This window comes from Massilia sp. YIM B02763, from assembly GCF_030412015.1.
In the GTDB taxonomy this organism is placed as follows: Bacteria; Pseudomonadota; Gammaproteobacteria; order Burkholderiales; family Burkholderiaceae_D; genus Telluria.
Map to the genome: position 1 here is coordinate 115,344 of NZ_JASNRD010000014.1, position 40,618 is coordinate 155,961.

The 40,618-nt window shown below is 67.8% G+C and carries 33 protein-coding genes (1 of these 33 running past the window's edge); 16 read left to right on the forward strand and 17 right to left on the reverse strand.

What is annotated here, in order from left to right; all coding sequences use genetic code 11:
* A protein-coding gene (mnmH, locus tag QPK32_RS17775; RefSeq protein ID WP_290414127.1) for a tRNA 2-selenouridine(34) synthase MnmH crosses the window boundary here: on the reverse strand, positions 1–485 show its beginning. It extends 583 nt beyond the left edge of the window; only the first 485 of its 1,068 coding nucleotides appear in the window; it begins with the start codon at positions 483–485; its stop codon lies beyond the left edge, outside the window.
* Positions 485–1,123: an arylesterase gene (locus QPK32_RS17780; protein WP_290414128.1), complete on the reverse strand. Its 639-nt coding sequence runs from the start codon at positions 1,121–1,123 to the stop codon at positions 485–487. The genes mnmH and QPK32_RS17780 overlap by 1 nt, the downstream gene beginning before the upstream one ends.
* Here QPK32_RS17780 and QPK32_RS17785 point away from each other — a divergent pair.
* Complete coding sequence (locus tag QPK32_RS17785) at positions 1,122–1,865, forward strand: ABC transporter ATP-binding protein (protein ID WP_290414129.1); 744 nt, start codon at positions 1,122–1,124, stop codon at positions 1,863–1,865. The genes QPK32_RS17780 and QPK32_RS17785 overlap by 2 nt on opposite strands.
* A gap of 44 nt (positions 1,866–1,909) precedes the next feature.
* Here the strand turns inward: QPK32_RS17785 and QPK32_RS17790 are convergent, their stop codons facing one another.
* On the reverse strand, positions 1,910–3,424 hold the full coding sequence (locus QPK32_RS17790) for an NAD(P)H-hydrate dehydratase (RefSeq protein ID WP_290414130.1): 1,515 nt from the start codon (positions 3,422–3,424) through the stop codon (positions 1,910–1,912).
* 94 nt (positions 3,425–3,518) lie between these two features.
* Here QPK32_RS17790 and QPK32_RS17795 point away from each other — a divergent pair, with 94 nt between their 5' ends.
* The gene (locus tag QPK32_RS17795) at positions 3,519–7,124 is read left to right on the forward strand and encodes a hydantoinase B/oxoprolinase family protein (RefSeq protein ID WP_290414131.1); all 3,606 of its coding nucleotides are present in this window, start codon (positions 3,519–3,521) and stop codon (positions 7,122–7,124) included.
* Between the two features lie 44 nt (positions 7,125–7,168).
* On the opposite strand, the gene QPK32_RS17800 is transcribed toward QPK32_RS17795, so the two are convergent.
* A complete protein-coding gene (locus tag QPK32_RS17800) occupies positions 7,169–8,851 on the reverse strand; it encodes a response regulator (RefSeq protein WP_290414132.1) in 1,683 nt (560 codons plus the stop codon).
* Between the two features lie 196 nt (positions 8,852–9,047).
* On the opposite strand from QPK32_RS17800, the gene purL reads away from it, so the two are divergent.
* From purL to lpxD, 3 genes are all read left to right on the forward strand, one after another.
* Positions 9,048–13,088, forward strand: coding sequence for a phosphoribosylformylglycinamidine synthase (purL, locus tag QPK32_RS17805; RefSeq protein ID WP_290414133.1), 4,041 nt, complete (start codon positions 9,048–9,050; stop codon positions 13,086–13,088).
* Positions 13,089–13,395: 307 nt separating this feature from the next.
* Positions 13,396–14,268 carry a 5'-nucleotidase, lipoprotein e(P4) family gene (locus tag QPK32_RS17810; protein ID WP_290414134.1) on the forward strand — a complete coding sequence of 291 codons (873 nt, stop codon included), beginning with the start codon at positions 13,396–13,398 and terminating at the stop codon, positions 14,266–14,268.
* A 146-nt stretch (positions 14,269–14,414) separates the two neighbouring features.
* Positions 14,415–15,464, forward strand: a complete 1,050-nt coding sequence (gene lpxD, locus QPK32_RS17815; protein WP_290414135.1) for a UDP-3-O-(3-hydroxymyristoyl)glucosamine N-acyltransferase — start codon at positions 14,415–14,417, stop codon at positions 15,462–15,464.
* On the opposite strand, the gene QPK32_RS17820 is transcribed toward lpxD, so the two are convergent.
* The 8 genes from QPK32_RS17820 to QPK32_RS17855 all read right to left on the reverse strand — a co-directional run bounded on the left by QPK32_RS17820 (position 15,439) and on the right by QPK32_RS17855 (position 21,927).
* Positions 15,439–15,858, reverse strand: coding sequence for a DUF1304 domain-containing protein (locus QPK32_RS17820; protein WP_290414136.1), 420 nt, complete (start codon positions 15,856–15,858; stop codon positions 15,439–15,441). The two genes, lpxD and QPK32_RS17820, sit on opposite strands and share 26 nt — an antisense overlap.
* A gap of 47 nt (positions 15,859–15,905) precedes the next feature.
* Complete coding sequence (locus QPK32_RS17825) at positions 15,906–17,201, reverse strand: GDSL-type esterase/lipase family protein (protein WP_290414137.1); 1,296 nt, start codon at positions 17,199–17,201, stop codon at positions 15,906–15,908.
* Between the two features lie 131 nt (positions 17,202–17,332).
* Positions 17,333–18,112: a peptidylprolyl isomerase gene (locus QPK32_RS17830; protein WP_290414138.1), complete on the reverse strand. Its 780-nt coding sequence runs from the start codon at positions 18,110–18,112 to the stop codon at positions 17,333–17,335.
* Positions 18,113–18,192: 80 nt separating this feature from the next.
* Positions 18,193–18,972 (reverse strand): peptidyl-prolyl cis-trans isomerase, encoded by a 780-nt coding sequence (locus QPK32_RS17835; RefSeq protein ID WP_290414139.1) that lies wholly within the window; start codon positions 18,970–18,972, stop codon positions 18,193–18,195.
* 115 nt (positions 18,973–19,087) lie between these two features.
* Positions 19,088–19,372, reverse strand: a complete 285-nt coding sequence (locus tag QPK32_RS17840; protein WP_290414140.1) for a BolA family transcriptional regulator — start codon at positions 19,370–19,372, stop codon at positions 19,088–19,090.
* Positions 19,369–19,998, reverse strand: a complete 630-nt coding sequence (locus QPK32_RS17845) for a septation protein A (protein ID WP_290414141.1) — start codon at positions 19,996–19,998, stop codon at positions 19,369–19,371. Before QPK32_RS17845 ends, QPK32_RS17840 begins: the two co-directional genes overlap by 4 nt.
* Positions 19,999–20,028: 30 nt before the next feature.
* Positions 20,029–20,424: a peptide-methionine (R)-S-oxide reductase MsrB gene (gene msrB, locus QPK32_RS17850; protein WP_290414142.1), complete on the reverse strand. Its 396-nt coding sequence runs from the start codon at positions 20,422–20,424 to the stop codon at positions 20,029–20,031.
* 39 nt (positions 20,425–20,463) lie between these two features.
* Entirely contained in the window at positions 20,464–21,927 is a 1,464-nt protein-coding gene (locus QPK32_RS17855) for a YdiU family protein (RefSeq protein ID WP_290414169.1), read from the reverse strand.
* Positions 21,928–22,149: 222 nt separating this feature from the next.
* Here QPK32_RS17855 and QPK32_RS17860 point away from each other — a divergent pair, with 222 nt between their 5' ends.
* The 4 genes from QPK32_RS17860 to QPK32_RS17875 all read left to right on the forward strand — a co-directional run bounded on the left by QPK32_RS17860 (position 22,150) and on the right by QPK32_RS17875 (position 30,140).
* Complete coding sequence (locus QPK32_RS17860; RefSeq protein WP_290414143.1) at positions 22,150–23,826, forward strand: 3-(methylthio)propionyl-CoA ligase; 1,677 nt, start codon at positions 22,150–22,152, stop codon at positions 23,824–23,826.
* Between the two features lie 149 nt (positions 23,827–23,975).
* Entirely contained in the window at positions 23,976–26,063 is a 2,088-nt protein-coding gene (locus QPK32_RS17865) for a 3-hydroxyacyl-CoA dehydrogenase NAD-binding domain-containing protein (RefSeq protein ID WP_290414144.1), read from the forward strand.
* A gap of 263 nt (positions 26,064–26,326) precedes the next feature.
* Positions 26,327–28,849 (forward strand): hypothetical protein, encoded by a 2,523-nt coding sequence (locus tag QPK32_RS17870; protein ID WP_290414145.1) that lies wholly within the window; start codon positions 26,327–26,329, stop codon positions 28,847–28,849.
* Between the two features lie 55 nt (positions 28,850–28,904).
* Positions 28,905–30,140: an MFS transporter gene (locus QPK32_RS17875; protein ID WP_290414146.1), complete on the forward strand. Its 1,236-nt coding sequence runs from the start codon at positions 28,905–28,907 to the stop codon at positions 30,138–30,140.
* Positions 30,141–30,161: 21 nt separating this feature from the next.
* Here QPK32_RS17875 and QPK32_RS17880 read toward each other — a convergent pair whose 3' ends face one another.
* Together QPK32_RS17880 and xerC are read right to left on the reverse strand one after the other, a co-directional pair.
* The gene (locus QPK32_RS17880; protein WP_290414147.1) at positions 30,162–31,862 is read right to left on the reverse strand and encodes an MFS transporter; all 1,701 of its coding nucleotides are present in this window, start codon (positions 31,860–31,862) and stop codon (positions 30,162–30,164) included.
* Between the two features lie 164 nt (positions 31,863–32,026).
* Positions 32,027–33,070 carry a tyrosine recombinase XerC gene (gene xerC / locus QPK32_RS17885; RefSeq protein ID WP_290414148.1) on the reverse strand — a complete coding sequence of 348 codons (1,044 nt, stop codon included), beginning with the start codon at positions 33,068–33,070 and terminating at the stop codon, positions 32,027–32,029.
* 237 nt (positions 33,071–33,307) lie between these two features.
* Between xerC and QPK32_RS17890 the strand changes: the two genes are divergently transcribed.
* Both QPK32_RS17890 and QPK32_RS17895 read left to right on the forward strand, forming a co-directional pair.
* Positions 33,308–33,610, forward strand: a complete 303-nt coding sequence (locus QPK32_RS17890) for a Dabb family protein (protein WP_290414149.1) — start codon at positions 33,308–33,310, stop codon at positions 33,608–33,610.
* Positions 33,611–33,664: 54 nt separating this feature from the next.
* Positions 33,665–34,552, forward strand: coding sequence for an SDR family NAD(P)-dependent oxidoreductase (locus QPK32_RS17895; protein WP_290414150.1), 888 nt, complete (start codon positions 33,665–33,667; stop codon positions 34,550–34,552).
* A 92-nt stretch (positions 34,553–34,644) separates the two neighbouring features.
* On the opposite strand, the gene QPK32_RS17900 is transcribed toward QPK32_RS17895, so the two are convergent.
* The 3 genes from QPK32_RS17900 to QPK32_RS17910 are packed head-to-tail and all read right to left on the reverse strand — an operon-like array spanning position 34,645 to position 36,781.
* Positions 34,645–35,403, reverse strand: coding sequence for an NRDE family protein (locus tag QPK32_RS17900; RefSeq protein WP_290414151.1), 759 nt, complete (start codon positions 35,401–35,403; stop codon positions 34,645–34,647).
* Entirely contained in the window at positions 35,394–35,708 is a 315-nt protein-coding gene (locus tag QPK32_RS17905) for a DUF4936 family protein (RefSeq protein WP_290414152.1), read from the reverse strand. Before QPK32_RS17905 ends, QPK32_RS17900 begins: the two co-directional genes overlap by 10 nt.
* Positions 35,709–35,722: 14 nt before the next feature.
* Positions 35,723–36,781, reverse strand: a complete 1,059-nt coding sequence (locus QPK32_RS17910; RefSeq protein ID WP_290414153.1) for a folate-binding protein YgfZ — start codon at positions 36,779–36,781, stop codon at positions 35,723–35,725.
* A gap of 134 nt (positions 36,782–36,915) precedes the next feature.
* Between QPK32_RS17910 and mltG the strand changes: the two genes are divergently transcribed.
* The 5 genes from mltG to QPK32_RS17935 are packed head-to-tail and all read left to right on the forward strand — an operon-like array spanning position 36,916 to position 40,517.
* On the forward strand, positions 36,916–37,917 hold the full coding sequence (gene mltG / locus QPK32_RS17915) for an endolytic transglycosylase MltG (protein ID WP_290414154.1): 1,002 nt from the start codon (positions 36,916–36,918) through the stop codon (positions 37,915–37,917).
* A complete protein-coding gene (tmk, locus tag QPK32_RS17920) occupies positions 37,914–38,537 on the forward strand; it encodes a dTMP kinase (RefSeq protein ID WP_290414155.1) in 624 nt (207 codons plus the stop codon). The genes mltG and tmk overlap by 4 nt, the downstream gene beginning before the upstream one ends.
* Positions 38,528–39,559 (forward strand): DNA polymerase III subunit delta', encoded by a 1,032-nt coding sequence (locus QPK32_RS17925; RefSeq protein ID WP_290414156.1) that lies wholly within the window; start codon positions 38,528–38,530, stop codon positions 39,557–39,559. Before tmk ends, QPK32_RS17925 begins: the two co-directional genes overlap by 10 nt.
* 10 nt (positions 39,560–39,569) lie before the next feature.
* Positions 39,570–39,947 carry a PilZ domain-containing protein gene (locus QPK32_RS17930; protein ID WP_290414157.1) on the forward strand — a complete coding sequence of 126 codons (378 nt, stop codon included), beginning with the start codon at positions 39,570–39,572 and terminating at the stop codon, positions 39,945–39,947.
* 51 nt (positions 39,948–39,998) lie between these two features.
* Complete coding sequence (locus QPK32_RS17935) at positions 39,999–40,517, forward strand: GNAT family N-acetyltransferase (protein ID WP_290414158.1); 519 nt, start codon at positions 39,999–40,001, stop codon at positions 40,515–40,517.
* The last annotated feature ends 101 nt before the right edge of the window (positions 40,518–40,618 follow it).

Here is a 40,618-nt window from a genome sequence, read left to right on the forward strand (position 1 = left end):
GTCTCGAGCAGGCGCGTCTTGCCGCTGCCGGTGGTGCCGCAGACGACGCGCAGGTCCAGCGCCGGCGGATTCTCCAGGGCACCCGCGATAAAGGCGCGGTAGGCCTTGTAGCCGCCGTCGAGCTGCACGACGGGCCAGCCGATCTTGGCGAAGATCAGCGCCATCGAGCCGCTGCGGTTGCCGCCGCGCCAGCAGTAGACGAGCGGCTTCCACTCCTTGGGCTTGTCGGCGAACAGGGTCTCGACGTAGTGCGCGATGTTCTTGGCGACCAGCGGCGCGCCGATCTTCTTGGCCTCGAAGGCGCCGACCTGCTTGTAGGTGGTGCCGACGAGGATGCGCTGCGCGTCGTCGAGGACGGGACAGTTGATGGCGCCGGGCAGGTGGTCGAGGGCGAACTCGGATTCGCTGCGCGCGTCGATGATGGTGTCGAATTCGTCGAGCGCGGGCAGGATGGTCTCGAAGTTCAGGACTGCGGGGTATTTCATTATGGTCGGATCAGGGGAATCAGCTGGGGCCAGATGTTATTGAGGATGGTGGGGTGGGCGCTCGCGAGCGGGTGCATGCGGTCGGCCTGGAAGTTGGCGGTCTCCTGGGCCACGCCTTCCAGCATGAACGGCACCAGCGGCACCTTGGCCTGCGCGGCGAGCGTCTGGTACATGGCGGCGAAGCGTTCCGTGTAGGCGCGGCCATAGTTTGGCGGCATGCGCATGCCGACCAGCAGCACCTTGGCCTTGTTCTGCTGTGCCAGCGAAATCATGGTGCGCAGATTGTCCTGGGCCGATGCCACCGGCAGGCCGCGCAGGCCGTCGTTGGCGCCCAGCTCGAACACGACGACGTTCGGCTTGTGCTGCTGGAGCAGGGCGGGCAGGCGCGTGCGGCCGCCGCTGGTGGTCTCGCCGCTGATGCTCGCATTGACGACGCGGGCGTCGATGTTCTCCGCCTTCAGTTTCTGTTCCAGCAGCGCGACCCAGCCGCTGCCGCGCGCGATGCCGTATTCGGCGGACAGGCTGTCGCCCACCACCAGCACGGTTTTTGGTGCAGAATAGGCATTCGCCGACGCGGCCACCGCCAGCACGAACAAGGCGGCGGTCCCGATGGTCCATTTCTTGAGACGATTAAGCATGCGTGATAATCCCGAGGCTTCCAAGCGCGAGGCTTCCAACATTGAATCGGCCGGCCGCGAAGGCCGCTCCGGCCAGGATGCGGCGATCGCCGTGATCGGCCTGTCGAAGCGGGTGGCGGACGCCAGCGGCGAGCTCACCATCCTGCATGAGGTGGATTTTACCGTGCAACCGGCCGAGACGCTCGCCCTGGTTGGCGCATCGGGCTCGGGCAAGTCGACCTTGCTGGGCCTGCTGGCCGGTCTCGACACCCCGTCGACGGGCCGTGTGCTGCTGGACGGCACCGATATCTTCGCGCTCGACGAGGACGGCCGCGCCGCATTCCGCAAGGCCAAGCTGGGGTTCGTGTTCCAGTCGTTCCAGTTGCTTGCACACTTGAGCGCAGTGGAAAACGTGATGCTGCCGCTGGAGTTGCGCGGCGACGGCGATGCGCGCGCCAAGGCCGAAGCGATGCTCGGCCGCGTCGGCCTGTCCAGCCGGCTCGGGCATTATCCGAAATACCTGTCCGGCGGCGAGCAGCAGCGCGTCGCACTGGCGCGCGCCTTCGTCACCGAACCGCCGCTGCTGTTCGCCGACGAACCGACCGGCAGCCTGGACGCCGCCACCGGCGAAGCCGTGACCCAGTTGATGTTCGAACTGAACCGCGAGCGCGGCTCGACGCTCGTGCTCGTTACGCACGATCCCGCCATGGCCGCGCGCTGCGGCCGTACGATCACGATCGCCGCCGGCTGCCTCGTCGCGTAAATGGCGGCGTTCGGCGGGCAGCACGTGCCCACCGAACGTTCGCATCAACGCTGCGCGATCAAGGCATTCAACTCCGCCCGTATCGCACGCGGCAATTCTCCCGCCGTCATGCCGATCGGGCCGATGCCGGCATCGACCAGCCGGTCGGCCGCCGCGCCGTGCAGCCATACGGCGCCCAGCGCCGCTTCCCACGCGGGCCAGCCCTGTCCCAGCAGCGCGCCGCACAGGCCCGCCAGCACGTCGCCCGTTCCCCCCGTGGCCAGGCCCGGGTTGCCGGTCGTATTGATCGCCACCGCGCCATCCGGCCGCGCGATCACGCTGCCCGCGCCCTTCAGCACGACGACGGCGTTCAGGCGCTGGGCCAGTTCGCGCGCGTTTTCCAGCCGGTCGGCCTGCACGATGGCGGCCGTCACGCCGAGCAGGCGCGCCGCCTCGAGCGGATGCGGCGTCACGATCGCCGGACCGGCGTGACGCGCCATGCGCGCCTGCAGGTCTGCGCTGGCGGCGGCGAGGTTCAGCGCGTCGGCATCGAGCACGATGGGGCCGGTGCCGTCGATCGCCTTGGCCAGCAGGTGTTTCGCGAGGTCCGCGTCGCCCATGCCGGGGCCGGCGACGATCGTGCGCTTCTCGAACGTGAAACCGCCAGCGTCGCGGAACATGATCTCCGGCTGGGCGGGATCGATGCCGAGGCCCTGGTCGAGCGCCGCCACGAACACGCGGCCGCCGCCGGCGAACAGCGCGGCGCGCGCGGCCAGGATCGCCGCGCCGGCCATGCCGCGGGCGCCGCCCAGCACCGCCACGTCGCCGAAGCTGCCCTTGTGCGTATTGCGCCGGCGCGCGGCCAGGTGCGCGGCGAACAGCTGCGGGCCGTTCAGGCGCGCCTGCGCCGGTTCGGAAGCATCGGTGCCAAGCCGGTCGACGTGCACGCGCCCGGCGTGGTCCGTGCCGTCGCCCGTGTGCAGGCCCGGCTTGTTGCCGAGGAAGGTGATCGTGTGCGTGGCCGTCACCGCGAACCCGTCGGGTCCGACGACGGCGCCCGTGTCCGCATCGAGCCCGCTCGGCACGTCCAGTGCCAGGATGGGGCAGTCGCTGCCGGCGATGCGTTCCGCCAGGGCGCGGGCGCGGCCGGCGAGGGGCCGCGCGAGTCCGATGCCGAACAGGCCGTCGACTACGAGGCAGCAGGCCGCGTCGGCAATGCTGTTGCCGCTATCCTCGCCGATGTCGTCGCCGATGCTGTCAATAAAGCGGGCCCGGCTTGCACGGGCCCGTTCCAGCGCGCGCTGCGTCTCGTCGGAGGGCGCGCTGCCCGCCAGGTGCACGACCGCGACGGCCGCGCCCAGGTTCGCGAGGTTCGCCGCCACCTCGAGCGCGTCGCCGCCGTTGTTGCCCGGCCCGGCCAGCACCAGCACGACGCCGGTGGGAAAGCCGCCCAGCAGTTCCAGCGCATAGGCCGCCGCCGCCTCGCCGGCGCGCCGCATCAGTTCTCCCGGTGCGAGCCGGGCCGCGGCCGACCGTTCGATGGCGCGGACCTGGGCGACGCTGTACAACTCGGTATCCATGATGACTCCGTTCAGGGTGGGACATGCATTTTCGCCAAAATTCGCCCGCCGCGCCGCTAGAATGTCAATTTGACCCGATTTCGATGGAGACAGCATGGATTGGCAATTCTGGATCGACCGCGGCGGTACCTTCACGGACATCGTGGCGCGCCGCCCGGACGGGGCGCTGGTCACGCACAAGCTGCTGTCGGAAAATCCGGAGCACTACCGCGACGCTGCCGTCGCCGGCATCCGCCACCTGCTCGGCCTGGCGCCCGGCGCGCCCGTTCCCACCGGCAGCGTGGAGGCTGTCAAGATGGGCACGACGGTCGCCACCAATGCGCTGCTCGAGCGCAAGGGCGAGCCGACCGTGCTCGCCATCACGCGCGGCTTCCGCGACGCGCTGCGCATCGCCTACCAGAACCGGCCGCGCCTGTTCGCGCGCCATATCGTGCTGCCCGAGCTCCTGTACGGCCAGGTGGTCGAGGTCGACGAAAGGATCGGTGCCCACGGCGACATCGTGCGCCCGCTCGACGAGGCGGCCGTGCGGCGCGACCTGCAGGCCGCGTTCGACAGCGGCGTGCGCGCGCTGGCCATCGTCTTCATGCACGGCTACCGCTACCACCGGCACGAGGAGGCGACGGCGCGGATCGCGCGCGCGATCGGCTTCACGCAGGTGTCCGTGTCGCACGAGACGAGTCCCCTCATGAAGCTGGTGGCGCGCGGCGACACGACGGTCGTCGACGCCTACCTGTCGCCGATCCTGCGCCGCTACGTCGACCAGGTCGCGGGCGAACTTCCCGGCGTGAACCTGCAGTTCATGCAGTCGAGCGGCGGCCTGACCGATGCAAGGGCGTTCCAGGGCAAGGACAGCATCCTGTCCGGCCCCGCCGGCGGCATCGTCGGCATGGTGCGCGCGAGCCGCCTGGCCGGCTTCGAGCGCGTGATCGGCTTCGACATGGGCGGTACGTCGACCGACGTGTCGCACTACGCGGGTGAATTCGAGCGGGTGTTCGAGACCCAGGTCGCCGGCGTGCGCATGCGCGCGCCGATGATGAGCATCCACACGGTGGCGGCCGGCGGCGGCTCGATCCTGCACTTCGACGGCAGCCGCTACCGCGTCGGGCCGGACAGCGCGGGCGCCAATCCGGGCCCGGCCTGCTACCGCCGCGGCGGCCCGCTGACGGTCACGGACTGCAACGTCATGCTCGGCAAGCTCCAGCCCCGTCACTTCCCGCACCTGTTCGGTCCCGGCGCCGACCAGCCGCTCGACGTGGACGCGGTGCGCCGGGGCTTCGCCGACATCGCCGCGCGCATCGGCGCGGCGACGGGCGACACGCCCGCGCCGGAGGCGGTGGCCGAAGGCTTCATCCGCATCGCCGTGGGCAATATGGCCAACGCGATCAAGCAGATCTCCGTGCAGCGCGGCCACGACGTCACCGATTACGCGCTGACGAGCTTCGGCGGCGCCGGCGGCCAGCACGCCTGCCTGGTGGCGGACGCGCTGGGCATGAAGACGGTGTTCATCCATTCGCTGGCCGGCGTGCTGTCGGCCTACGGCATGGGCCTGGCGGACCAGGGCGCGATGCGCGAAAAGGCGATCGAGCGGCGCCTGGCCGACATCGATGGCGGCGCGCTCGCCGCCGAACTGGATGCGCTGGCCGACGCGGCCCGCGCGGAGCTGGTGACGCAAGGCGCCGACGCGGGCCGCATAGACGTGCTGCGCCGCGTGCACCTGCGCTACGAAGGCACGGATTCGGCGATCGTCGTCCTGTTCGGCCCCGTCGACGCGATGCAGGCGCAGTTCGAGCAAGCCTACCGGCGCCGCTTTTCCTTCCTCATGCCGGGCAAGGCGCTGGTGGCGGAAGCCGTGTCCGTGGAAGCGCTGGGAAGGTCCGACGCGCCGCCGGAGCAGCCGTCGATGGTTCCCGCGCGCGCTACGCCGCCCGCCGTCTCGGAAACCGTGCCGATGTTCGGCGACGGCGCCTGGCGCGATACGGCGGTGTACCGCCGCGCGGACATCGGGCCGGGCGACGTCGTGAAAGGCCCGGCGATCATCGCGGAAGTGAATGCGACCACCGTGGTGGAGGCGGGCTGGCAGGCCGAGGTCACCGCCTACGACCACCTGGTGCTGCGCCGCGTGGAAGCGCTGCCGCAGCGCCATGCGATCGGCACGACGGTCGACCCGGTCATGCTGGAGATCTTCAACAACCTGTTCATGTCGATCGCCGAGCAGATGGGCCTGCGCCTGCAGAACACGGCGTACTCCGTCAACATCAAGGAACGCCTTGACTTCAGCTGCGCGATCTTCGACGGCGAGGGCAACCTGGTGGCCAATGCTCCGCACATGCCCGTGCACCTGGGGTCGATGGGGGAGAGCATCAAGAGCGTCATGCGCAAGAACGCGGGCCGCATGCAGCCCGGCGACGTCTATGTGCTGAACGACCCGTACAACGGCGGCACGCACCTGCCGGACGTCACCGTGATCTCGCCCGTGTTTGACGCGGCCGGCGGCGAGATCCTGTTCTACGTGGGCTCGCGCGGCCACCATGCGGACATCGGCGGCACCACGCCGGGCTCGATGCCGCCGGACTCCTGCCATATCGAGGAAGAGGGCGTCCTGCTCGACAACGTCAAGCTGGTGGACGGCGCCGACGGCGTCCTGCGCGAGGACGCGATGCGCGCGCTGCTGGCGGGCGCGCGCTGGCCGGCGCGCAACCCGGACCAGAACATGGCCGATTTGCGCGCCCAGGTCGCGGCGAACCGGAAGGGCGTGGAGGAGCTGCACAAGATGGTCGCCCATTTCGGCCTGCCTGTCGTGCGCGCCTACATGGGCCACGTGCAGGACAATGCCGAGGAAGCCGTGCGGCGCGTGATCACGGCCCTGAAGGACGGCCGCTTCGTGAACGAACTCGATAACGGCGCGCGCATCGAGGTGGCGATCCGCGTCGACCGCGCGGCGCGCAGCGCGACCATCGACTTCACGGGCACGTCGGCACAGCTGCCGAACAATTTCAATGCGCCGTCGGCCGTGTGCATGGCGGCCGTGCTGTACGTGTTCCGCACGCTGGTCGACGACGAGATTCCCTTGAACGCCGGCTGCCTGAAGCCGCTCGACGTGATCATCCCGCCCGGGTCGATGCTCAATCCGCATTATCCGGCCTCGGTCGTGTCGGGCAACGTGGAGACGTCGACCTGCATCACCAACACGCTGTACGGCGCGCTGGGCGTGATGGCGGCCAGCCAGGGCACGATGAACAATTTCACCTTCGGGAATGCCCGCTACCAGTACTACGAGACCATTTCCGGCGGTTCCGGGGCGGGCGAGGGCTACGACGGCACGGACGTCGTGCAGACGAACATGACGAATTCGCGCCTGACCGATCCGGAGATCCTGGAGTTCCGCTTCCCCGTGCGCCTGGAAAGCTATGCGATCCGGCCCGGTTCGGGAGGAGCGGGGCGCTGGCACGGTGGCAACGGCGGCGTGCGCCAGGTGCGCTTCCTGGAGCCGATGACGGCGGCGATCCTGTCGAACAACCGCCTGCACGCGCCGTTCGGCATGGCCGGAGGGGCGCCGGGCGCGAAGGGACGCAACCTGGTCGTCCGTGCCGACGGGCGGGTCGAGGAACTCGGGCACATCGGCAAGGTGGAGATGGCGCCCGGAGACATGTTCGTGATCGAAACGCCGGGCGGTGGGGGCTACGGGACGCCGAAAGCGTAGACGCTGCGCCGAGGAGAGCACCGCGTGTCACCTCCCATCTTGCGTCACACCCCGCTGGCGATACCGTATTTGCGCTTGGCGGCGGCCAGCTCCGCATCGAGCGCCTGCAGGCGCGGGTGGGCGTCGTCCAGCGTGCGGATGTGGTCCAGCTGCTCGGCGCAGACGGCGGCAAGCGCCTCGTCCCAGCCCATCTCCATGATCTGGCGCAGGATGCCGCCGACGACGGCGATCATCACCTGCAGGTTGTTCGGTGCCAGGCGCAGCGCTTCCAGCAGCGTCTGCACGGCGCCGCGCACGTCGCCCATATTGCGCTTTTCGTCGGCCACGCCGAGCAGTACCTGGGCCTGGGCCCGCATCTGCTTCGACATGCCGTCCGCCAGGTCGGGACGGCCCGCCTTGACGAAGACGTTCATGGCCTGCTGCGGCGAGACGGCACCGTCGTCGGTGGCGCCGTTAATGGAGCCGCTAAGGGCGCCGCTAAGGGCGCCGATGAGCACGTCGGACGCCTCGTCGTCCAGGCGGTGGCCCAGCAGCGACTGCGCGAGGCCGATGCGCAGCGCCGGCGACAGCTGGCCGCCGGCGCGCACGGCGTCCACGGCCGACTTCAATTCCTTGACGGCGCCGCCCTTGTCGCCGGCCGCATCCTGCAGCAGGGCGGCGGAGATCGCGCGGCAGGCTTCGCCGGCGGGCGTGCCGCGCAGCGACCGTTCCAGGTCGCGCACGACGTTGCCGGCGCCGACCGGATCGCCCTTGCGCACGAGCGCCTTGACGAGGTTGACGTGGTCTTCGGGGTCGCGGAATTCCGAGTAGCGCGAGCGCGCGACGACCTGGCGGAACGACTTCTCGGCCGCGGCGGCATCGCCGGCATCCATGGCGACTTCGCCCAGCTTGCGCAGGCGCCGCACCATGAAGGGCGAGATGGCGACGGCGTCTTCCAGCGTCTTCTGGGCCAGGGCCGCGTCGCCGGCCTCTTCCTGGCAGCGCGCCAGCAGGTCGTAGGCGGCCATCAGGCGCGGGTTGTCGGCCACCAGGGCCTGCAATTCCTCGACGGCGTCCCCGGTCCGGCCCATCGCCCGCAGCGCCCGCGCCAGGCCGAGCCTGGCCCAGCCCAGCGGCTTGGCGGACAGCACGCCGCGGTAGACGTCTTCCGCCTGCGCGTACTCCTTCAGGGACATGTGCAGCTCGGCGCGCAGGCGCGCGAAGTCGAGGGCGTAGCGGGGCTGGGCGGCGACGGCGTCGGCGCAGGTGCGGATGGCCGCGCGCGGGTTGCCCTGCGCGACCTGCTGGTAGGCCGGCAGCATGGCGGCGCGGCGGGCCAGTGCGCGGCCGATGCGTTCGTTGAGGATGCCGGCCGTGAACGGCTTCAGGATGTAGTCGGAGGGCTGCAGCTCGGCGGCGCCGACGACCCTGGCATGGCTCGCCTCCGAGGTCAGCATGATGAAGATGGCCCAGGGCGGGATCAGCTTGTGGTGGCGCAGGTCCTCCAGCAGCTGTTGGCCGTCCTGGCCTTCTCCCGGCGCCGTGCCCGCGCCGGCCGCGCCGCCCAGGTCGTACTCGCACAGGATGATGTCGTAGCTCTTGCGGCCCAGCGCCTTGATGGCCGTGCCCGCGTTCATGGCGGACTCGATGCGCGAGATGCCCGACTGGTTGAGCATGTTCTGCAGGTTGGCGCGGATGCCCGGGTTCGGGTCGACCACGAGGACCGTCAATTGGCTGTTCTCTTGCATCGTTCTGGCTTCGTCCGCTCCCTGTTTATGCTGCTACGATACCGCTTACTTGAACGTCCAGCAACTTTGGCGGAGGCTCGTGCTGTTTTTCGGTCAAACTTGTCCGGAATTACACCAGCGGGGGTGGGGGCCGACGCTGTATAATAACGGGCTATCTTTCACCCGCAGCCACGCTGCATCGACGGACTGACAAGCCATGTTGATTCTGCCGGGTTCCAATGCCCTCTCCGCCTTCCGTAGCCAACGCCTCCTGACCCAGCTGCAAGCCGTCGCCCCGACGATTGCCGCCGTCTCCGCACGCTACTACCACTTCATCGACGCCGGCGCGCCGCTGTCCACCGAGGACACCGAGCGTCTCGCCGCCATGCTCACGTATGGCGAGCCCGTGCCGGAAACGCAGTACGAAGGCGTGACCGAGGAATTCTTCGTGATCCCGCGCCTGGGCACGATTTCGCCGTGGGCCTCGAAGGCCACCGACATCGCGCACAACTGCGGCATGGCGCACATCCACCGCGTCGAGCGCGGCGTGGCGTTCAAGGTCGTCCTGAAAAGCGGCATCCTCGGCACCAGCATCAAGGCGCCCAAGAAACTGGAAGCCGCCGAGGTGGAAGCCGTGGCCGCGCTGCTGCATGACCGCATGACGGAAACCGTGCTGCGCAGCGCCGACGAGGCCAAGGCGCTGTTCACCGACCTGGAAGGCCGCCCGCTGGCGGCCATCGACGTGCTGGGCGCCGGCCGCCAGGCGCTGGTGGCTGCCAATGCCGACATGGGCCTGGCGCTGGCCGAGGACGAGATCGACTACCTGTTCGATGCGTTCAGTAAAGCCCAGCGCAACCCGACCGACGTCGAGCTGATGATGTTCGCCCAGGCCAACAGCGAACACTGCCGCCACAAGATCTTCAACGCGGAATGGACCGTCGACGGCGTCAAGCAGGACCGCTCGCTGTTCCAGATGATCAAGAACACGCACCAGCTGCAGCCGAAGGGCACGATCGTCGCCTACAGCGACAACTCCGCCATCATGGAAGGCGCCGAGGCCGTGCGCTTCTTCCCGCAGGGCGAGGGCCAGGAATACGCGCCCGTGACCCAGCTGACGCACACGCTGATGAAGGTGGAGACCCACAACCACCCCACCGCGATCTCCCCGTTCCCGGGCGCCTCGACGGGCGCCGGCGGCGAGATCCGCGACGAGGGCGCGACGGGCCGCGGCGCCAAGCCGAAGGCCGGCCTGACGGGCTTCACCGTGTCCAACCTGATGATCCCGGGTGCCGTGCAGCCGTGGGAAAACGCCGCGAACGTCAACGACCCGGCGAAAGCGGGCAGCGACAAGGTCTACGGCAAGCCGGAACGCATCGCGTCGCCGCTGCAGATCATGGTCGACGGCCCGCTCGGCGGCGCCGCGTTCTCGAACGAATTCGGCCGTCCCGTGCTGGGCGGCTACTTCCGCACCTACGAGCAGAACGTGGGCGCCACCGCCATCGGCGCGAACACCGTGTTCGGCTACCACAAGCCGATCATGATCGCGGGCGGCATCGGCAATATCTCGGCCGAGCACACCCACAAGAACGACATCCCCGTCGGCAGCCTGCTGATCCAGCTGGGCGGTCCGGGCATGCGGATCGGCATGGCCGGCGCGGCCGCATCGTCGATGGCGACGGGCACCAACACGGCCGACCTGGACTTCGACTCGGTCCAGCGCGGCAACCCCGAGATGGAACGCCGCGCGCAGGAAGTCATCAACGCCTGCTGGCAGCTCGGTAGCGCCAATCCGATCATCTCGATCCACGACGTGGGCGCCGGCGGCCTGTCGAACGCCTTCCCGGAAATCACCAACGACGCCAAGCGCGGCGCCACCTTCGACCTGCGCAAGGTGCCGCTGGAAGAAAGCGGCATGTCGCCGAAGGAGATCTGGTCCAACGAATCGCAGGAACGCTACGTGCTGGCGATTGCGCCGGACGACCTGCCGCGCTTTGCCGCCATGTGCGAACGCGAGCGCTGCCCGTTCGCCGCCGTCGGCGTCGCGACGGAAGAGCGCCAGCTGAAGCTGATCGATCCGATTACCTCGACCAGCCCGGTCGACATGCCGATGGACGTCCTGCTCGGCAAGCCGCCCAAGATGCACCGCAACGTCGAACACGCCGCCAGCACCTTCAAGCCCGTCGACGTGACGGGCCTGGAACTGGAAGAGGTGGCCAGGCGCGTGCTGCTGCTGCCGACCGTCGCCGACAAATCCTTCCTGATCACCATCGGCGACCGCAGCGTCGGCGGCATGACGGCGCGCGACCAGATGGTGGGCCCGTGGCAGGTGCCGGTGGCCGACGTCGCCGTCACCACCCTGAGCTTCGAAGGCTACAAGGGCGAGGCGATGGCGATGGGCGAACGCACGCCGGTCGCCGTCATCGACGCCGCCGCGTCGGGCCGCATGGCCGTGGGCGAGGCGATCACGAACATCGCCGCCGCGCCGATCGCGGACATCGCCGACATCAAGCTGTCCGCCAACTGGATGGCCGCCTGCGGCCAGCCGGGCCAGGATGCCGCGCTGTTCGACACCGTGAAGGCCGTCGGCATGGAACTGTGCCCGGCGCTGGGCGTGTCGATCCCGGTCGGCAAGGATTCGCTGTCGATGCGCACCACCTGGAACGAGAATGGCGAAAGCAAGGCCGTCGTTTCGCCCGTGTCGCTGATCGTCTCGAGCTTCGCGCCCGTCACCGACGTGCGCAAGACCCTGACCCCGCAGCTGCGCACGGACCTCGGCGACACCGCGCTGATCCTCGTCGACCTGGGCCGCGGCAAGAACCGCCTGGGCGCCTCGGCGCTGGCGCAGGTGACGCAGCAGATCGGCAACGACACGCCGGACGTCGACAACCCGCAGGACCTGAAGGGCTTCTTCACGGCGATCCAGCAGCTGAACGCCGACGGCAAGCTGCTGGCCTACCACGACCGTTCGGACGGCGGCCTGTACGCCACGCTGTGCGAAATGGCCTTCGCCGGCCGCGCCGGCGTGACCGTCAACCTCGACATCCTGGCCATGGACAGCGAGCATGCGGCCGACCAGGGCGACGCCAAGAACTGGACGGGCCAGGTGGCCGAGCGCCGCAACGAACTGACGCTGCGCGCGCTGTTCAGCGAAGAGCTGGGCGCCGTGATCCAGGTGCGTGCCGACGAGAAGACGGCCGTCATGAACGTGCTCCGTTCCTTCGACCTGGGCGCCTGCAGCCACATCATCGGCAAGCTGAACGACCGCGGCGCCGTCGAATTCACGCGCGACGCGAAAGTCATCTACAGCGCGAAGCGCAGCGAACTGCACCGCCTGTGGAGCGAGACCAGCTGGCGCATCGCGCGCCTGCGCGACAACCCGGTCTGCGTCGACCAGGAATACGACCGCCTGCTGGACGAGACCGATCCGGGCATGACGCCGAAGCTGGTGCACGACACGCAAGTGAACATCGCACTGCCGTTCATCAGCACGGGCGCGCGCCCGAGCGTGGCCGTGCTGCGCGAACAGGGCGTCAACTCCCACGTCGAGACGGCATGGTCGCTGCACCAGGCAGGCTTCAAGGCCGTCGACGTGCACATGAGCGACCTGATCGCCGGCCGCGCCAGGCTGGACGACTTCAAGGGCATCATCGCCGTGGGCGGCTTCTCCTACGGCGACGTGCTGGGCGCCGGCGAAGGCTGGGCCAAGACGATCCTGTTCAACGCGCAGCTGAAGGAAGCGTTCGCCGCCTTCTTCGGCCGCCAGGACACGTTCGGCCTGGGTATCTGCAACGGCTGCCAGATGATGAGCAACCTGAAGGGCATCATCCCTGGCGCCGAGGCATGGCCGAAGTTCACCCGCAACAAGTCGGAGCAGTTCGAAGCGCGCTTCGGCATGGTCGAGGTGCTGGATTCGCCGTCGATCTTCTTCGCCGACCTGGCCGGCACGCATGCTCCGCTGGCGATCGCGCACGGCGAGGGTTACGCCGACTTCTCGCAGACGGGCGACATCGACAAGGTCGTCAAGGCGCTGCGCTATGTCGACAACCGCGGCGCAGCCACCGAGACGTATCCGTCCAATCCGAACGGTTCGCCGGACGGCCTGACCGCAGTGACGACGCCGGATGGCCGCTTCTCGGTCATGATGCCGCACGCGGAGCGCGTCGCGCGCACCGTCACCATGTCGTGGCATCCGGACGGCTGGGGCGAGAACTCGCCGTGGGCACGCATGTTCCAGAATGCGCGCAAGTGGGTTGGCTGATCTAGTGCTGATGTGACGCATCACGGAAAAGCATCAGCGGGTGTAAAGCCTTTCAGTTAAGCACGTTGCTGGCTTAAAAACCGTCGTCCCTGCGAAGGCAGGGACCCAATTGCTGCATGCGTCGCCACAACGCTTGCAATATTGGGTCCCTGCCTTCGCAGGGACGACGTTGTTAACGGTACGCCATTACACCTGGTGCCAGTTGCGACCTGTGATTATGTAGGGTCTCGGTCGATACGTGCATGGTCAGGCAAATGCGCTTATGCTGGCTGGTGGTCGTTCGTGCAACCCACATCGAGGAATCTCCATGACGTTTTCCCTGCGCAGATCCCGTGCCTGCGTCTTCGTGCTGGCGCTTGCCGCATCGGGCGGCGTGTCGGCCCGACGGCCGCCGGCGCTGCCCGCTGGACAGCTGCATCAACTCAACAGCGTGTTGTGGATGCAGCGCTCGCCGGAATATGCGCTGCTGGCGCGCAGCGTGTTCGCGTCGGCCCAGGCCGCCTTGCCGGCCGCCCTGGCCCAGCCGGGCAGCGCCGCGGCCGAGCAGTCGTCCTTGCCGCCGGGCGCGGGCGCCGCGGTCATCGTGGACCTGGACGAGACGATGCTGGACAACAGCCCGTTCCAGGCCTGGTTGGTGCGCTCGGGCGCGGCGTACCGGCCGCAGGACTGGGATGCCTGGGTCGCGCGGAAATCCGCGCAGGCCATCCCCGGCGCGGTCGAGTTCGCGAAGGCCGTTACAGCCATGCCGAACACGACGATCTTCTATGTCAGCAATCGCGAGTGCAAGGGCCCTGGGGCTTGCGCCGCCAAGCAGGCGACCATGGAGAACATGCGCACGCTTGGCTTCCCGCGCGCGGACGAGGAGGGCGCCTTCCTGTTCAAGGGCGAGGAAGCCGACGAGCGCGGCGACAAGGTGGCGCGGCGGGCGCGCATCGGCCGTGCGTACCGGATCGTCATGCTGGTCGGGGACGATATGCGCGACTTCGTGGCGAAGGAAGACGCGGACCTGCTGGCAAGGCGCGATCCGGCCCTCATGGCGCGCGCCGCCGACTTGGTGGGGCGGCGCTGGTTCATCCTGCCGAATGCAATGTACGGCTCCTGGGTCGACCGGCTGGGCAAGACGCCGGCCGCCATGGCGGAGCAGTTGACGCCGGCTGACCTGCCTGCGCGGCGAAGGTAGCCATAGGCGTGGCATCGGCTTGATCGGCCGCAGATGCCACCCACGCGTCGTGGTTCTGGCCAGAACCGGAGGCGCCGGCTCCGGTCCAACCTCGTGCGGAGAATGTGCCGGCACGCTCGCCGGCAAGCCCGCGCCGGGAGAACACCATGGGCGTGCGCCTTGAAGAATTGATCGAGCGTTTGGGCGGGACCCTGGTCGGCGACCCGATGGCGGAAGTATCGGCGCTGGCCTCCCTGGAACGGGCCGGCCCGGCGGATCTCAGCTTCCTCGCCAACGCGAAACTGCGCGCCGTTGCCGCGGCGAGCCGGGCCGGAGCGCTCATCCTGTCGCCGCTGGACGATGCCGTCGTGGGGACGGACTACCGCGGGGCGCGCATCGTGACGGCCGATCCGCACGCCTACTTCGCGCGCGCCGCGCAGTATCTCGTCGCGCGCGAAACGCCGCCGCAGCAGCCGGGCATCCACCCGTCGGCCGTCGTGGATGCGTGCGCCCGCATCGATCCAGCGGCGCACATCGGACCCCTCGTCACGGTGGAGGCGGGCGCCGTCGTCCAGGCCGGCGCCGTCATCGACCCCGGCTGCTTCATCGGCCGCGAGGCCGTGGTCGGCGAAGACACGCATTTCTTCGCCAACGTCACCTTCCACGCCCGCTGCATCATCGGCAAGCGCGGCATCGTGCACTCCGGCGCCGTGATCGGCGGCGACGGCTTCGGCTTCGCCCACGAGGATGGCCGCTACGTCAAGGTGCCCCAGCTCGGCAGGGTGGTGCTGGGCGACGACGTCGACATCGGCGCGAACACGACAGTCGACCGCGGCGCGCTGGACGACACCATCATCGGCGACGGCGTCAAGCTCGACAACCTGATCCAGATCGGCCACAACTGCCATATCGGGGCGAATACGGCCATGGCCGGGTGCGTGGGCGTGGCGGGCAGCGCGAAGATCGGCCGCCATTGCACCTTCGGCGGCGCGGCGATGGTCAACGGGCATATCGAGATCGTCGACCACGTCCACGTGACGGCCGGAACGCTGGTCGCGAACTCGCTGCTGGAGCCGGGGCGCTATACGGGCTTCTATCCGATCTCGAAGAATGCGGAGTGGGAGCGTAACGCGGTTCTCTTGCGTAATCTGGCGGCCATGCGCGAGCGGATCCGCGCGCTTGAGAAGGCCGTCAAGGCGTTAGGACTGACGGTGTGAGGAGGAGGGCACCGAGCGCCAGCAACGCCGGCACGGTCTGCACGAGCAGGATGCGGCGCTGGACCGTGACGCCGCCCCAGATGCCCGCGATGGCCACGCACACGAGCCCGAATACGGCGAAGGCGCGGCCGATGACGGGATCGGGATGCACGAGCCCCACTGCCAATGCTGCAGCGAGAAAGCCGTTGTAGCAGCCCTGGTTCGACATCAGTGGTGCGAGTCTCTCGACCTCGTCCTGCTTGATGCCGAAGACCTTGCGGCCGCGGCTGCGGAACAGCACGGTCTCCAGCAGGAAGATATAGAGGTGGATCAGGCAGACGATGGCGATGAGAATGGTCGCAACGATGCGCACGAAATGTCCTTTAGGAAATTGCTCATAATGTAGCGTATCCATGTGGACCGACGCCAGCGCTGCCTGCCCGCGACAGTGGCGAGGCCCGCTCAGCGCATCAGCTTGTCCAGCGTCGGCTGCATTTCCCGCTGCCAGATCCGGTAGCCGTTTGCATTCGGATGCAGCAGATCCGGCATGATGTCCTTCGACAGGCTGCCGTCCGCGCCCAGGAATGCCCCGTTGAAGTTCAGGAAGAACACGTGGCGGTTGTCGGCCAGTGCCGGCAGCTTCAGGTTGATTCGTTCGTTGATGCGGCGGTTGTCGTCGCTCGGGCCTTCGCCGCGCGGGAAGATCGCCAGCAGCAGGATCTTCGCCTTGGGCAGGCGTTGCCGGACCTCGGCGATGTCGCGCTCGATGCCCTTGAACGTGATGTCCGCCGCGTCCTGGCGCAGGCCCGTGTTATTGGTGCCGAACATCATGACGACGACCTTCGGGTCGATGCCGTCGAGCTCGCCGTGCAGCAGGCGCCAGAGGATGTTTTCCGTGCGGTCGCCGCCGTAGCCCAGGTTCAGCGGGTTGTACTTGCCGTAGAACTGCTGCCACAGCGCCGGCTGCTCTTTTTCCCAGTGGTGGGTGATAGAGTCGCCGATGAACACGAGGTCCGTCTTTTCGCCGGCGGTCTTGCGGCGCACGATCTCCGCCAGCTTTTCCTCGTGGCGGGGCATCCACCAGTCGAGCGACCAGGATTCGTTCAGCGGCTCCGGCGTGACGGAGACGGTCCGGTAGTCGGGGCAGGCGGCGTTTGGCGTGCCGGCGGCATCGAAGCGGATATCGGCGATCTCGGCATCGCCGGCGCCCGTGCCGTCCAGCGCGAACGGCTTCCTGACGGCGCTGAAGTCGTCGCCGTCGTGGGCGAAGCAGGACAGGGCATAGCTCAGGTGTTTCCAGCCCTTGCCCTGGTCGGCCCTTGCCGGGATCACGTAGGGCACCCTGCGCTGGCACTCCACGCCGCAGTCGATGCGGAAGGCGAGGCCGCCCTTGCTCATCTCGTTGACCTTCAGGTCGAAGGATATTGTGCCGCGGGCCAGGTAGGGGCGCAGGTCCAGCGGGGCGCTCTCGATGCGCACGGTGGAGAACCAGGCATCCTTCCACGTCAGGCGCAACGCGTCGCCTTTCGCATCCTTGTCCGTCCTGGCCGCCTCGACGACGGCGTTCGGCAGCTTCGGATCGTTGTCCATGCGGCCGCGTTCACCGTCCAGCGTGTTCTGCACGTCGAAGTCACCGTACAGCACGCGGGCGCCCCCGACCGGCTTGCCGACGTACAGGGGTAGAGTGGGCGCCGCGGCGGCGCTGCCGGCAAGGAAGAGGCAAGCCAGGGCGAGGGAAGGGTGGCGGATGCGCATCATGTCTCCTTTATGATTGTTGTTTGGTCGAACCAATTAAGCGATATCGAAAGCGCGATAGCAAAAGCGCGAGGTAAAAAGCGGGGCCAAAAAAAAGCGCCCCGAGCGGAGCGCTTTTTACCTGCCGAGCCAGATTACTGGATCTTGGCTTTCTTCATCAGGTCTTCGCGGAACGCGGCCAGCTTGCGCTGCTGCAGCGATTCTGCGATCTGCTGCTTGACTTCGTCCAGCGGCGGGATCTTCGCTGCGCGCACGTCTTCCAGCTTGATGACGTGGTAGCCGAACTGGGTCTTGACCGGGGTTTCCGTGATCTGGCCTTTTTGCAGCGAGGTCATGGCCTTCGAGAACTCAGGCACGAAGGAAGCCGGGCTTGCCCAGTCCAGGTCGCCACCGTTGGCGGCCGAGCCCGGGTCTTTCGATTGCTTGGCCAGGTCTTCGAACTTGGCGCCGCCCTTCAGCTTGGTGATGATCTGCTTGGCCTCGTCTTCGGTGCCGACCAGGATGTGGCGTGCGTGGTATTCCTTGTCGCCCATCTGTGCCTTGAACTTGTCGTACTCGGCCTTGATGTCGGCGTCCTTGACCGGGTTCTTCTTGACGTAGTCGGCCAGCATCGCGTTGATGATGATGCTCTGGCGGGCGTTGTCGATGGCGTTCTTGACTTCCGGACGGGCGCCGACGCCTTGCTTGTCGGCTTCCTGGATCAGGACTTCGCGGCCGATCAGGTCTTTCTTGATCGCATCGCGCAGTTGCGGCGAATCGGTTGCCTTGCCCTGCGCAACGACCTGCTTGACCACTTGGTCAACCTTGGCCGCGGGGATGGGCTTGCCATTGACGGTCGCAACGTTCTGGGCGAACGACGGCAGGGCTACCATCGCAGTCATGGCTAACAACAGGCGGGCGGGCTTCACAATCATTTATTCGATCCTATCTAAAACACGAAAAGTCGCCAGAGCGACGAAAACCGGCGGTTCGTCACCGCCGGTGATGGTGCATATTACTGCACCTTTGCTTTTTTCACCATTTCTTCCTGGTACGCAGCCAGTTTCTGCTGCGACAGCGCGTCCGAAATCTGCGGTTTGACCTCATCCAGGGTCGGGAGTTTCGCCGCGCGGACGTCGTCCAGCTTGATCACGTGGTAGCCGACTTGCGTCTTGACCGGCTTCTCGGTGACCTGGCCTTTTTGCAGGCTGGTGAAACCGGCCGCGAATTCCGGCGGGAACGAGGACGGGGTAGCCCAGTCGAGGTCGCCACCATTGTTGGCGGTGCCCGTGTCTTTCGATTGCTTGGCCAGGTCTTCGAACTTGGCGCCGCCCTTCAGCTTGGCGATGATGGCGTTGGCATCGGCTTCGTTTTCCACCAGGATGTGGCGCACGTGGTATTCCTTGTCGCCCGTCTGCTTGGTGAAGCGGTCGTATTCGGCCTTGATCTCGGCGTCGGTCACCGGGTGCTTGGTGATGTAGTCCTTGGCCAGCGCGTTGATGACGATGGTCTGGCGGGCGTTTTCCAGCGCGGCCTTCACGTCGGCGTTCTTGTCGTAGCCTTGCTTGATGGCTTCCTGCACCATGACCTCACGGGCGATCAGGTCTTTCTTGATCGCATCGCGCAGCTGCGGGCTGTCGGTGCCCTGGCCCTGGGCCACGACCTGCTTGACGATGGCGTCGGCGCGCGACGACGGAATGCCCTTGCCGTTCACGACGGCCAGGTTCTGTGCGAATGCGGGAGTTGCGGCGATAGCGATCAGGGCTAACAGCAGCCGAGCTGGCTTGAAAGTCATTTTATTTCCTGTGAGGGGGTTGCGGTTGCTTGGACGAAGATTGGATTAATTCTTGTAATGCGCAGCGATTTTGAACCAGTTTTCGGGCGGATACCTTAAGACTTGCTGAAAGCCATCAATACGATGCTTCCGAGGGCGCAATGGCCGTGATTGCCAGGGCGTGGATCTCAGTATGCATCATGGCTCGCACGGCATCATACACCAGCCGATGACGCATGACGAGCCTCAACCCTTCGAACCGTTCAGAAACGATTTTGACGCTGTAATGCCCGCCGCCGGAGGCCGCGCCGGCATGGCCGGCGTGCAGGTGGGAGTCGTCGCCGACCTCCAGCAGGGTGGGCGCCAGCGCTTCCTGCAGCGCCTGGCGGATGCGTTCGACGCGGGTATCGTTCGTGCTCATGCATCCTCCTGGATATGTTTAGACAGCATCATGGCCTGGCCCAGGAAGAACACGAAGAAGATCGCGGTAATGCCGAACACCTTGAAGTTGACCCAGGCGCTGGTATTCCCGGCGAACACGACGAACGCCATCACGAGGTTGAGCACGCCGATGGCGGCAAAGAACACCATCCACGCGAGGCCCACGCGGCCCCACACTTCGTCCGGCAGCTTGATTTGCTTTTCCATCAGCTTGCGCATCAGGTTCTGGCGGAAGCCGAACTGCGAGACGAACAGCGCGACGGCGAAGGCCCAGTACAGGATGGTCGGTTTCCACTTGATGAAGTTCTCGTCGTGGAAGTAGATCGTGGCGCCGCCCATCACGACGATGACACCCAGCGACAGCCACAGGGCGCCGTCGATCGGGCGCTTGCGGGCGCGCAGGTAGATGATCTGCAGGACCGTGGCGACGATGGCGACGGCCGTCGCCAGCATGATCGGCGACTGGGCGGGCGACACGTTGCCGCCCGAGATCAATCCGCCCATGTACTGGATGGCCAGGGCGTGCGCGGCCTCCTGGTTGCCGTCGCCGAGCTTGTAGACGAGGAAGAACAGGATGACCGGGAACAGATCGAATAACAATTTCATGGGATTACTTGTGCACGGGCTTGCTTGTGTTTAGACGGGCTCGAAGCGCAGCGCGGCCGAGTTGATGCAATAGCGCAGGCCGGTCGGCGGCGGGCCGTCCGGGAACACGTGGCCCAGGTGGGCGTCGCAGACGGCGCAGATGATTTCCGTGCGCATCATGCCGTGGCTGCGGTCTTCCTTCTCGATGACGTTGGCCGGGTCGAGGGCGCGGAAGTAGCTGGGCCAGCCGCAGCCGGACTCGAATTTCGCATCCGACTCGAACAGCGGGGTATTGCAGCAGACGCAGTGGTAGATGCCGTGTTCGTGGTGGTCCCAGTATTTACCGGTGAACGCGCGCTCGGTGGCCGCATGGCGGGTGACCTGGTATTCCATCGGGTCCAGCTGGTTGCGCCATTCGGCATCGGTCTTGGTGACTTTGTCGGTCATGGTGTCTCTTGTCCTTTTCTTTGTTCATCCATTGGTTGATCAGGAAGAGCAACTCACCTCGAGGTGGGAAGCCCAGTCCGGCGGGAGGGCCGCATACGCTGCATTCTCCGGCTGTTCGTCGAACGGACGGTCGAGCACGGCGCGCAGGCGGTCCACTTCGCTGTAGTCGCCTTGCTGCGCCTTGTCGATGGCGACCTGGGCCAGGTAGTTGCGTAACACATATTTGGGGTTGACTGCGTGCATTGCAATCCGGCGCGCCTCGTCCCGGCTGCCTTCCTGGCGCAGGCGTTCGCGGTAGCGCACGGCCCAGGCGTCGAAGGATGGACGGTCGATGAACAGGTCGCGCAGCGGCGCGTCGGCCTCGAGCCCGCCGTCGGGCAATACGTCCACGCGCAATTCGCCCAGCGTGCGGAAGAACAGCGTGAAGTCGACATGATTCTCCTGCATCAGCTTGAACATGTCGTCGAACAGCGCGCGGTCATTCTCCTGTACCGTGGCCAGGCCCAGCTTGGCGTGCAGCAGCGCGTCGAACTGTTCGCCGTAGGCATCGACGTAGACGTCGAGGGCGGCCTGGGCCGCGTCCGTGTCCTTGATCAGCGGCAGCAGGGCGTTGGCCAGCGCATAGCAGTTCCAGTGGCCCACCGGGACCTGGTTCGCGTACGAATAGCGGCCGCCCTGGTCCGTGTGGTTGCAGATGTGGTCGACGTCGAACGCTTCCATGAAGCCGAACGGGCCGTAGTCCAGCGTCAGGCCCAGGATCGACATATTGTCGGTGTTCATCACGCCATGCATGAAGCCGACCGCCTGCCAGTGCGCAATCATGCGCGCCGTGCGCACGGTGACTTCGGACAGCAGGGCCAGGTAGGGATTGTCCCCGCCCTCCAGCTGCGGATAGAAGTTGCGGATGACGTAGTCGGCGAGGATCTTCAACTCCTCGTGCTTGTTGCGGTAGTGCCAGTGCTCGAAGGAACCGAAGCGCACGAAGCTGGGCGCCATGCGCGTCACGACGGCCGCCGTCTCGATCGTTTCGCGCACCACCTGCTGGTGCGAGCCCGTGACCATCAGCGCGCGCGTGGTCGGGATGCCGAGGGCCGCCATCGCTTCCGAGCACAGGAATTCGCGGATCGACGAGCGCAGCACGGCGCGGCCGTCGCCCATGCGCGAGTACGGCGTCATGCCGGCGCCTTTCAGCTGCAGCTCGACGGGGCCGTCGGCGGTGGCGATTTCTCCCAGCAGAATCGCGCGGCCGTCGCCGAGCTGGCCGGCCCAGTGGCCGAACTGGTGGCCCGAATAGACGGCGGACAGGGGTTTGGCACGCGGCGGCACGCGGTTGCCCGAGAACGCCGCGACGAAGTCCTCGTGCGCCAGGTCTGACGGATCCAGGCCGAGCAACGCCGCCGCCTTCGGGCTGGCCGCGACGAAATAGGGGGCGGGCAACGGCGTGGGGCGGAGGTGCGTGTAGAACGCGGGTGGCAATTCGGCGAAGGAATTGTCGATGGGCAGGTCGTCGGCGCGGATGGCGGCTCCAGTGCGGGTGAATGAAAGATTGTCGGGATTCTACCGCAGACGCGCGGATTCTATGGGGAGGCCCGTGCGCAGGCCAACCGCGTTACATTCGGTAACTTTTATGCATCGATGGCTGCTGCGGCGCAACATGAAAAACCGTTGACGCCGCGGTCGCGCGCGCTCGACACTGCGTCGATCCCGCCGCCGCCAGGAGAAACGATGGAGCACACCCGCCAGGCCCCGCTCATGGGGCCGCTCATGGGACACATGATGCACCAGTCCCTGACCATTTCCAGTATCCTGCAATTCGCCGCTCGCCATTATGCGGCCAGCGAGATCGTGTCGCGGCCCGTGGAGCCGGACTTGCAAGGTCAGCTGCACCGTTACACCTACCGCGACTGCGAGGGACGGGCCCGGCGCCTGGCGCGGGCGCTGCAGGACCGCGGCGTGACGATGGGCGAACGGGTCGGCACGCTCGCGTGGAACGGCTACCGCCACCTGGAGCTGTACTACGGCGTGTCGGGCTCCGGCGCCGTGCTGCACACGATCAATCCGCGCCTGCATCCGGAGCAGATCGCCTACATCGTCAACCACGCCGAAGACCAGCTGCTGTTCTTCGACATCTCATTCCTTCCGCTCGTGGAGGCGATCTCGCCGCACTGCGCCACGGTGCGCGCCTTCGTGCTGATGAGCGACCGCGCCCACATGCCGGACGGCAGCGCGATCCCGAACCTGCTGTGCTACGAGGACCTGCTGGCGGGTGCGATGGACGACTACGACTGGCCGGACCTCGACGAGAACGCGGCCGCGTCGCTGTGCTACACGTCCGGCACGACGGGCAACCCGAAGGGCGTGCTGTATTCGCACCGCTCGACGGTGCTGCATGCCTACGCGTCCGCGCTGCCGAACGTGCTCAACGTCGCCGCGGCCGATACAGTGCTGCCCGTCGTCCCGATGTTCCATGTGAATGCCTGGGGCCTGCCGTATTCGACGCTGCTGTCGGGCGCCAAGCTCGTGTTCCCCGGCGCCGCGCTGGACGGCAAGTCGCTGTACGAACTGTTCGAGGCCGAGGGCGTGACGTTTTCGGCGGGCGTCCCCACGGTCTGGCTGGGCCTCGTGAACTACGTGCTCGGGAACGGGCTCGCGTTCTCCACGTTCCGCCGCACCGTGATCGGCGGCTCGGCCTGTCCGCCCGCGCTGATGGACACGCTCATCGACCGCCTCGGCGTGCAGGTGATCCACGGCTGGGGCATGACGGAGATGTCGCCGCTGGGCACCACGGGCGGCCTGCTGGCCAAGCACCGCGCGCTGCCGCGGGACGCGCAGCGGGCCATCCTGCGCAAGCAGGGCCACGCGATCTATGGGGTGGACATGAAGATCGTCGACGATGCCGGCGCCGAGCTCCCCTGGGACGGCGCCACGTCCGGCCACCTGCTGGTGAAGGGCCCGTGGATCGCCGCCCGCTACTTCCGCGACGAGGGTGGCGACGTCCTGCAGGACGGCTGGTTCCCGACGGGCGACATGGCGACCATCGACGCGGACGGTTTCATGCAGGTGACGGACCGCAGCAAGGACGTGATCAAGTCGGGCGGCGAATGGATCGGGTCGATCGACCTGGAAAACATCGCGATGGCCCATCCGGCCGTGCTGCAGGCGGCCTGCATCGGCGTCGCCCATCCGAAGTGGGACGAGCGGCCCTTGCTGCTGGTCGTGCGCCGGCCCGGGATGGACGTGGGGCGCGAGGAATTGCTCGGCTTCTTCGAGGGCAAGGTGGCAAGATTCTGGATGCCGGACGACGTCGTGTTCGTGGAGGCCTTGCCGATGGGGGCGACGGGCAAGGTGCAGAAGAACCGCTTGCGCGAGGCGTATCGCGAATACCGGTTGCCCGGGATGTAGGCGGCGCTCGGTGGGCACGTGGTGCCCACCCTACGGCAAGCGTCGTCGGTAGGGTAGGCACCACGTGCCCACCATGCCCGAATAACACGACCGTTCGCTTGTTCGGGTATAGTGGCTGGCGCCTTTCACATACCTACAAGAGGAGACCCATGAGCGCCGATTACCACGTCCAGGACGGTGTCGCCGTCATCACGCTGAACAACCCGCCAGTCAACGGCCTGGGCCTGGCCACGCGCACGGCCGCCGTCGATGGCCTGCGGCGCGCGGCGGCCGACCCGGCCGTGCGGGCGATCGTCGTCACCGGCGCCGGCAAGGCGTTTTCCGGCGGCGCCGACATCCGCGAGTTCAATTCGCCCAAGGCGCTGACGGAGCCGACGCTGCACACGCTGATCCGCACCGTGGAAGACTCGCCGAAGCCCGTCGTGGCCGCGATCCACACCGTGTGCATGGGCGGCGGCCTGGAATTGGCGCTGGGCGCGCACTACCGCGTGGCGCTGCCCGGCGCCCAGGTCGCGCTGCCGGAGGTCAAACTGGGCCTGTTGCCGGGCGCCGGCGGCACGCAGCGCCTGCCGCGCGTGCTGGGGCTGGAAAAGGCGCTGGACATGATCGTCTCGGGCACGCCGGCCAAGTCAGAATCGTTGGCGGGCACGCTGCTGTTCGACGCCTTGCTGCCCGCCGGCAGCGAGCTGGTGGCGGGCGCCGTCGACTTCGCGAACGAGATCGCCGAGCGCCGCCCGCTGCCGAAGGTACGCGACCTGGCCGTGGAGCACGCCGACGCGCACGCCTTCCTGGCCGCCGCGCGCGCGAAGGTGAAGGCCGCGGCCGGGCCGTTCCCGGCGCCGCCGGCCTGCGTGGAGGCCGTCGCGGCCGCCGTCGACAAGCCGTTCGAGGAAGGACTCCTATTCGAGCGCGACCTGTTCCTGCAGCTGACCACGACGACGGAATCGAAGGCGCTGCGCCATGCCTTCTTCGCCGAGCGCGCCGCCTCCAAGGTGGCCGACGTGCCCGCCGATACGCCCGTGCGCCCGGTTGCAAGGGCCGCCGTCGTGGGCGCCGGTACCATGGGCAGCGGCATCGCGATGAACTTCGCCAACGCGGGCATCCCTGTCACGATCCTCGAGACCTCGCAGGACGCGCTGGACAAGGGCCTGGGCGCGATCCGCCGCAACTACGAAGCGACGGTTAAAAAGGGCAAGCTCGCGCCGGAACAGCTGGAGGGGCGCCTTGCCTTCGTCCAGGGCACGCTGGACATCGCGGACATCGCCCAGGCCGACATCGTCGTGGAAGCCGTGTTCGAGGACCTGGCCGTCAAGGAAGACGTGTTCCGCAGGCTGGACGCCGCCATGAAGCCGGGCGCGATCCTGGCCTCGAACACGTCGACGCTGGACCTGGACCGCATCGCCGGCTTCACCGCGCGGCCCCAGGACGTGATCGGCCTGCACTTCTTCAGCCCCGCCAACGTGATGAAGCTGCTGGAGATCGTGCGCGGCGCGGCGACGGGCAAGGACGTGCTGGCCACGGCGCTGGCGCTGGCGAAAACGCTCCGCAAGACGGGCGTCGTTTCCGGCGTGTGCGACGGCTTCATCGGCAACCGGATGATCGAACAATACCTGCGCCAGGCCGGCTTCCTGCTCGACGAGGGCGCGCTGCCGGCGCAGGTGGACCGGGCGATGGAGCGCTTCGGCTTCGCCATGGGCCCGTTCCGCATGGCCGACCTGGCCGGCAACGACATCGGCTGGGCGATCCGCAAGCGCAAGCGCGCGCAGGATCCGGGCCTGCAGTATTCGCAAACGGCCGACCTGTTGTGCGAGCGGGGCCGCTTCGGCCAGAAGACGGGCGCCGGCTGGTACGACTACGCGGCGGGCGACCGCGCGCCGCATCCGTCCGTGGCGGTCGAGGAGATGATCGTGCGCCACTCGGCCGACCTCGGCATCGCGCGCCGCGCCATCGACGACGCCGAGATCGTCGAACGCCTCGTCTATGCGCTGGTGAACGAGGGCGCGAAGATCCTGGAAGACGGAATCGCCCAGCGCGCCTCGGACATCGACATGGTCTACCTGGCGGGCTACGGCTTCCCGCTGTTCCGTGGCGGGCCGATGTTCTACGCCGACACGGTGGGCTTGCCGGCCGTGCTGGCGGCGATCGAACGCTTTGCGGGCGGCTATCGCGGCGACGCCTGGGTGCCGGCGCCGTTGCTGGTGCGCCTGGCGGGCGAGGGTCGCGGTTTCGGCGGCTGAAGGTCGGGCATAGCACGGAACCTCCGTGCTTCGCCCCCTGCGAAAGTAGGGTTTTGCAGGCGTTCGGACCACTTTTTTGTCGCCGATCTCCGTCGAAATGTATTGCTTTGTCCCGGGGCGTCAAGACGGCTCGACCATGAACTAGCATCGGGTTGGCACATTCGTGCCGTCCATTCAAACCTACGGGGGAGTTTGATTCGATGCTAGTTACTATCTCAATGCGCAGCGCTGCCTCTCGCGCTGCCGCGCTCGCCGTCGCCGCCATGCTTGCCGCATGCGGCTCCGGCACGCAGGACGCGCCGCAAGCGGGTGCCCAGTCCCGCCAGGCCGCGAAGGTCTCGGCCGCCGGCACCGCCGACGGCACGCTGGTACTGCCGCTGGAGGTGCTGGGCAAGGGTTCGCCCGACCAGCCGGTCGTGGCGGAAGCGAAACTGGCGTTGCCGTCCGGCCAGGCCGGCAACGCGGCGCAGCTGTGGTTCCAGTGCCACCGCTGCGGCTTCTATGCGGCGCCGGAATTCGAGGCCACCAGGCGCTTGCCCGCGAAGATCAAGGCGAGCGTGCGGGTGCTCGGCGGCGTCAGCGGCAGCGCCGAGTCCCGGGTGCCGTGGATCGACATCACGGATGCCAACGTCACGCTGGCCGACGACGAGCGCGTGCATGGCGGCGTGAACGGCGGCCTGTACACGACGCGCATCACCGTCGCGCTGGATGCCGCCGCGCGCGCCCGCCTGGTGGCGGGCACCAACCGCGTGCAGTTCCGCTTCAACGGCACCGACGGCGAATCGAACGGCTTCCGCGTGCTGGACCTGGAGCTGCGCGACGCGTCCGCCGCGCGCATCGACAGCACCGTGCACCAGCAGGCCGACACGCGCGCCGAGCGCGACGCCAGCCAGTACTCGCAGTCCGACGCCGCCGCCGGCAAGGCGCTGTGGTACGCGCAAGGCAGGATCGCCAAGTCGAGCATCGTCGCGCGCAAGCTGAACGCGGCCTGCGCCTCCTGCCATGCCGAGGACGCGCGCGACCTCCAGTACTTCAACTATTCGAACAACGCGATCGTCCAGCGCAGCCAGTTCCACGGCCTGTCCGCGACCCAGGGCCGCCAGATCGCGGCCTTCGTGCGCACCTCGCTGGCCGCCATGCCCTATGCCGCCAACGCGCGGCCGTGGAATCCGCCGTACCAGCCGGGTCCCGGACTGGACGCCGATCCCGCATCGTGGGCCGGCGGCGCCGGCCTGCAGGCGGTGCTGCAGACGCCGGCGCAGGCCGTCAACGCGGTGTTCGGCAAGGCGCCGGCGTCGACGGCGGCGATCACCCAGTCCGACGTCGACCGGGTGATGGATCCGAACGTGACGATGAACGTGCGCGAGATGCCCGTGCCGCTGCAGTTCCCGGACTGGAATGCCTGGCTGCCCTCGATCCATCCGCTCGACGTCTGGCCGGCGGCGGCGGACGGCAGCGGTTTCCAGAACGGCGCCGCGTTCGACGGCGACCGCAAGGACCCGAACGGCCGCTACCTGGCGATGCGCGCGTGGTTCGAGGCGCGCCGCAATCCGTCGAATCCGGGCGACTGGAGCCACTTGCTGCCGGAATTGCGCGAGCAGATCGCGGCCATGATCACCCAGGCGGGCTGGGACGGCTACTGGTTCCTGGGCGGCGGCCGCGGCAACCATATCGGCGGCGACAAGCGCACCGGGGCCCAGGTGGGCGGCGCCCACCTGCAGTCGCTGGCGTCGTCCACGACCGTCAAGGCGGGCAAGCAGGGCGCGTTCACGACCAACGCCTTCATCGAGCGCGCCGTGGACAGCCTGCTGCACTGGAACGCCGTCAAGCAATGGGAGATGGCGCAGCAATACAAGCTGGAAGGCAACCAGCAATGGTTCCTGGGCGAGCGCGACGGGGCCAACGGCGACTGGCGCGGCAGGGGCGAGGCGCACGGCTGGCCGTTCAATACGGTGAGCCTGTTCTTCCTGGCGCCGCACATGGTGTACCAGGAAGACCGTGACGCCTCCGGCCGCATCACGCGCGAATGGTACACGGCGTGGGAGGCGGACAACATCACCGCCTCTTACTACCGCAGCAACCAGTGGTACCAGCTGCAGATGGCCGTCAATCCGGGCGCGCAGAGCGGCTGGGTCAATTATCCGATGGACTGGCCCTACCTGTACGCGTTCGACGACTACATCGGGCTGCGCGTCGGCGACGCCACGCCCGCGGCCCGGGCGGCGCAGGCGAGCCATTACGTGCGCCTGATGCAGGCCCGGATCAAGGGCGCGCAGTACGTCAACAACGACATCCCGCTGTACGACCCCACCAGCCAGCAGAGCCTGATCAACAACCCGGGCCGGTACGGGCGCGGGCAGGCGACGAAGCACCTGGCGGTGGCCGGCTTCCTCGACAACGCCAGCCGCGACGGCACCAACCCGTCGCACTTCCTGTTCCTGAACGACGTCCAGCCGGGCCTGCACGTGAAGGTGGTCAACGGGGCGATCAACCAGTTCCTGGCGCTCTACTCGGGCCAGCCCGCCAGCGCCTGGCGCCGCTGCGATCCGGACAATACGGAACTCGGCGAGGCGGAGAATGTCGCCGGCTTCCGCTTCTGCCTGGACCGCGCCCGCCTGCCGCTGGGTACCTTCTCGGACGGCACGCACTTCCCGGTCTCGAACGCGCTGTACCAGACCAGCACGGAGCAAGTGGAGCAATACGGCATCTGGGCGGCGCGCCGCCTCGGCGCCGACCCCACGCGCCTGACTGCCTGGCAGGCTTGGCAGGACACCGTCTGGCCGTGACGCGCGACGAATGGCCCTGATGCGGGCATGGCGGGGCACGTGGTAGCCTGTCGGCGTGACCAATGCCAAGAACGCCATCCTGATCGCGACCGCCTGCCTGCTCGGACTCTTGTCCACGACAGGCGCGTCGCTGCCGTACCCGATCCTGCCGCCGCTGTTCGTGCACGGCGCCGCGGACGGCTTCACCAACTTCATGGGCCTGCCGCCCAAGCTGCTGTTCGCCGTCGCGCTGATGGTCAATCCCATCGGCCTGCTGCTGGGGACGGCGGTGCTGGGGTCGATGTCCGACCGCTACGGCCGCCGCCCGCTGCTGCTGTTGACGACGGTCGGCGCGGCGCTGGGCCACGTGCTCACCGCATGGGCGCTGGCCGGCAGCTCCTATCCGCTGTTCCTGCTGGCGCGCTTCGGCACCGGCCTGCTCGAGGGCCAGAGCGCCATCGTCCGGGCGATGCTGGCCGAGCGCCTGGAAGGGCCGATCCGCAACCACGCCATGTCCTGGCTGAACGGCGCGCTGCACCTGGGCTGGCTGGTGGGCCCGCTGCTGGGCGGCTTCACGGACCGTGCGCCGCTGACGGTGCCGTTCTATGTCGCGGCCGGCGCATTGCTGCTGGGCGCCGCGCTGGCGTGGGCGGCGCTGGAGCGCGTGCCGGGCCGGCCCGGGCCGTCGTGGTGGACCGTGGCGCGCGAGCGCCATGCGTTCAACCTGCTGCGCCACCCGGGCCTGCGCATGCTGTTCGGCGTGCAGCTGGCCTATACCTGCGGGGTGACGGCGTTCTACGAGTTCTATCCCTTGTGGCTGGTCGAGATCGGCCATTACGACCGGCGCGCGATCGCGCTCGTCAACGTGGGCATGTGCGGCCTGATGACCTGCGCCGCGCTGTTCGCGGGCCGCCGCAGCGATATGGAGCCGATGCGGCGCGCCGCCTTCCTCGCCTGCGCGGTGGCGCTGGCCGTCGGGTCGCTGGGGCTGGGCACGCTGTGGATCGGCCTCGCGGGCATCATGCTGTTCAGCCTTCCGCACGCGTTCTACAACGCCACCGTGCAGACCTGGGCCGCGGACCGCTTCGGTGGTCATGGCCAGGGCGCCGTCATGGGCCTGCTGTCGACGACGTTCTGCCTGGCGAACATCCTGATGGCGGCGGCCGGCGCCGTGCTGACACTGGTCGACACGCGCCTCGTGCTGGTGGTGGGCGCCGGCTTGACGGCGTGGGCGGCGACACGCATGCAGGCCCTGGGGCAGGGCGCGATCGAGGAAAAAGAAAAGGCCGCCGTCGCCGGCGGCCCAACGTGAACGAGGGATCCCCCGCGGCCGTCAGTCGGCCGCGTAGATATTGTTGTCCTTCGTCTCGCGCACGAACAGCGTGCCGATGACGACGGTGGCCAGCGCGATCACGATCGGATACCACAGGCCGTAGTAGATGTTGCCGTTCGCCGCGACCAGCGCGAACGAGGTCGTGGGCAGCAGGCCGCCGAACCAGCCGTTGCCGATGTGGTAGGGCAGGGACATCGACGTGTAGCGGATGCGGGTCGGGAACATCTCGACCAGCATCGCGGCAATGGGCCCGTACACCATCGTCACGTACAGCACGAGGACGAACAGCAGCGCCACCACCATCGGCTTGTTCACGCCGGCCGGATCGGCCTTGGCCGGGTAGCCCGCCGCCTTCAGCGCGGCGCCCAGGTCGCTCTTGAGCGCCGCTTCGCGGTCCTTGCTGGCCTGGTCGAAGTTCAGGCCGTCGGGCGTCATGACGGCGTTGAACGAGGGGTAGACTTTGTCGCCGACCTTGATGCTTGCGACGGTGCCGGCGGGCGCGTCCTGGCGCGTGTAGCTGACCGAGGCCGCCGTCAGCTGGCCGGTGGCGATGTCGCACGACGAGGGGAACTTCTTGGTGCCGGTGGCGTTGAACTGGAAGTGGCACGATTCAGGATCGGCGACGACGACGACGGGCGAGTTCTGGATCGCCGCCTCCAGCGCCGGGTTGCCGTAGTGCGTCAGGCCCTTGAAGATGGGGAAGTAGGTCAGCGCGGCGACCAGGCAGCCGCCCAGGATGATGTACTTGCGCCCGATACGGTCCGACAGCGCGCCGAAGAAGATGAAGAAGGGTGTCGCCAGCGCCAGCGCGATGGCGACCAGGATGTTCGCCGTGGCGGCGTCCATCTTGAGCGTCTGCGTGAGGAAGAACAGGGCGTAGAACTGGCCCGTGTACCACACGACGGCCTGGCCCATCACGAGGCCGACCAGGGCCAGCAGGGCGATGCGCCCGTTCTTCCAGGTCAGGAAGGCTTCCGACAGCGGCGCCTTCGAGGTCTTGCCCTCGGCCTTCATCTTGGCGAAGGCGGGCGACTCGTTCATGGCCATGCGGATCCAGACGGAGATCGCCAGCAGCAGCACGGAGACGAGGAAGGGAATGCGCCAGCCCCAGGCTTCGAAGGACGCCGTGTCCATCGAGCTGCGCACGCCCAGGATCACGAGCAGCGACAGGAACAGGCCCAGCGTGGCCGTCGTCTGGATCCAGGACGTGAAGAAGCCGCGCCGGCCATTGGGCGCGTGCTCGGCCACGTAGGTGGCGGCGCCGCCGTATTCGCCGCCCAGGGCCAGGCCCTGCAGGATGCGCAGCGTGACGAGGATGATGGGCGCCGCGATGCCGATCGAGGCGTAGCTCGGCAGCAGGCCGACGACGAAGGTCGAGCCGCCCATGATCAGGATGGTGACGAGGAAGGTGTACTTGCGGCCGATCATGTCGCCCAGGCGGCCGAACACGAGCGCGCCGAACGGCCGCACGATGAAGCCGGCGGCAAAGGCGAGCAGGGCGAAGATGAAGGAGGTGGTCGGATCGCCGACGAAGAACTGCTTGGCGATGACGGTCGCGAGGGAGCCGTACAGGTAGAAGTCGTACCATTCGAAAACGGTGCCGAGGGAAGAGGCGAAGATGACCTTGCGTTCCTCCTTCGTCATTCCTGCGCTCGACGGCAAGGGTTTGCCGCCGGCGGCCATGCCGGGTGTGATAGCCATTGTAGTCTCCGTAGTGTTTGTCTGCCTGCGTCGTACGCTTGCTCATCGCCGATCTGCGCCAGCGATGTGGCGACTGTGCGCCGTAAAACTTACGGGATTCTTGCTTCAACCTTACGTGAAACTGACGACTGGATTATGCTCACACTGCCGCTACCACGGGTGAATCAACCGTGTCGCTCCTGTTCAGGCGGGATGTCGTCGTCCGGCATCGCGTCGGCCGCCGCATCTTCCTTGCGCACGCGCGCATGGCGGTAGGCGTCGGTCGAACGCTCCAGTGCCAGCCCCAGCGCCGTCGTCAATTCGTCCTGCGGCGTGCCCTGCTGCAGCTGCTGGAAGGCGAAGGTATTGCGCAGCGTACGACCGCCCGCGTGGGCGGCCGGGATGCCGGCGCGCTGGAAGGTGGCGCGCACCTGGCGGTAGACGGTGGCCTTGTGCAGGGGCTCGCCATCCATGTTGGCGGGAAAGGCGAGGTTGCCGGGAATGCCCAGCGCATCGCGCTCGTCCAGCCAGGCGAACAGCTCGGCCACGCCGGCGCGCGGCAGCGTCACCGTGTGCTCGTAGCTGGTGGGGTGCTTGGCCTCCGGCGTGATCGACAGTGCGATGCCGCCGTCGACGTCGGCCTGGCGGCCGACCTCGTCGACCAGCAGGCCGATCGCCTCGGCCACGCGCAGGCCGGACAGCGCCATCACCACCTGCATCGCGCGGTCGCGCCGGCGCTTCCAGCCGGCCCCGCTGCGCCGTTCCTCCTCGCGCACGGCGGGCAGGGCGGCCAGGAAGCGCTGCAACTGGTCCGTGTCGAGCGCCGTCATGGGGGCATCCTTGGGCGTGAGTTCGCGGTCCGAGGCGATGATCGCCTGGCGGGCCGGGTTGGGCGCGCGGCCCAGGTACTCGAACACGCGCTCCAGCAAGCGCAGGTAGCGGTAGGCGATCTTGCTGTTCAGGTCGCGCTTGCCGCGGTCGGACAGCAGCACGAATTCGCGCAGGTCGGCGGGGGAGATCGTGGACATGCGCAAGCCGCGCTCGAGCATCCAGGCGGCGAACTTGCCGAACATGAAGCGGTAGATGGCGGCCGACTCCGGCGAGATCGGGGTCGCGACCGTGTCGCGGTTGCGGCTCGATGTTTCGACGAAGGCCGGGGTGACGACGAAGGCGGCGAATTCCTCGGCCGGGCGGGCGTCCCAGGCGGCGAGCGATGGAGTAGTGGTCATGATCGTGCTAACGGGAACGGGAAGCCATGGCGGCTTGCCACTATCTTGCAACTAACCGACAAGTGCCGTCAATGGCGCACGCCGCGGCCCTCATTGTCAGATAATTTGCAACTAACCGACAAGCGACCAACGAACCATTACCCCAGCCACCAGGGCGAAGGGCGCAAGATGCATTCGCATCCGCCTTGCCGCTCTTATAAAATAAGGACTTCTGAAACATCCAGCGAGAAGAAACGCATGCTCAAGCACATCGTCATGTGGAAACTGAAGGACCACGCCGAAGGGGCGGACCGCGCCGCCAACGCCGTCGAAATGAAGCGCCGGCTCGACGAGTGCGCGCACATCGTGCCCGGCATGCACGCCTTCGAGGTCACGATCGCCCAGCCGGGCCTGGAGGCCACGTACGACGTCGTGCTGTATTCGGAGTTCGAGGACAAGGTGGCGCTGGACGCTTACGCGCAGCATCCTCTGCACAAGGCGCTGGTGCCGTTCATCGGCGCGATCCGCGCCGAACGCCAGTGCATGGATTACGTGGTCTGAGCGGCGCTGCCGGCAGCCCGGGGATGCTTGGGCAACCGTGGGGGAGGTGAGGGTATGAACGATTTCGCGGGACTGGTCGCCGTCGTCACGGGCGCGGCTGGAGGCCTGGGGCGGGCGATCGCGGAGCGGGCGGCGGCGCTGGGCATGAAGCTGGTGCTGGCCGACCTCGATGCGGATGCGCTCGAGGTGGCGAGCGAGGAATTGCAGGCGCGCGGAAGCGAGGTGCTGGCCCTCGTGTGCGACGTGCGCAAGTGCACGCACGTCGAAGAACTGGCCGATGCGGCGATGATCCGCTTCCATGCCGTGCACGCGCTGTTCAACGTGGGCGCTTGCGGCGTACCCGGCCTCGTGTGGGAATACGCGGAGGCCGATTGGGAAGCGGGCGCCGGCGCGAACCTGGCCGGCGCCGTCAACGGCGTGCGCATCTTCGCGCCGCTGATGCTCGGCTGCGCGGCGCGCGACCCGGCCTATCGGGGCCACATCGTGAACACGGCGGCGTTGCACGGCCTGGCCGGCGCGCCGGCGCTGGGCATGGACAATGTCTCGGCGCATGGCTTGCTGGCCTTGTCCGAGACGCTGTACCACGACTTGCGCCTCGTCGATGCCCCGGTGACGGCGTCGCTGCTGTGCGCACGCGTGCTGCCCAAGCCGCCGGCGCAGGCGCATCATCATCGCGGCGAGGCACATGCGCAGACGCTGGATGAGGACGGGAAGCAGGCCGTGCACCGCCTCGTCGAGGACGCGCTGCCGGCGGCGCCGGCGACGCCGGAAGAAGTCGCGCGACACGCATTCGAAGGGATGGCGCGGGGAGAGTTCCTGCTGTGCGCCGATCCGCAGACGCTGGTGGCGATGGCGGAACGGATCGCCGCCCTCGAGCGCGGCCGGGCGCCCGCCGATCCGCTGGACCTGGCGCCGCGGATCCGAGAACGTTTATCCCGGTAGCTGCGCGTGCGGTGGGCACGTGGTGCCCACCCTACCGGTACGTCTGCAAAGATACCGTAGGGTGGGCACCACGTGCCCACCATGCGTTCCCATTACGTCGTCTCGTGAGGGCAGGGCTCCAGCACGCGTTCGTGCAGTTCCGGCTCGCCCGATTCGTACAGCTTGACGACGGTGGACGTGCGCGTGCCGTAGCCCGGGAGCTCGATGCACACGGCGGACAGCTGGCGTTCCAGGTCAATGGGGACGCCCGTGTCGGGCAGGCGCATGTCGGGCGCGCGCGTGGTGTCGGCCAGCATCTCGAAATAGGCGTCCTCCGGCGCGCCCTGCAGCAGCAGGCTCGCGAAGCTGGCCTTGGTGCGCACCACCTTCGGCCAGGGCGCGTCGAGCAGGCCGTTCGACACGCCGTAGATGCCCGGCTCCAGCGGCTTGCCGTTGCGCGGATCGTCGCCGGCCCGGTTCGAGAACCAGTAGATGCCGGCGCGGTCGCCCAGGATCAGGTTGAAGCCGTTGTAGGCGCCGGCGTGTGGCGCGATGCGCGCCAGGTAGGCCGGCGCGTCCAGGTCGCCCTTCAGGAAATCGGCGACGAGGGCGCCGCGCGTCGGCGCGTCGCTGCGGAAGTCGTGGGGCGCGCGGATATTGGTCAGCGCGGCGAACTTCGGTCCGGCCGGGCCATCGGTGGTCACGCCCATCCAGCTGCCGCCGCCTTGCAGATCGCGGCCGGCGACGATGTGCGGGTAGTCGGGCCACGGGCCGGCCGGCGTGGCGGGGCGGTCGTAGTATTCGTCCCGGTTGGCACAGGCGACCAGCGGCAGCCCCGGGATCACGCGCCAGGCGAAGACGATCAGGCACATGGCGCGGTATCCAGGCTGGCGGCGGGCGCCAGGTCCGTGAAGACTTCGGCGCGGCGCGGTCCGGCGATGAAGGCATCGACGCCCGCTTCCTGCGCGGCGGCATCCAGCACGGCGGCGAAATCGTCGGCCACCGCCGGATACACCTCCATCCAGGTCTGCAGGCCGTCGCGCGCTTCGGGGCGGCGTTTCAGTTGCGCCGCCGCGGCGTGGTGCCCGGCCAGCGCTTGCTGCAGCGCGCGCACGCGCGGCGCCAGGGCGTCGGCGTCGATCTCGCGCACCTTGTAGTAGACGTACAGGTCGATCATGGTGCGATTCCGCCTCAGGCCTCGGCCGCGTCGAGCGGATACGGCAACGGCGCGAAGCGCAGCAGGGTGCCGCCGGCGGCGCCGTGGCGCACCTCGCCCTCCAGCGCGGCCAGCTTGATCTCGACCAGCACGTCGGCGCCGCCTTGCCCGTTCGGGGCGGCATTCACGATCATGCCGCAGGGCTGGTCCGGATCGTCGGCCGCGAACACCTCGTCGCCGGGGCGCGCCGCCGCGTTGTCCAGCGAGGCCAGGGACATGCGGCGTTTCAGCTTGCCAAGGTACTGGCTGCGGGCGACGATTTCCTGGCCCGGATAGCAGCCCTTCTTGAAATTGACGCCGCCGATCAGCTCGTAGTTGATCATCTGCGGCACGAACTGTTCCTGCGTCGGCTGCGTCACCTGCGGCACGCCGGCATGGATGGCCGACAGTTCCCAGGCCGCGTTGCCGCCGAAGGCCAGGGCCAGGCGCAGCGCGGGCAGGGCGGCGACGGCGCTGGACGTCGAGGTCAGCCACAGGTAGCGCGGCGCGCCGAAAGCGTCGGCCACGCGCAGCACGGTGCCGAAGCCGCCCTCGGTGCGGGTGTAGGGCGCGGTTGGCAGCGCATCGACGAGCATGCGCAGCGCAGCTTCCGCGCGTTCGCCGCCCAGGCCCAGGACGGCCACGCGTTCAGGTTCCTCGGTGGCGTCGCGCAGCTTGGCCTTGGCGCGCAGCACGAACATCGACAGGCGCTTCTGCAGCGGCGCCTGGATGGCGCGCGGCAGCTGCAGCCAGACGGCGTCGGCATCGCGCCAGGTCAGGAAGGTGGCTTGCAGGCGGCCTTTCGGCGTGCAGTAGCCGGCCAGGCGCACGTCCGCCTGGCCGAGGTGCTCGACGTCGTTGGTCAGCTGGTTGTGCAGGAAGCCAGCGGCATCCTCGCCGGCGACGGCGATCAGTCCGAGATCGGTGACGGCGGCGACGAAGCCGCCGGCCAGGTCGGCCGCCGTGAGGACGGTGCCGAAGTCGTCGATCTCGCCGGCCCTTTCGGGATGGAAGCGGGCGCCCTGGGCGCTCAGGTGGTCGATCCACTCGTTCATACACTGAGTCATACGCTGATTCATACCCTGAGAATATATTTCCGATTATGCGTTAACGGCTTTATCATTACGGCCTCATTATAGAGTTGTCGACGAAATCGCGCCGGCCACGGCGCAAAACCACTTCGAGCAGAATGGCACTGATAAAAAAACTCATCGTCACGGGCGCGATCGTGTCAGTCGCGGCCGTCGGGGCATTCCAATGGTGGGCCGGACGGCCGATCGCCACGGACGGCCCCGCGATTCCCTTCGCCGTCGCCTCGGGCAGCGGCGTCGCCGGCGCGGCCCAGCAGATGGTCACGGCGGGCATCCCCATCAATACCTTCCTGTTCGGCGTGCTGGCGCGCGTGACGGGCCAGGCCGGCCGCATCAAGGCCGGCAGCTACGAATTCGAACCGAACACCTCGCCGCGCGGCCTGCTGGACAAGCTGGTGCGCGGCGACTTCGCCCAGGACCAGCTCACCGTCATCGAAGGCTGGACCTTCCGCCAGATGCGCCAGGTCGTCGACGCCGCGCCGAACCTGAAGCACGACACCGTCAAGCTGTCGGACGAGGAACTGCTGGCCAAGATCGGCCCCGAGTACAAGGCGGCCGAAGGCCTGTTCTTCCCCGATACCTACCTGTTCGCGCGCGGCTCGAGCGACCTCGATATCTACAAGCAGGCGCACGAGGCGATGATGAAGCGCCTCAAGGCCGCCTGGGACAAGCGCGAGCCGGGCCTGCCGTACACGAACCCCTACCAGGCGCTGATCATGGCCTCGCTGGTCGAGAAGGAAACGGGCAAGAAGAGCGAGCGCGCGATGATCGCCGGCGTGTTCGTCAACCGCCTGCGCACGGGCATGCTGCTGCAGACCGACCCCACCGTCATCTACGGCATGGGCGACAAGTACGCCGGCAAGATCCGCAAGAAGGACCTCGAGACGGACACCCCGTACAACACCTACACGCGTCCCGGCCTGCCGCCCACGCCGATCGCGCTGCCGGGCGTGGAGTCGCTGGCGGCCGCGCTGGCGCCGGCCAAGACCGAGGCCCTGTACTTCGTCTCGCGCGGCGACGGCACCAGCCATTTTTCGGCGAACCTGAACGACCATAACAAGGCCGTCAACCAGTACCAGCGCAACGGGGCCTCGCAATGACACTGGCTGCGACGCGGGGGCGTTTCCTCACCTTCGAAGGCATCGACGGCGCCGGCAAGTCGACCCATATCGGCTACGTGACGGACCTGCTGAAGGATGCCGGCAAGACGGTCGTGTCCTCGCGCGAGCCGGGCGGCACGCCGCTCGGGGAAAAGCTGCGCGACCTGCTGCTGCACGAGAAGATGCACCTGGAGACGGAAGCGCTGCTGATGTTCGCCAGCCGGCGCGAGCACATCGCCCAGGTGATCGAGCCGGCCCTGGCGCGCGGCGACTGGGTGCTGTCCGACCGCTTCACCGACGCCAGCTTCGCCTACCAGGGCGGCGGGCGCGGCATGGACCGGACGAAGATGGAAGCGCTGGAGCACTGGGTGCACCCGCTCCTGCAGCCGGACCTGACGCTGCTGTTCGACGTGCCGCTGGCCGTCGCGCGCGAACGCCTGGACGCCACCCGCGCGCTCGACAAGTTCGAGCAGGAGCAGGCGGACTTCTTCGAGAAGGTCCGCAACGAGTACTTGAGACGCGCCGCGCAGTTTCCCGGCCGCATCGTCGTGATCGACTCGACCCAGTCGATCGATGCCGTGCGGGCGGACTTGCGCGCTGCGTTGGAGAAATGGTTGTGACAATGTATCCCTGGCAGCAGGAGCCCTGGGCCCGGCTGCAGCACCTGCGCGAGCGCCTGCCGCACGCGATCCTGTTCCACGGCCCCGCCGGCATCGGCAAGGCCGATTTCATCGAAGCCTTCGCCCAGGCGCTGCTGTGCGAGAACGTGCGGCCGGACGGGCATGCCTGCGGCGAATGCGCGTCCTGCGGCTGGTTTGCCCAGGGCAACCACCCCGACTACCGCCGCGTGCGGCCGGAAGCGCTGGAAGACGAAGCCCCGGCGGCCGAAGGCGAAGAGGGCGGCGAGGACAAGAAAGCCAAGTCGAGCAAGACCGCGTCCAAGGACATCAAGATCGAACAGGTGCGCAGCCTGTCCGACTTCATGAACATCTCCACGCACCGCCAGGGCTTGCGCGTGGTCGTGCTGTATCCGGCCGAGGCGCTGAACATGCCGGCGTCGAATGCGCTGTTGAAGACGCTGGAAGAGCCGCCGCCGGGGACCGTGTTCCTGCTGGCGTCGAACAGCCTGGACCGCTTGCTGCCGACGATCCTGTCGCGCTGCCGCAAGTTCGCGCTCGCCATGCCGGACCACGCCCAGGCGCTGGCCTGGCTGCAGCAGCAGGGCGTGCAGGACGCCGACGGCTGGCTGCGCGAGCAGGGCGGCGCGCCGCTGGCGGCGCTGGCCCAGTCCGAGACGGGCAACCGCGACGAGCTCGATGCGCTGCTGCAGATCCTGGCCCAGCCCAGCGTCGACGCGGCGCTGCGCGCGGCCGACCGCCTGAGCAAGACGCCCTTGTCCGCGCTCGTCGCCTGGCAGCAGCGCTGGCTGTATGATGTGTTCTCGTACAAGCTGTCCGGCACCATCCGCTACTATCCGCGCTACCAGCGCGAGCTGGCGGGCCTGGCGGCAAGGATGTCCACGCCGAACCTGATGCGCGCCATCAAGAGTGCCAACGAGCGGCGCGCCGTGGCGGACCACCCGCTGTCGCCGAAACTGTTTGTCGAAGACATGCTGCTTGACTACACTGCCTGCTGCGCTTGAAAGGAATCCGATGAACGGCCTGCCCACCGACCCGACCGCCCCGCAGCCGCCGCGGCCGTCCGTGCTGTCGCTGGCCATCAAGGAAAAGGCGGCGCTGTACGCCGCCTACATGCCTTTCCTCAAGAACGGCGGCATGTTCGTGCCGACCAACAAGCCGTACAAGATCGGCGACGAAATCTACCTGATCCTGTCGCTGATGGACGACCCCAACAAATACCCGATCGCCGGCAAGGTCGCCTGGATCACCCCGGCCGGCGCGAACAACAACAAGGCGCAGGGCATCGGCGTGCACTTCCCGGCCGACGAGGCCGGCCAGCGCGCCAAGCTGCGCATCGAAGAAATCCTGGGCGCCGCGCTGCGCTCCGCGCGTGCCACCCATACTTTGTGACGCGTCACGAAAAATCCTTTCCTCCAACCTGCTGCAACCGCCGTCCGTTTCATGCCCGACTACCGCCATCGCCTCGCCCGCATCGAAGACCTGCCCGTCATCGTCGACATCTACAACTCCACCATCGCCTCGCGCGAAGTGACCGCCGACACGGAACCCATCACCGTGCAATCGCGCGAAGCCTGGTTCCACGACCACACGCCGGAGCGCCGCCCCCTGTGGGTGATCCACGACGCGGCCGACACGTCGGACGAGCCGGCCGTGATCGGCTGGCTGTCGTACTCGAATTTCTACGGCCGCCCCGCGTATTCCGGCACGGCCGAACTGTCGATCTATATCGCGGAAACCTGGCGCGGCAAGGGCATCGGCCGCTACTGCCTGGAGCAGGCGATGGCGTTCGCGCCGAACGTGAACGTGCACACCTTGCTCGGCTTTATCTTCGGCCACAATGCGCCGAGCCTGGCGCTGTTCCGCAAGTACGGCTTCGAGACGTGGGCGCATTTCCCGCGCGTGGCGAACCTGGATGGGGTGGAGCGGGATTTGATCATTCTCGGCAAGCGGGTCGCCTGAGTGTGAAAGGCCGTCGCCCCTGCGCAGGCAGGGGCCCAATTTAGTGTGACGCGAACGAAAAACAATTGGGCCCCTGCCTTCGCAGGGGCGACGCGGGGGGG

Coding starts and splice junctions, on each gene's coding strand:
- QPK32_RS17785 (WP_290414129.1), top strand. CDS start 1,122: ATGCGTGATAATCCCGAGGCTTCCAAGCGCGAGGCTTCCAACATTGAA.
- QPK32_RS17780 (WP_290414128.1), bottom strand. CDS start 1,123: ATGCTTAATCGTCTCAAGAAATGGACCATCGGGACCGCCGCCTTGTTC.
- QPK32_RS17790 (WP_290414130.1), bottom strand. CDS start 3,424: ATGGATACCGAGTTGTACAGCGTCGCCCAGGTCCGCGCCATCGAACGG.
- QPK32_RS17795 (WP_290414131.1), top strand. CDS start 3,519: ATGGATTGGCAATTCTGGATCGACCGCGGCGGTACCTTCACGGACATC.
- QPK32_RS17800 (WP_290414132.1), bottom strand. CDS start 8,851: ATGCAAGAGAACAGCCAATTGACGGTCCTCGTGGTCGACCCGAACCCG.
- purL (WP_290414133.1), top strand. CDS start 9,048: ATGTTGATTCTGCCGGGTTCCAATGCCCTCTCCGCCTTCCGTAGCCAA.
- QPK32_RS17810 (WP_290414134.1), top strand. CDS start 13,396: ATGACGTTTTCCCTGCGCAGATCCCGTGCCTGCGTCTTCGTGCTGGCG.
- lpxD (WP_290414135.1), top strand. CDS start 14,415: ATGGGCGTGCGCCTTGAAGAATTGATCGAGCGTTTGGGCGGGACCCTG.
- QPK32_RS17820 (WP_290414136.1), bottom strand. CDS start 15,858: ATGGATACGCTACATTATGAGCAATTTCCTAAAGGACATTTCGTGCGC.
- QPK32_RS17825 (WP_290414137.1), bottom strand. CDS start 17,201: ATGATGCGCATCCGCCACCCTTCCCTCGCCCTGGCTTGCCTCTTCCTT.
- QPK32_RS17830 (WP_290414138.1), bottom strand. CDS start 18,112: ATGATTGTGAAGCCCGCCCGCCTGTTGTTAGCCATGACTGCGATGGTA.
- QPK32_RS17835 (WP_290414139.1), bottom strand. CDS start 18,972: ATGACTTTCAAGCCAGCTCGGCTGCTGTTAGCCCTGATCGCTATCGCC.
- QPK32_RS17840 (WP_290414140.1), bottom strand. CDS start 19,372: ATGAGCACGAACGATACCCGCGTCGAACGCATCCGCCAGGCGCTGCAG.
- QPK32_RS17845 (WP_290414141.1), bottom strand. CDS start 19,998: ATGAAATTGTTATTCGATCTGTTCCCGGTCATCCTGTTCTTCCTCGTC.
- msrB (WP_290414142.1), bottom strand. CDS start 20,424: ATGACCGACAAAGTCACCAAGACCGATGCCGAATGGCGCAACCAGCTG.
- QPK32_RS17860 (WP_290414143.1), top strand. CDS start 22,150: ATGGAGCACACCCGCCAGGCCCCGCTCATGGGGCCGCTCATGGGACAC.
- QPK32_RS17865 (WP_290414144.1), top strand. CDS start 23,976: ATGAGCGCCGATTACCACGTCCAGGACGGTGTCGCCGTCATCACGCTG.
- QPK32_RS17870 (WP_290414145.1), top strand. CDS start 26,327: ATGCTTGCCGCATGCGGCTCCGGCACGCAGGACGCGCCGCAAGCGGGT.
- QPK32_RS17880 (WP_290414147.1), bottom strand. CDS start 31,862: ATGGCTATCACACCCGGCATGGCCGCCGGCGGCAAACCCTTGCCGTCG.
- xerC (WP_290414148.1), bottom strand. CDS start 33,070: ATGACCACTACTCCATCGCTCGCCGCCTGGGACGCCCGCCCGGCCGAG.
- QPK32_RS17890 (WP_290414149.1), top strand. CDS start 33,308: ATGCTCAAGCACATCGTCATGTGGAAACTGAAGGACCACGCCGAAGGG.
- QPK32_RS17895 (WP_290414150.1), top strand. CDS start 33,665: ATGAACGATTTCGCGGGACTGGTCGCCGTCGTCACGGGCGCGGCTGGA.
- QPK32_RS17900 (WP_290414151.1), bottom strand. CDS start 35,403: ATGTGCCTGATCGTCTTCGCCTGGCGCGTGATCCCGGGGCTGCCGCTG.
- QPK32_RS17905 (WP_290414152.1), bottom strand. CDS start 35,708: ATGATCGACCTGTACGTCTACTACAAGGTGCGCGAGATCGACGCCGAC.
- QPK32_RS17910 (WP_290414153.1), bottom strand. CDS start 36,781: ATGAACGAGTGGATCGACCACCTGAGCGCCCAGGGCGCCCGCTTCCAT.
- mltG (WP_290414154.1), top strand. CDS start 36,916: ATGGCACTGATAAAAAAACTCATCGTCACGGGCGCGATCGTGTCAGTC.
- tmk (WP_290414155.1), top strand. CDS start 37,914: ATGACACTGGCTGCGACGCGGGGGCGTTTCCTCACCTTCGAAGGCATC.
- QPK32_RS17925 (WP_290414156.1), top strand. CDS start 38,528: ATGGTTGTGACAATGTATCCCTGGCAGCAGGAGCCCTGGGCCCGGCTG.
- QPK32_RS17930 (WP_290414157.1), top strand. CDS start 39,570: ATGAACGGCCTGCCCACCGACCCGACCGCCCCGCAGCCGCCGCGGCCG.
- QPK32_RS17935 (WP_290414158.1), top strand. CDS start 39,999: ATGCCCGACTACCGCCATCGCCTCGCCCGCATCGAAGACCTGCCCGTC.